Annotated in this window: 69 protein-coding genes and 2 other RNA genes (2 of these 71 running past the window's edge); 54 read left to right on the top strand and 17 right to left on the bottom strand. The window is 46.4% G+C overall.

Annotation, left to right across the window (positions count from 1 at the left end; genetic code table 11):
- The 8 genes from HPC38_RS01215 to HPC38_RS01180 form a co-directional block, all read right to left on the bottom strand.
- On the bottom strand, positions 1-378 hold the beginning of the coding sequence (locus tag HPC38_RS01215) for a Dam family site-specific DNA-(adenine-N6)-methyltransferase (RefSeq protein ID WP_235977550.1). Its footprint begins 468 nt before the window's first position; the window shows 378 of its 846 coding nt (coding positions 1-378); it begins with the start codon at positions 376-378; the stop codon falls past the left edge of the window.
- 2 nt (positions 379-380) lie between these two features.
- Positions 381-1,472 carry a 3-dehydroquinate synthase gene (aroB, locus tag HPC38_RS01210; protein ID WP_208119451.1) on the bottom strand — a complete coding sequence of 364 codons (1,092 nt, stop codon included), beginning with the start codon at positions 1,470-1,472 and terminating at the stop codon, positions 381-383.
- A gap of 8 nt (positions 1,473-1,480) precedes the next feature.
- Positions 1,481-2,014 carry a shikimate kinase AroK gene (gene aroK, locus HPC38_RS01205; protein WP_208119450.1) on the bottom strand — a complete coding sequence of 178 codons (534 nt, stop codon included), beginning with the start codon at positions 2,012-2,014 and terminating at the stop codon, positions 1,481-1,483.
- Positions 2,015-2,203: 189 nt separating this feature from the next.
- Positions 2,204-3,505: a type IV pilus secretin PilQ gene (locus HPC38_RS01200; protein ID WP_235977549.1), complete on the bottom strand. Its 1,302-nt coding sequence runs from the start codon at positions 3,503-3,505 to the stop codon at positions 2,204-2,206.
- A gap of 11 nt (positions 3,506-3,516) precedes the next feature.
- Positions 3,517-3,864, bottom strand: a complete 348-nt coding sequence (locus tag HPC38_RS01195; protein WP_208119449.1) for a hypothetical protein — start codon at positions 3,862-3,864, stop codon at positions 3,517-3,519.
- Complete coding sequence (locus HPC38_RS01190) at positions 3,861-4,394, bottom strand: hypothetical protein (protein ID WP_208119448.1); 534 nt, start codon at positions 4,392-4,394, stop codon at positions 3,861-3,863. Before HPC38_RS01190 ends, HPC38_RS01195 begins: the two co-directional genes overlap by 4 nt.
- Positions 4,387-4,920: a hypothetical protein gene (locus HPC38_RS01185; protein WP_208119447.1), complete on the bottom strand. Its 534-nt coding sequence runs from the start codon at positions 4,918-4,920 to the stop codon at positions 4,387-4,389. The genes HPC38_RS01190 and HPC38_RS01185 overlap by 8 nt, the downstream gene beginning before the upstream one ends.
- Positions 4,913-5,716, bottom strand: a complete 804-nt coding sequence (locus tag HPC38_RS01180; protein WP_208119446.1) for a type IV pilus biogenesis protein PilM — start codon at positions 5,714-5,716, stop codon at positions 4,913-4,915. The genes HPC38_RS01185 and HPC38_RS01180 overlap by 8 nt, the downstream gene beginning before the upstream one ends.
- Before the next feature lie 120 nt (positions 5,717-5,836).
- Here HPC38_RS01180 and HPC38_RS01175 point away from each other — a divergent pair, with 120 nt between their 5' ends.
- Positions 5,837-8,389: a penicillin-binding protein 1A gene (locus HPC38_RS01175; protein WP_208119445.1), complete on the top strand. Its 2,553-nt coding sequence runs from the start codon at positions 5,837-5,839 to the stop codon at positions 8,387-8,389.
- Positions 8,389-8,697, top strand: coding sequence for a DUF4298 domain-containing protein (locus tag HPC38_RS01170; RefSeq protein WP_208119444.1), 309 nt, complete (start codon positions 8,389-8,391; stop codon positions 8,695-8,697). The genes HPC38_RS01175 and HPC38_RS01170 overlap by 1 nt, the downstream gene beginning before the upstream one ends.
- 14 nt (positions 8,698-8,711) lie before the next feature.
- On the opposite strand, the gene HPC38_RS01165 is transcribed toward HPC38_RS01170, so the two are convergent.
- The 4 genes from HPC38_RS01165 to HPC38_RS01150 form a co-directional block, all read right to left on the bottom strand.
- Positions 8,712-9,341 (bottom strand): chalcone isomerase family protein, encoded by a 630-nt coding sequence (locus HPC38_RS01165; protein WP_235977548.1) that lies wholly within the window; start codon positions 9,339-9,341, stop codon positions 8,712-8,714.
- A 90-nt stretch (positions 9,342-9,431) separates the two neighbouring features.
- The gene (fumC, locus tag HPC38_RS01160) at positions 9,432-10,826 is read right to left on the bottom strand and encodes a class II fumarate hydratase (RefSeq protein WP_208119442.1); all 1,395 of its coding nucleotides are present in this window, start codon (positions 10,824-10,826) and stop codon (positions 9,432-9,434) included.
- A gap of 161 nt (positions 10,827-10,987) precedes the next feature.
- Complete coding sequence (locus tag HPC38_RS01155; RefSeq protein ID WP_208119441.1) at positions 10,988-11,428, bottom strand: carboxymuconolactone decarboxylase family protein; 441 nt, start codon at positions 11,426-11,428, stop codon at positions 10,988-10,990.
- Positions 11,429-11,647: 219 nt separating this feature from the next.
- Positions 11,648-12,337 carry a LexA family transcriptional regulator gene (locus HPC38_RS01150; protein WP_208119440.1) on the bottom strand — a complete coding sequence of 230 codons (690 nt, stop codon included), beginning with the start codon at positions 12,335-12,337 and terminating at the stop codon, positions 11,648-11,650.
- Positions 12,338-12,532: 195 nt separating this feature from the next.
- On the opposite strand from HPC38_RS01150, the gene HPC38_RS01145 reads away from it, so the two are divergent.
- The 47 genes from HPC38_RS01145 (at position 12,533) to HPC38_RS00915 (ending at position 45,623) form a co-directional block, all read left to right on the top strand.
- Positions 12,533-12,808, top strand: coding sequence for a helix-turn-helix domain-containing protein (locus HPC38_RS01145; RefSeq protein ID WP_208119439.1), 276 nt, complete (start codon positions 12,533-12,535; stop codon positions 12,806-12,808).
- Positions 12,809-12,846: 38 nt separating this feature from the next.
- Entirely contained in the window at positions 12,847-14,808 is a 1,962-nt protein-coding gene (locus HPC38_RS01140; protein ID WP_208119438.1) for a Mu transposase C-terminal domain-containing protein, read from the top strand.
- Positions 14,809-15,684, top strand: coding sequence for an AAA family ATPase (locus HPC38_RS01135; protein WP_208119437.1), 876 nt, complete (start codon positions 14,809-14,811; stop codon positions 15,682-15,684).
- Between the two features lie 132 nt (positions 15,685-15,816).
- Positions 15,817-16,071, top strand: coding sequence for a hypothetical protein (locus HPC38_RS01130; RefSeq protein WP_208119436.1), 255 nt, complete (start codon positions 15,817-15,819; stop codon positions 16,069-16,071).
- On the top strand, positions 16,068-16,262 hold the full coding sequence (locus HPC38_RS01125) for a hypothetical protein (protein ID WP_208119435.1): 195 nt from the start codon (positions 16,068-16,070) through the stop codon (positions 16,260-16,262). The genes HPC38_RS01130 and HPC38_RS01125 overlap by 4 nt, the downstream gene beginning before the upstream one ends.
- A complete protein-coding gene (locus HPC38_RS01120; protein WP_208119434.1) occupies positions 16,263-16,481 on the top strand; it encodes a hypothetical protein in 219 nt (72 codons plus the stop codon).
- A complete protein-coding gene (locus tag HPC38_RS01115) occupies positions 16,474-17,091 on the top strand; it encodes a DUF3164 family protein (RefSeq protein WP_208119433.1) in 618 nt (205 codons plus the stop codon). The genes HPC38_RS01120 and HPC38_RS01115 overlap by 8 nt, the downstream gene beginning before the upstream one ends.
- A 1-nt stretch (position 17,092) precedes the next feature.
- Complete coding sequence (locus tag HPC38_RS01110) at positions 17,093-17,275, top strand: hypothetical protein (RefSeq protein ID WP_208119432.1); 183 nt, start codon at positions 17,093-17,095, stop codon at positions 17,273-17,275.
- Between the two features lie 154 nt (positions 17,276-17,429).
- Positions 17,430-17,804, top strand: coding sequence for a hypothetical protein (locus tag HPC38_RS01105; protein ID WP_208119431.1), 375 nt, complete (start codon positions 17,430-17,432; stop codon positions 17,802-17,804).
- A gap of 71 nt (positions 17,805-17,875) precedes the next feature.
- Complete coding sequence (locus HPC38_RS01100; RefSeq protein ID WP_208119430.1) at positions 17,876-18,259, top strand: hypothetical protein; 384 nt, start codon at positions 17,876-17,878, stop codon at positions 18,257-18,259.
- 71 nt (positions 18,260-18,330) lie between these two features.
- Complete coding sequence (locus tag HPC38_RS01095; RefSeq protein ID WP_208119429.1) at positions 18,331-18,798, top strand: hypothetical protein; 468 nt, start codon at positions 18,331-18,333, stop codon at positions 18,796-18,798.
- A complete protein-coding gene (locus HPC38_RS01090) occupies positions 18,791-19,177 on the top strand; it encodes a hypothetical protein (protein ID WP_208119428.1) in 387 nt (128 codons plus the stop codon). Before HPC38_RS01095 ends, HPC38_RS01090 begins: the two co-directional genes overlap by 8 nt.
- Positions 19,146-19,550 (top strand): gp16 family protein, encoded by a 405-nt coding sequence (locus HPC38_RS01085; RefSeq protein WP_208119427.1) that lies wholly within the window; start codon positions 19,146-19,148, stop codon positions 19,548-19,550. Before HPC38_RS01090 ends, HPC38_RS01085 begins: the two co-directional genes overlap by 32 nt.
- A gap of 93 nt (positions 19,551-19,643) precedes the next feature.
- Positions 19,644-20,354, top strand: coding sequence for a hypothetical protein (locus HPC38_RS01080; RefSeq protein ID WP_208119426.1), 711 nt, complete (start codon positions 19,644-19,646; stop codon positions 20,352-20,354).
- Positions 20,355-20,466: 112 nt separating this feature from the next.
- Positions 20,467-20,886: a Mor transcription activator family protein gene (locus HPC38_RS01075; protein WP_208119425.1), complete on the top strand. Its 420-nt coding sequence runs from the start codon at positions 20,467-20,469 to the stop codon at positions 20,884-20,886.
- An 84-nt stretch (positions 20,887-20,970) separates the two neighbouring features.
- Complete coding sequence (locus HPC38_RS01070) at positions 20,971-21,456, top strand: N-acetylmuramoyl-L-alanine amidase (protein ID WP_208119424.1); 486 nt, start codon at positions 20,971-20,973, stop codon at positions 21,454-21,456.
- Entirely contained in the window at positions 21,453-21,617 is a 165-nt protein-coding gene (locus tag HPC38_RS01065; protein ID WP_208119477.1) for a hypothetical protein, read from the top strand. Before HPC38_RS01070 ends, HPC38_RS01065 begins: the two co-directional genes overlap by 4 nt.
- A complete protein-coding gene (locus HPC38_RS01060) occupies positions 21,617-21,856 on the top strand; it encodes a DUF2644 domain-containing protein (RefSeq protein ID WP_208119423.1) in 240 nt (79 codons plus the stop codon). The genes HPC38_RS01065 and HPC38_RS01060 overlap by 1 nt, the downstream gene beginning before the upstream one ends.
- Complete coding sequence (locus HPC38_RS01055) at positions 21,853-22,110, top strand: DUF2681 domain-containing protein (protein ID WP_208119422.1); 258 nt, start codon at positions 21,853-21,855, stop codon at positions 22,108-22,110. Before HPC38_RS01060 ends, HPC38_RS01055 begins: the two co-directional genes overlap by 4 nt.
- Positions 22,111-22,220: 110 nt before the next feature.
- Positions 22,221-22,475 carry a hypothetical protein gene (locus tag HPC38_RS01050; protein ID WP_208119421.1) on the top strand — a complete coding sequence of 85 codons (255 nt, stop codon included), beginning with the start codon at positions 22,221-22,223 and terminating at the stop codon, positions 22,473-22,475.
- Positions 22,472-22,732 (top strand): hypothetical protein, encoded by a 261-nt coding sequence (locus HPC38_RS01045; protein WP_208119420.1) that lies wholly within the window; start codon positions 22,472-22,474, stop codon positions 22,730-22,732. The genes HPC38_RS01050 and HPC38_RS01045 overlap by 4 nt, the downstream gene beginning before the upstream one ends.
- Positions 22,733-23,233, top strand: coding sequence for a DUF1804 family protein (locus HPC38_RS01040; protein WP_208119419.1), 501 nt, complete (start codon positions 22,733-22,735; stop codon positions 23,231-23,233).
- 105 nt (positions 23,234-23,338) lie between these two features.
- The gene (terL, locus tag HPC38_RS01035; protein ID WP_208119418.1) at positions 23,339-24,970 is read left to right on the top strand and encodes a phage terminase large subunit; all 1,632 of its coding nucleotides are present in this window, start codon (positions 23,339-23,341) and stop codon (positions 24,968-24,970) included.
- Entirely contained in the window at positions 24,970-26,607 is a 1,638-nt protein-coding gene (locus tag HPC38_RS01030) for a DUF935 domain-containing protein (RefSeq protein ID WP_208119417.1), read from the top strand. The genes terL and HPC38_RS01030 overlap by 1 nt, the downstream gene beginning before the upstream one ends.
- A complete protein-coding gene (locus tag HPC38_RS01025) occupies positions 26,594-27,892 on the top strand; it encodes a phage minor head protein (protein ID WP_208119416.1) in 1,299 nt (432 codons plus the stop codon). The genes HPC38_RS01030 and HPC38_RS01025 overlap by 14 nt, the downstream gene beginning before the upstream one ends.
- 258 nt (positions 27,893-28,150) lie before the next feature.
- Complete coding sequence (locus tag HPC38_RS01020) at positions 28,151-28,636, top strand: phage virion morphogenesis protein (protein ID WP_208119415.1); 486 nt, start codon at positions 28,151-28,153, stop codon at positions 28,634-28,636.
- Between the two features lie 239 nt (positions 28,637-28,875).
- Positions 28,876-29,892 (top strand): phage protease, encoded by a 1,017-nt coding sequence (locus HPC38_RS01015; RefSeq protein ID WP_208119414.1) that lies wholly within the window; start codon positions 28,876-28,878, stop codon positions 29,890-29,892.
- A gap of 3 nt (positions 29,893-29,895) precedes the next feature.
- Positions 29,896-30,819: a Mu-like prophage major head subunit gpT family protein gene (locus HPC38_RS01010; protein ID WP_208119413.1), complete on the top strand. Its 924-nt coding sequence runs from the start codon at positions 29,896-29,898 to the stop codon at positions 30,817-30,819.
- A gap of 43 nt (positions 30,820-30,862) precedes the next feature.
- Entirely contained in the window at positions 30,863-31,144 is a 282-nt protein-coding gene (locus HPC38_RS01005; protein WP_235977545.1) for a hypothetical protein, read from the top strand.
- A 3-nt stretch (positions 31,145-31,147) separates the two neighbouring features.
- Positions 31,148-31,576 (top strand): gp436 family protein, encoded by a 429-nt coding sequence (locus HPC38_RS01000; protein ID WP_208119412.1) that lies wholly within the window; start codon positions 31,148-31,150, stop codon positions 31,574-31,576.
- Positions 31,536-32,210, top strand: coding sequence for a phage protein Gp37 (locus tag HPC38_RS00995; protein ID WP_235977564.1), 675 nt, complete (start codon positions 31,536-31,538; stop codon positions 32,208-32,210). The genes HPC38_RS01000 and HPC38_RS00995 overlap by 41 nt, the downstream gene beginning before the upstream one ends.
- Positions 32,207-32,383 carry a DUF2635 domain-containing protein gene (locus HPC38_RS00990; protein ID WP_208119411.1) on the top strand — a complete coding sequence of 59 codons (177 nt, stop codon included), beginning with the start codon at positions 32,207-32,209 and terminating at the stop codon, positions 32,381-32,383. The genes HPC38_RS00995 and HPC38_RS00990 overlap by 4 nt, the downstream gene beginning before the upstream one ends.
- Positions 32,376-33,794 (top strand): phage tail sheath subtilisin-like domain-containing protein, encoded by a 1,419-nt coding sequence (locus HPC38_RS00985; protein ID WP_208119410.1) that lies wholly within the window; start codon positions 32,376-32,378, stop codon positions 33,792-33,794. Before HPC38_RS00990 ends, HPC38_RS00985 begins: the two co-directional genes overlap by 8 nt.
- Before the next feature lie 10 nt (positions 33,795-33,804).
- Positions 33,805-34,179: a phage tail protein gene (locus HPC38_RS00980; RefSeq protein WP_208119409.1), complete on the top strand. Its 375-nt coding sequence runs from the start codon at positions 33,805-33,807 to the stop codon at positions 34,177-34,179.
- Entirely contained in the window at positions 34,179-34,556 is a 378-nt protein-coding gene (locus tag HPC38_RS00975) for a hypothetical protein (RefSeq protein ID WP_235977544.1), read from the top strand. The genes HPC38_RS00980 and HPC38_RS00975 overlap by 1 nt, the downstream gene beginning before the upstream one ends.
- A gap of 243 nt (positions 34,557-34,799) precedes the next feature.
- Positions 34,800-36,956, top strand: coding sequence for a phage tail tape measure protein (locus HPC38_RS00970; protein WP_235977542.1), 2,157 nt, complete (start codon positions 34,800-34,802; stop codon positions 36,954-36,956).
- 2 nt (positions 36,957-36,958) lie between these two features.
- Positions 36,959-38,290 carry a DNA circularization protein gene (locus HPC38_RS00965; protein ID WP_208119408.1) on the top strand — a complete coding sequence of 444 codons (1,332 nt, stop codon included), beginning with the start codon at positions 36,959-36,961 and terminating at the stop codon, positions 38,288-38,290.
- Positions 38,280-39,407, top strand: a complete 1,128-nt coding sequence (locus HPC38_RS00960; RefSeq protein ID WP_208119470.1) for a phage baseplate assembly protein — start codon at positions 38,280-38,282, stop codon at positions 39,405-39,407. The genes HPC38_RS00965 and HPC38_RS00960 overlap by 11 nt, the downstream gene beginning before the upstream one ends.
- The gene (locus HPC38_RS00955) at positions 39,407-40,054 is read left to right on the top strand and encodes a phage baseplate assembly protein V (RefSeq protein WP_208119407.1); all 648 of its coding nucleotides are present in this window, start codon (positions 39,407-39,409) and stop codon (positions 40,052-40,054) included. Before HPC38_RS00960 ends, HPC38_RS00955 begins: the two co-directional genes overlap by 1 nt.
- A gap of 73 nt (positions 40,055-40,127) precedes the next feature.
- Positions 40,128-40,478: a phage GP46 family protein gene (locus tag HPC38_RS00950; RefSeq protein ID WP_208119406.1), complete on the top strand. Its 351-nt coding sequence runs from the start codon at positions 40,128-40,130 to the stop codon at positions 40,476-40,478.
- 25 nt (positions 40,479-40,503) lie between these two features.
- Entirely contained in the window at positions 40,504-41,565 is a 1,062-nt protein-coding gene (locus tag HPC38_RS00945; protein WP_208119405.1) for a baseplate J/gp47 family protein, read from the top strand.
- Positions 41,565-42,143 (top strand): YmfQ family protein, encoded by a 579-nt coding sequence (locus HPC38_RS00940; protein WP_208119404.1) that lies wholly within the window; start codon positions 41,565-41,567, stop codon positions 42,141-42,143. Before HPC38_RS00945 ends, HPC38_RS00940 begins: the two co-directional genes overlap by 1 nt.
- Positions 42,144-42,152: 9 nt before the next feature.
- Complete coding sequence (locus HPC38_RS00935) at positions 42,153-43,250, top strand: phage tail protein (protein WP_208119403.1); 1,098 nt, start codon at positions 42,153-42,155, stop codon at positions 43,248-43,250.
- A gap of 12 nt (positions 43,251-43,262) precedes the next feature.
- Complete coding sequence (locus HPC38_RS00930; RefSeq protein WP_208119402.1) at positions 43,263-43,970, top strand: hypothetical protein; 708 nt, start codon at positions 43,263-43,265, stop codon at positions 43,968-43,970.
- Positions 43,967-44,455, top strand: coding sequence for an enoyl-CoA hydratase (locus HPC38_RS00925; RefSeq protein WP_208119401.1), 489 nt, complete (start codon positions 43,967-43,969; stop codon positions 44,453-44,455). The genes HPC38_RS00930 and HPC38_RS00925 overlap by 4 nt, the downstream gene beginning before the upstream one ends.
- Before the next feature lie 141 nt (positions 44,456-44,596).
- The gene (locus HPC38_RS00920) at positions 44,597-44,731 is read left to right on the top strand and encodes a Com family DNA-binding transcriptional regulator (protein WP_208119400.1); all 135 of its coding nucleotides are present in this window, start codon (positions 44,597-44,599) and stop codon (positions 44,729-44,731) included.
- Positions 44,732-44,780: 49 nt separating this feature from the next.
- Positions 44,781-45,623 (top strand): DNA adenine methylase, encoded by an 843-nt coding sequence (locus tag HPC38_RS00915; protein ID WP_208119399.1) that lies wholly within the window; start codon positions 44,781-44,783, stop codon positions 45,621-45,623.
- Between the two features lie 29 nt (positions 45,624-45,652).
- Here the strand turns inward: HPC38_RS00915 and HPC38_RS00910 are convergent, their stop codons facing one another.
- The 4 genes from HPC38_RS00910 to HPC38_RS00900 form a co-directional block, all read right to left on the bottom strand.
- The gene (locus HPC38_RS00910; RefSeq protein ID WP_208119398.1) at positions 45,653-45,943 is read right to left on the bottom strand and encodes a hypothetical protein; all 291 of its coding nucleotides are present in this window, start codon (positions 45,941-45,943) and stop codon (positions 45,653-45,655) included.
- Positions 45,944-46,164: 221 nt separating this feature from the next.
- Positions 46,165-46,299: a hypothetical protein gene (locus tag HPC38_RS10505; protein ID WP_268932811.1), complete on the bottom strand. Its 135-nt coding sequence runs from the start codon at positions 46,297-46,299 to the stop codon at positions 46,165-46,167.
- Between the two features lie 137 nt (positions 46,300-46,436).
- The gene (locus HPC38_RS00905) at positions 46,437-46,979 is read right to left on the bottom strand and encodes a KdsC family phosphatase (protein ID WP_208119397.1); all 543 of its coding nucleotides are present in this window, start codon (positions 46,977-46,979) and stop codon (positions 46,437-46,439) included.
- A 9-nt stretch (positions 46,980-46,988) separates the two neighbouring features.
- Positions 46,989-47,921, bottom strand: coding sequence for a KpsF/GutQ family sugar-phosphate isomerase (locus HPC38_RS00900; protein WP_208119396.1), 933 nt, complete (start codon positions 47,919-47,921; stop codon positions 46,989-46,991).
- 142 nt (positions 47,922-48,063) lie between these two features.
- On the opposite strand from HPC38_RS00900, the gene rnpB reads away from it, so the two are divergent.
- Positions 48,064-48,441, top strand: an RNA gene (gene rnpB / locus HPC38_RS00895) — RNase P RNA component class A.
- Between the two features lie 43 nt (positions 48,442-48,484).
- Here rnpB and tesB read toward each other — a convergent pair.
- A complete protein-coding gene (gene tesB, locus HPC38_RS00890; protein WP_208119395.1) occupies positions 48,485-49,351 on the bottom strand; it encodes an acyl-CoA thioesterase II in 867 nt (288 codons plus the stop codon).
- Between the two features lie 160 nt (positions 49,352-49,511).
- Here tesB and ffs point away from each other — a divergent pair.
- The 4 genes from ffs to HPC38_RS00870 form a co-directional block, all read left to right on the top strand.
- Positions 49,512-49,604, top strand: an RNA gene (gene ffs / locus HPC38_RS00885) — signal recognition particle sRNA small type.
- A 160-nt stretch (positions 49,605-49,764) separates the two neighbouring features.
- Complete coding sequence (locus HPC38_RS00880) at positions 49,765-50,733, top strand: HlyD family secretion protein (RefSeq protein WP_208119394.1); 969 nt, start codon at positions 49,765-49,767, stop codon at positions 50,731-50,733.
- Between the two features lie 21 nt (positions 50,734-50,754).
- The gene (rbbA, locus tag HPC38_RS00875) at positions 50,755-53,490 is read left to right on the top strand and encodes a ribosome-associated ATPase/putative transporter RbbA (RefSeq protein ID WP_208119393.1); all 2,736 of its coding nucleotides are present in this window, start codon (positions 50,755-50,757) and stop codon (positions 53,488-53,490) included.
- A 1-nt stretch (position 53,491) separates the two neighbouring features.
- Positions 53,492-54,359 carry the 5' portion of an ABC-2 transporter permease gene (locus HPC38_RS00870; RefSeq protein ID WP_208119392.1) on the top strand. Its footprint extends 260 nt past the window's final position, so the window shows 868 of its 1,128 coding nt (coding positions 1-868); it begins with the start codon at positions 53,492-53,494; the stop codon falls past the right edge of the window.

Here is a 54,359-nt window from a genome sequence, read left to right as displayed (position 1 = left end):
AAAGCGATTGAGATAAAGAAATATTAAGGCGCGTTCAAAGGGATCGTGAGATTGATTAAAGGCGCTGCGTTGTTGGTAATACACATGGGCGCTGTTGGCATCGTCGCGATCGAATAAACTGCGACTTTCACGGATAAAATGATCCACATCGTGCTGGATAATTTGAAATAATGCGATTAAATCAGGGTTGAGATCGCAAAGAATATAACGTTCAAATTGCGTGTTGAGAAACACCGAGCCTGCGCCCACAAAAGGTTCAATCAGACAAGTTTTGCCTTTCGGCAATAGTTTGTTGATTTCTGGAATTAAACGAAACTTGCCGCCCGCCCATTTTAAAAATGGGCGGTGCTTGCTGGCAGGGCGGTTGGTGTGCGTCATCATCAGTCAAATTGACTACAATCATTGATAGCTGCTTTCACGCTGTCAATGTCGTTTAGCGCGCTGACGTAGGCCTGCCCAAGCTGTTTGAGCAGCACTAAGCGCAGTTGCCCTTTCAGGACTTTTTTATCACGCATCATTAATGGTAAGTAGTCGTCTGCCGTCATGCCATCGGGTGAGACAGTGGGTAAATTTGCACGGGCAAGTAGGCGCTCAAGGCGAGAGACATCATTTTGGCAGATGTTGCCTAAGCGGTGCGAAAGTGCGGTTGCCATCATCATGCCCGCCGCCACCGCTTCACCGTGTAGCCAATTGCCATAGCCAAGATGCGTTTCGATGGCGTGCCCAAAGGTGTGACCAAGATTGAGCAAGGCGCGTTGCCCGTGTTCTTTCTCATCGTTGGCCACCACCATCGCTTTTAGCTCACAACAGCGTTGAATACAATAGGCCAGCGTAGCAGGTTCAAGGGCGAGTAATTTGTCGATATTTTGTTCAAGCCAACAGAAGAAAGCATAATCTAAAATCGCACCGTATTTGATCACCTCGGCTAAGCCCGCGCACACTTCACGCATCGGCAATGTGCTCAACGTGGTGGTGTCGATCACCACTTTCGCCGGCTGATAAAACGCGCCGATCATATTTTTGCCAAGCGGATGGTTCACGGCAGTTTTGCCGCCCACGGACGAATCCACTTGTGAGAGCAGTGTGGTGGGCACTTGAATCAGGCGCACGCCACGTTGAAAGCTCGCCGCAGCAAAACCTGCCACATCCCCAATCACGCCACCACCGAGCGCTAACACGGTTGTATCACGCGCGTGTTTTTGTTCTAAAAGTGCGGTGAAGATCAGATTGAGGGAATCAAGGGTTTTGAATTTTTCGCCATCGGGCAGTTGAACGTTAGACACCTCGCAGCCAAGTGATGTGAGCGTGCGAGTGACGGTGTCAAGATAAAAGCCTGCTACCGTTGGGTTAGTGACAATCATCACTTTATCACCACGCGCTAAGGGGGCAAAGGCTGCTGGGGATCGCAATAAATGCTCGCCGATGGCAATCGCATAACTGCGATCATTGAGTTCAACGTTCACCGATGTCATAGTTTGTCCTAGTTGATTGAGGTAAAATCGTCAATTAAATCTATCAATTGGCTGACCATAGTGCGTGCATTTTGCTCGTCAGTACTGAGAGTAATGTCTGCAATTTCTGCATAGAGCGGGTTGCGCACTTTGGCTAAATCTTCCAGCACTTGGCGCGGATCATCGACGTCTTGCAGCAGAGGGCGTTTTTTGTCGCGCAGGGTGCGCTCGTATTGTTTGTCAACCGTGGTTTCAAGATAAACGACAATGCCGCGTGCAGAGAGGTGATTGCGAGTCTCTTTCTTGATAATTGCGCCACCACCCGTTGATAGCACAATGCCTTGGCGTTGGGTGAGTTCATCAATAATGCGACTTTCACGTTTGCGAAAGCCTTCTTCTCCTTCAACATCAAAAATCCAACCGATGTCAGCTCCTGCACGTTGTTCAATTTCATCATCAGAGTCAACAAAATCCATACCTAAGTTTTGTGCAAGTTGGCGACCGATTGTACTTTTTCCAGCGCCCATTGGGCCAATTAAGAAAATATTTCTTTTTTCTGCCATTGTTATTGTGTTCTTATTCGTTAGTGATTAGAAAGCCGCTGGACGCGACCACAGGCAAGTTAAAGGTAAGGGGAGAGCTACATAGAGAATAATAGGAAAGAAAATAACCCCTAACACTTTAACAAATAATTAAGGGGTTAATTATCGCAATAAATCACCCCTTTTTTCAACCACTGAAACGATTTTTTGTTAAAAACCGTAGTGAAAGGCCTTTTTCGCTTTGGGTGGTGTGGCTTTGGGAGCGTTTTTGACTAAGTGCGGTGTCACAAAAATCACCAGTTCGCGTTTGCTGTGGCGTTTGTTTTCTCGCGCGAATAAATGCTTGATGCCAGGCACATCACCCAGCAGTGGCACCTTGTCTTGATGATCGCTGATGGTGTCGTGAAATACGCCACCTAGCACAATGGTTTCGCCATTTTGTGTGGCCACTTGGGTTTGAATTTCTTGCTTATCAATAGTGGTGAGCTGATTTTCGCCGTAGGCGATATTTTTGCCAGGCGCATTTTGGCTGACCGTTAAATCCAGCAAAATTTGGTTATCGTGCGAAATTTGTGGTGTCACCTCAAGCCCAAGCACAGCTTCACGAAACTCCACATTTTGCGTGTCTTTGGCATTGATCACATAAGGGATCTCGGTGCCTTGTTTGATGCTGGCCGCCTGTTTATTGGTGGTGATAAGCCGTGGGCTGGCAATGATGTTGACATTGTTTTCACGCTCAAGTGCGGTCAGCTCTAAATCCAGCAAGCGAGAATCGATCTTTGCAACCTGTAATGTTACGCCTGCCGCGGTGGCAAAGCTGTTGCCAAAATTGACGTTAAGCTGGTTGTCGAGGTTGTTAAAGCCGTTGCCACCAAGTCGGCCTGTGACCGCACTTGCTGTTTCACTCGGTTGAAATAGCCCCCAACGCACGCCTAATTCACGCATGCTTTCGTCACTGATGGTGACAATGCGCGCCTCAATTAACACTTGTTGGCTGGGTTGATCTAGCTCTTGCACTAATTTCACCAAATGTTTGAGCTGCGCGGGCGTGTCTTGCAAAATCAGGCTGTTGCTGCGCTGATCGCCACTGATGCGCCCATCAGGGGAAAGCAGGCTGCCCGTTTTCGGGTTGAGCACCTCAATAAGCTCGCCCACTTTGGCATAGCGCAACTTCACCCGCTGTGTGCGCACGGTGGCAGGCTCAGCCAGTGGGATCAGGCTTTTCGGCTTCGTGGTGAGCGCGTTGGCGACAAAATAGGTGTCGCCTTCGTGGCTAATATCCAGTTTGTGTGTTTTGGCTAAGCTGTTGATAGCCTGTGTGAAATTAACATTATGTAAGCGCAGGCTCACGTTGCCTTCCACGTCGTCGTTGATAATCATATTTTTATCTTCTAACAATGCCAAAAACTGTAATGTATCGGCTAATGGCGCTTGTTTCAGCCATAATGAAATGGGCGCAGCCACCGCACTGAAGCTCATTAAAGTTAATATCACAATCCCATTACGTATCATCTTAATTGCCCTCACAGATGCCAAATTTTTTCACTTTTATCACCACAATGGCGCAGAGTAATGCGCTGTTGTTCCACCTTGTCAATTTGCCATGTGTTGCCGATGATCTGCCCAGGTTCGGCCAGTAACACCTCTTGCCCGAGTTTGAGTAAAATGTGTGGCTTATCGTTGTGGATAATCAGTCCAACGGGCTTGTATTGCTCGATGGGGCTGTCCATTATCAGCTCCGTTTGCCCACACGGAGCGCTTGCGCTCACGGGCGTTGTCGTGGTAGGCATTTGGTGATGAAAAGGATCGTTTGCCGCGAGACTTGCCAAAGGCAAAAGTGCGGTCAGGGCGAATACAGTGATGCGCGTCATTGGCTCTCCTTGTTTGTGATAAAAAATTCTACGCGGGCGTGTACCGCACTTTGCTGGGCTTGAGCTTGCAAACTTAAACGCAGCGGGGTGAGCTGTGTAAAGCGTTCAAACAGTGTGCTGAGCATGTCATCTAGGCTTAAATAAGGGCCTGAAAACTGCAAGGCAAGCGTGGTTTGTTGATCAAATTGCCACTGCGGCGTGTACATTTTAATTTGCGGAAACTGCGCAACGTAGGCTAACAGTTGGCGATTAATCTCAGGCACCACGCTAGCCATTTGTTGCTTGAGATGATCGGCATTCTTGCGCTGCTTTTGCTCAAGTGCGGTGAGTAATTGACGTTTTTTTGCCAATGTTTGCCGCTGTTCATCTAATTCGCGCTGTTGTGTTGCAAGGCGAACCGCACTTTGCTGATAACGCATTACGCTTTGCCCGAGCACCAGCGCACTGAGCAGCAACACAAGCAGCGTATGCCAGCGTGGGGGCAAGTGCGCCCATTGCCATAGTTTGCCGTAAGGCTGGGTGTTATTCATCCATCACCCCGCTGACAAGGCGAAAGTTGATCCCATCATGGTCGGCAACAAAATGGGTGAGCTTGCTGTGCTGAGCGCTATCGTTGTCCAGCCAGTGGCTGGCGAGAAACGTTTGCAATTGCTCAAATTCTTGCTCGCTAAGCTGCTCACCTTCTAAGAGCAGCTGTTGATCGAGACGGCTGGCGTCCAGCTCTGCCAAGGTGAGTTGTCCGTGTTGTAGCGTGAGTGCACTTAGCCATTGCATAAAGTCAACAAACCGCACTTTGTCTGCTATAAGTGGCATTTGTTGTGTATTTTGTTGGCTTTTTTGCAGCAAATTCAGTTGCTGTTGCGCGTTTTGATTTTGAACGCGCAGGCTTGTGATCGCCTGTTGCGTGTCGTTGAGTTTGTTGAGCGCGGCGGTCTGCTGCGTGTTAAGCCAGAGTGCCACAAGTGCGGCAAGCGCAAGACTTGTTAGATAAAGTGCGGTCAACATGAGTGTACGGCGTTTAAGCTGTTGCTCACGCCAAGGCATCAGGTTAAGCATGGGATTCTCCTTGCCATAATGCACAGCCGAGTGCCTCTAAGTGTGGGTAGCGTTTCGCGCAAAGTGTACTTTGAGGTACGTCCCACGGTAATTCCAGTGTCAGTTCATCGGGGTTGTAGATCACAATATGTGTAATGCTCAAGTCAGCAAAGCGGCTTTGCCAAGCATTGATAGCACCAGCTGGATTGCTGTGATAAAGATGCTTTAACGGCAGGGCATCGTGATAAATCAAACAGCAAAAATCCCGTGCAAGATACACAAACAGAGCATGATTCGGGGCGGTGGGGGCGCAAAAAGCAAAGGCACGATGCAGCGCATGGGCGTGAGAATCCACCACCGCGAGCTTGAGGGGCGCCAAGCTCTTTTTTAGGTGGTGCAAATGTTCGCGTTGGCAGGCGATGATTTCCACACAATCAAGCTGGCGTCGGGTGCCAACGTGTTGCAGTGCATGGGTATGGAAATCAAAATACAGCGACGTGGCAGGCATCGGCAGGCTTTCGTGCAACACCTGCAACACTTGTTGATAACAGGTGGCGTGTGAACTGTGTGGGGTAATGATGGCTTTATACCACACATTGCGCAAGGCCAGGCTGGCGACGAGCTGACAGTGTTTGAGCGCGCAGGGCATGGCGTCTAAACGCCAGTTTGTGAGAGTTGCTGACATGGGGATTTCGGCAAAATGCGCCTGCTTGCTTGCGTCGATCACACACAGCATAAGCTGCTCGCCTTGTATTGCCAAGCCTACTGTTGGCTTAGGGCGGCGGGCTTTTGCAAAAAATGCGATAAATTTTTCCATAGTTTGCCAATCCTGCGGTATCATAGTATGGTTACGAGTTAAATTTACATAATATGTGCGTACACCCAACGTTATAACGCACTTGAAACAAGATCACGATTGGCAAGAGAGATATTTTCGATGAAGATCGTAAAAATTATATTAAGTTCACTGCTGACGCTCATCATTGTGGGCTGTGTGGCGGTGGGGATTATGTATTATCACATCAAATCTGAGCTGCCTGATGTCAAAACGCTCAAATCCGTTGAATTACAGCAACCTATGCAGGTGTACACCGCCGATGATAAATTAATTGGCGAAATCGGTGAGCAGCGGCGGATTCCCGTTGCGCTAGATAATATCCCTCCTCAGCTGATCCATGCGGTGCTAGCGACAGAAGATAGCCGTTTTTATGAGCACTACGGGCTTGACCCTGTTGGGATCGCGCGAGCTGTGTGGGTGGCGCTGACGAATGGCGGCGCTTCACAAGGTGCGAGCACGATCACCCAGCAGTTAGCGCGCAATTTTTATCTCTCACCAGAAAAAACACTGTTACGTAAGATCAAAGAAGCGGTCTTGGCGATCGAAATTGAAAAAAATCTCAGTAAAAACGAGATATTAAACTTATATCTCAACAAAATTTATCTCGGTTACCGCTCTTATGGCGTGGCGGCGGCGGCGAAAACGTATTTTGGTAAAAGTTTGCAAGAGTTGAGCCTAGGTGAAATGGCGATGATTGCAGGTCTGCCAAAAGCGCCGTCAACGATGAATCCGCTTTATTCGTTAAAACGTGCTACCGAACGGCGCAATGTGGTGCTTGGGCGTATGCTGAATGAAGGCTATATCAACAAAGATGAATACACAGCCGCTAAAGAGGAGCCTCTTACCGCCAGTTATCACGGCAGCCAGCTGGACTTTCAAGCGGACTATGTGGTGGAAATGGTGCGCCAAGAAATGGTGAAACGCTACGGCGAAGAAAATGCCTATACCAAAGGGTATAAAGTTTACACCACAATCCATTCCGATGATCAGCGTGATGCTCAAACGGCACTGCGTAATAATCTTATTCAGTATGATATGCGTCATGGCTATCGTGGCGGTGCGCCACTATGGAAAAGCGATGAAACGCCGTGGGATGAGGCGCGTATCACAGGATTTTTACGCAAGTTGCCTGACAGCCAGCCGTTGATTCCAGCTGCGGTGCTGTCAACCAATGCAAATGGGGCGCATTTATTACTTGCCGACGGCAGTACGCTTGATTTGCCACTTTCGGGTATGAAGTGGGCTGGTGCTAGCAGTAAAAATAGTAAAGTGCGGTCAGGGGAGCAAATTTGGATTCGCCAAAATAATAAACAAGAGTGGATGCTGGCACAAATTCCAAATGCGAACTCCGCGCTGGTTTCTCTTAACAGTCATGATGGGGCCATTGTGGCCATTGTGGGGGGCTTTAGCTATGGGCAGAGTAAATTTAATCGTGCCACTCAATCTATGGTGCAAGTCGGCTCTTCCATTAAGCCTTTTATTTATGCCGCAGCGCTTGATAAGGGCTTAACACTGGCGACCATTTTAAACGATAGCCCAATTACGGTTTACACAAAAGGGCAAAAACCGTGGTCACCTAAAAACTCACCCAACCGTTATGACGGGCAGTTACGCCTACGTCAAGGGTTAGGGCAGTCGAAAAACGTGATGATGGTGCGCGCCACCCAAATGGTGGGCATTGATTATGTGGCAGATTTCCTCCCACGCTTTGGTTTCAAACGAGATCAATATCAAGCCACCTTGGCGCTTGCACTTGGGGCGGCGTCATTCACCCCGCTGGAAATGGCGCGTGCTTATGCAGTATTTGATAATGGCGGTTTTTTGATTGACCCATATTTGATCGCCAAAATTGAAGACAATGAAGGCAACGCCATTTATCGAGCCAATCCGAAAGAGGCTTGTTTTACCTGTAATGATATTCCCGTGATTTATGGCGAGCAGGAAAAACTGGCGTTTTTGGACTCTGCGGAAGAAAAAGATCAAAGTGCGGTCAGCACAGGTGCGCAAACGGATGGCGACCCTGATCAGCAGCCAGAAAGCGTGCCTGATATTCCTGAATTACAAATTGAAAATAAACAGTTAGATGACGCGCAAGCACCGACGTTGTTAGCGGACGCCGAAAAACGAGAAATGGCACCGCGTGTTATTTCAGGTGAGTTGGCATTTTTAATGCGTAGCGCATTGCATACGGCTGTTTATGGCGAAAAAGGAAGCAGTTGGAAAGGCACAGGCTGGCGCATGGGAGCCAGCTTTAAGCGCGATGACCTTGGCGGCAAGACAGGGACAACCAACAGCAACAAAGTGGCGTGGTATGCAGGCTTTGGTGCCGATTTGGCCACAGCGGTGTATGTCGGCTTTGACGATAATAAATTTGATTTAGGCCGTGGTGAAGCCGGTGCAGTGACAGCGATGCCTGCGTGGCAAAGTTATATGCAAGCTGTGCTTAAAGATGTCCCACAACGTCAAGACGAGATGCCAGAAAATATTATCGAAAAACGTATTGATAAAGCTAGTGGCTTGCTGGGTGGAGGATTTAAAGAATACTTTATCAAAGGCACTGAGCCTGTGCGCCGACATATTAAAGAGCGAGGTTACAAAATCATGATTGACCGTGGTGATGGTTCAGGACCAAAAGCTGAGGAATTATTCTGATGGCAAAACCCAAAAAATCACTTGAGGAGCTGTGTAGCGAATTTGCACATATGGATGAGCGCTTGGCGCAAGCTGAGCGTGATTTAAAGATGTTGCACGCTTTTGAAAAGCAGTGGAAGGCAGCTGAGCGCAACATTAAGGCGTTAGAAACATTTTATTTTGATGGCGATTGGCTTGAAGATACAGAGCGCCTTGAAAGTGAGCAGCGCTATTTTGCCTGTAGTGGGGAAGATAGCATTTGGAATGTGAGCACGCAATTCTATCAGCTGAAAATTGCATGGCTTAAGCGTTTGGCCAAGTCCTTATAAAACAAAAGTGCGGTTTAAACCGCACTTTTAGTTACTTCTTGCTGTGTATTGGAGGGCTGCTCGGTGTTATCTGGGTCTTTCACATCAGAGCGCACAGGTTCAGGCTCAGGTTGAGTGGACTGCGGCTCTTCCTTAACCTCATTTTGTGCTTTATCCTTTCCCAACAGCTTATCCTGCATTCGCTTAAAACTGCTGTTGTCAGATAGCCAAATATCCAGAAATGCTTGGTTAAATTCGGGGCTAAATTGTGGCTCAAGTACGGTGTCGTTAAGCACGAAATAGCCTGTATCTTCCAGCGCGATATAGCTTAGGCTGTCTTCGGGATGAAAATCGGGCAGAGCTTTTTCAAGCTGCGTAAACCACTGATCTCGTGTCTCTTTTGGCACATCAGGGGCGATGTCATCCAATTCTTTTTTCAGTGTGATGGCAAAATTTTTGCCCTCCACCTGTTTGGCATATTTCAAGGTCAGCATTAGCGGGCGTTGGCCTGTTTTATACTGCCCATCTTCACTAAACAAAGTGATGGTATAAATGTGAAATGGACCCCATTTATAATCAACGGTGCCAAGTGGAATCCACTGTGCGAGAGCCGATTGCGCAACGCCAAGCAACGCACAAAACAGTAGTAGTTTAAACCATTTCAATCTTATTTTGCCTCTAAAAGCGAACATTGGCGCAATTGAACCACAATCGCGCCATTTGAGCAAGATGCTTGTATTGGGTTTTACACTTGCTTATTTCAGGCTGCCAACCATATCTTGTGGGCGCACCCATTCATCAAATTGCTCTGGTGTGACCAAGCCAAGATTGATCGCCTCTTCGCGCAATGTTGTGCCATTTTTATGTGCAGTTTTAGCAATTTTTGCGGCATTTTCATAACCAATTTTGGTATTAAGTGCGGTCACCAGCATTAATGAATTTTCCAATTGCATTTTAATGCGCGGGTGGTTTGGCTCAATACCGCTGGCGCAGTGTTCATCGAAAGACACGCAAGCGTCAGCGAGCAGTTGTGCTGATTGTAAGAAATTCGCCGCCATAACAGGTTTAAACACATTTAATTGGAATTGACCTTGTGTGCCTGCAAAGGCAATAGTGGTGTCGTTACCAAGCACTTGTGCACATACCATCGTCAAGGCTTCACATTGCGTTGGGTTGACTTTGCCAGGCATAATGGACGAACCAGGCTCATTTTCAGGAATTAAAATTTCACCGATACCACTGCGTGGGCCAGAGGCGAGCAAACGGATGTCGTTGGCGATTTTAAACAGCGACACAGCCAGTTGTTTCAATGCGCCGTGGGTTTCTACAATCGCGTCATGGGTGGCCAGCGCTTCAAATTTATTTTGCGCAGTCACAAACGGCAAGCCTGTGAATTTGGCGATGTATTCGGCCACTTTCACGTCATAGCCTTTTGGCGTGTTTAAGCCTGTGCCCACTGCGGTGCCGCCAAGGGCAAGCTCAGCTAAGTGCGGGAGTGTGTTTTTCAGGGCTTTCAAGCCAAAGGCTAATTGGGCGGCGTAGGCGGAAAATTCTTGCCCAAGAGTGAGCGGGGTTGCATCCATCAAGTGGGTGCGACCAATTTTAACAACGTCTTTGAAATCTTGGGATTTTTTCGCCAACGTTTTTTGCAATTGCTCCACGCACGGAATGGTTACTTCCACCACTTTTTTATAGGCAGCAATGTGCATCGCGGTTGGGTAAGTGTCGTTAGATGATTGGGATTTATTCACATCATCATTTGGGTGAATGGTGCTTTTTTCACCCAATTTGCCGCCGTTGAGAACGTGCGCGCGGTGTGAAACCACTTCGTTTACGTTCATATTGGACTGCGTGCCTGAGCCAGTTTGCCAAATCACAAGCGGGAATTGCTCGTCGAGTTTGCCCGCTAAAATTTCATCACAAACTTGCCCGATTAAGTCACGTTTTGCCTCGGGTAACACGCCCAAATCACAGTTGGCATAAGCGGCAGCTTTTTTCAAATAACCAAATGCTTCAATGATTTCATGTGGCATGGAAGCGGCAGGACCGATTTTGAAATTATTACGAGAACGTTCAGTTTGTGCACCCCAGTATTTGTCAGCAGGCACTTTAACTTCGCCCATGGTGTCTTTTTCGATACGATAATCCATGATGTTATCCTTAGTGTGAATGAAAATAGTGGGTTAAGTGTATCACTCGAAAGGATTAATTGAAATTATAGCAAACAGAAAAAAATCAATTTTTGTGATGTAGATCATAAAACATAACTGACTGAATTATCAGCAAAAATTGATTTTAACGGGAAAGTAAACTAAGGTGCAAAGGCTTTAAGCTGATCGTTAATTTCCGTTTTCGCCACATTGTTCGCATAATTACACAGTGTTGCCAGCGCCACGCCCATCACCACATCAAGCACGTTTTGATCGTCATAACCTGCCTCTTTAAAATGGGCTAATTGTGCATCACTGATGCGTCCGCGCGTGTCAATGAGCTGTTGCGTAAACTGTGCCAGCGCTTGGTATTTGGGGGAGTCCTCGATCAAAGTGCGGTTACGCAGTGCTTGTAGCACCTTTTCAGGCAAACCAATTAACGTTGCAATTTTACTGTGCCCCGCCACACAAAAATCGCAGCCATTATTGACTGCAGCAGTAATTTGCACAATTTCTAATTCAAATTTATTCAGGCTATTTTGCCCATTGAGTTTGCCCACATCTTGATAAAAGGCTAGCGCTTGCGGTGAGTTGGCGAGCACGTGTGGGGTACTGATTAATTTTGCATAAGTGAAAGAAAAAAATTTGGCTCGAAAAATGTTGAGAGAAGCCCCATAAACAGGGGCTTTGTTGTGTTTGTGGGGTGGGTTGTTATGCAAAAAAGGGATTTTTGAAAATGGTCAAAAATGAGCGAAAAGTGCAATTTATTTTGCATACTTTGAACGGTGTTTGATCGGTTTTTAAAAGGGTTTTAAACGCTTTTAAAAATTCTTGTAGCCCCGCACTACTTGCCCTACGATTCTCAAGTGCTCTGCATCGGTTTCATCTAGCTCAATGGGCTCATAAAAAGAATTATCGCTCAGCAATTTCACACCATTTAGGGTTAACTGAACTTTTTTGACTAACATTTCACCTTGACGATTGATAACAAAGATTTTTCCGTCTTTAAGTTCTTGTTTTGAACGATCAACAATGATTTCCTCGCCATCTTTCAAGGTTGGGAACATGCTGTCACCAGACACTCTAAACAAAGCACAATCTTTAGCGTTCAACCATCTAGCATCTAGCCATGCCTTTTCTATTTTAGTGTGTTGTTGCTCTGAATAATCTCCATTTTCACGACCATAGCCAGCAGAAATAGCAATATCACGGCAATCATCAATTGTTGCAAATCCATCATCAGAGGTTAACTCAGTGTCTTGCATTTTTTCGGTGTTGTCGCTACTCCCAATCCCCATTGCTAGCCACTCAAGCGATACATTGGCCACCTCTGCGATACGAATTAAGTTTGAGCGGGAAGGATCAGCTTCACCAATAAGCCATCTATTCAAAGAGGTGACTGCCACGCCAACTGCTCTGGCGAATTCGCTGTTGTTATTGCTGAATACTTTTTCAGCGATAAACTTCATGCGTTCGGCAAACAGCGGATCGTAAATCTTAGCTTTGCTCATCTTTTTCTTTCCTTTAAATTTAACGTTTACGCGAAAAACTAAATTAAGTGATTGTTTTACCTATTAAAAATTCATTTAAAGAAAAAACTTGCTTTTGTTTTAAGTTTTACGCTCATTTTTATTAAGTTTTAACTTGCTTTTGTTTTAGTTTTACGCTTTAATATGCTCAAGTGATGTAGATAAAGGGTGTAACAAATGAGCGTATTAAACAACACTAAAAAAACCGCAGTTAGCGATTGGCATCGTGCGGATATTATTGCTGCCCTCAAAAAGCAAGGGTGGACATTGCGAGCCTTAGCCAAGGAAACTCAATTGAGTTACAGCACCATTCGGACTGCCTTGGATAGACCTTATCCCAAAGTTGAACGACTGATTGCTGACGCAATTGGTGTGCCAGCTGAACTTATATGGGCTGGACGCTTTGCAGAAAGGAATTATCGTTCAACTTTAACGCATAATTTTAAATCATAAACAACTTTTACGGTTAATGAAACAAAAAGGTATTGTTTATGAGTATAAATGAACTAAAAAAATACTACTCTTCGACAGAGATCGCAAACTTAAAACTAAATAGTGCGCCATCTACTGCCAAAAACATCATTGAAAAAGCAAAGCGTGAAGGATGGGTGTGTCGTAAACGTTCTGGTCGCGGTGGCGGTGTTGAGTATGCTTTGGCGTCTTTACCGCAGGAAATTCAAGATGAGATCCGTGAGCGTTTTGCCTTAACTGCTCAGCCAAAAGCTAAAGTGAATGTGCCTGCAGTAAAAAATCATTCTTTAGAAAGTTTGACCCAAAAGCAGCGTGATATTGCCGATGCACGCATGGCGTTGGTGGCTGTGGTATCAGACCTAGAGCAAAGCATGACGCGTAAAAATGCGGTCGATTACCTTTGTCAGCAAGCCAAGCATAATGCTGTGTCGACAGAGATGATGGAATTGATTAACACTGCCAATGCCAAAACATCACGTCACCGCACATTATCCTCTCGCACATTGATGGGTTGGGTGCTGGACTATCACAAATGCAAAACCCCTGCCGAGAGATTGGTGACGCTTGCCCCAGCAGTGCGCCAAGCCCGAGCAGCGGAAGAGTTAGGTTGGTTGTTGGACTTTATGGCGATTTATCGCAACACCAATGGTATTTGTGTGAAAGAGGCCTATGACCTTTATGCCGCGCATTTTTGTGAGGCGTTTGCCGACCAGCCTTTACGCCTAAAAACCTTGCCTTCCCTTTCCACCGTGCGCCGTGGGTTGGCGAAATTACCACTCAATGTGCGTGAAATTGGGCGCAAGACAGGTGCCTCACTGCGTGCGTTGAACACCTATGTGAAACGCGACTGGTCGAAACTCAAAGCCAACGATGTGTGGGTGGGTGATGGCCACGCTATGAAGATGAAAGTCGCTCACCCTGAGCATGGTCGCCCATTTATTCCTGAGTTGACGCTGGTGATGGATGCCCCGAGCCGTTTCATTGTCGGCTGGTCGGTGAGCTTATCCGAAAATGCTAAAGCGGTGGCCGATGCCATTCGCCACGGTGTTGAGCGGCATGGCATCCCTGCCATTTATTACTCTGATAATGGTGGCGGTGAGAAAAACTGGCAGTTGGATGGTGATATTACAGGTATTTTTCCACGCCTTGGCATTAACCACCAAACAGGTATTCCAGGTAATCCGCAAGGGCGTGGGATTATTGAGCGCATCAATAAAACATTGGGGCTGCGCATTGCCCGTCAGTTTGAAACCTATCACGGCACAGGCGCAGATTCAGACACTGTGCGCAAAGTCAGCACCGCGGTGGTGAGCCTTGAAAAAGCACAACGCCAAGGTAAGACACTTTTGACCGACAAGCAAAAATGGGCAAAAGGCAAATTGCCGAGCTGGCAGGCGTTTATTGACGCGGTGGAGGCTGGTGTGGAGTGGTACAACAATCATCATAAGCATAGTGAAATTGGCTGCACCCCAGCACAAAAACGCCGTGAATTGTTGGTTGAAGAGGAAATTTTACAAGTTAGTGCCATTGAGGCGCGGGACATGTTCCGACCGCAAGTGAAACGCAAGGCACAGCGTGGCTGGTTGCAGGTATTCAATAATGACTACTTCCACCCTGATTTAATTAATGTCGATGGTCAAGAGGTACTTGTGGGCATTGATATTCATGACGCCAATTTTGTGGTGGTGCGCAACAAAGACGGTAGCCTGATTTGTGTGGCTGAATGGAACGGCAATAAGCGTGCTGCATTCCCTGAAACTTTGGTTGAGAAATCACGCAAAGAGCGGGCTAACCGCCGCATGCAACTTAAACAAGAGCAGATTTCAGAAATTCAAGCTGAGCTGAACCCAACCATCACCATTGAGCATCACAACACCGATTTATTGAGCGGTTTTAACAATATCAAGCTGCAACAAGCTGAAAAAATCCCGATGTTGCCATCGGAACTGGAATATCAACGTAAAAAAGCTATGGGGGAATAAATGAGAGAAGAACTAAGAGCCTATATGGAGCGCATGGGGCTTAATCAAACACAAGTTGCTCGCGAGTTGGGTAAATCCACTGCGGTGATTAATCAATACTTAAAAGGCACTTATGCAGGGCGCACAGAAGAGGTTGATGAGGCCGTACGTCGCTTACTGCAACGCCAAAAAGACAAGGTGGTAGAGCGTCGGTTTAAGGCTGACTTTGTGCCGACATTGGCGGCGAAAAAATGCCTTGATGTTATTCGCTTTGCCCATGTAGAAAGTGACATCAATGTAATTATTGGTGCAGCTGGCTTGGGTAAGACAGTGGCCTTGAAAGAATATGTGAAACAAAACCCTGATGTGGTGTTGGTGGAAGTTGAGCCGAGTTGTAGCCCGAAAGTATTGCTCAAAACACTGTGCCAAAAGCTGGGTGTGGCGGACACAGGTGCTAATCACGAGTTGTTTGTGCGCATTACGCAAAAGCTCTGTGAGGGACGCTTGATTATTGTTGATGAGGCGGAATTGCTCTCGGTTAAGAGCTTGGAGTGCATTCGCCGCATCCACGACATCACGAAGTGCGGTGTGGTATTGGCAGGCATGCCGAGATTGTTGATCAACTTAAAAGGGAAATATGGCGAGTTGGCGCAGTTATATAGCCGAGTGGGTTTGTTGTGTGACCTTGGTAATGCGTTACCGAAAGACGACATTGAAATGTTAGCTGAAAGCGGACTGGGAACATCGGAATTTAACGAGAAATTATTTCAAGTGAGCAAAGGCAATGCGCGCAGGCTCACCAAGTTAATGCGCGGTGTTATTCGCACCGCTGAAATGAATAGCAGACCGATTAATAACGCGATTATCAACCAATATGCCGAGATGTTGATTAACTAGGAGGCTGGAATGAAAACGTTATTAGACATCACCGAAAAACTGCGTGCACAAGGCATTTGCATTGTTTCTTCTCAAGATGGGCGTTTCCCTTGCCTTGTTGTGTTAACCAAACGCGTAAAACGGGGGTGAGCCATGAAGATACGCCTGAAATATTTACTTTCTGCCACCGTGCTGGCCGCTGTGCTCGGTGTGGGCTGTCAAGACCGCGTGAGTGAAGCCAGTGAGCCTTGTGGTGAGAACGACATCGCCTGCTGGAAGACGTTAGCCAATGAGGAGTGGAAAGCCGACAACGGCGAATTTCAACCCGATTTAACCCCTGAACAAGAAGCTTGGCTATTTAAGCACTACCCAGATACTGATTTTCACGATGAAGGAGTAACCCAATGAAAAAGCACACTGACCCTTACGATCGCGTGCAAGAAATTGATGATGTGATTGTGATGCTGGAGCAAGCCAAAGAGATGGTGCGCGAGAAAAACCCAGCACTTTATCACCGCTTTATTGACAGCGCGTTGGCCAATATCCGCCGCATTCGCTGCATGGAAAACTACAACAGAGTGATGGGTGGGAGGTGCTAGATGGGGCGTGCTCGTGCAATTTATGCGGTTTACAAGGGCGAACAAAACTTGGCAGACGGCACGTTGGACGAGTTATCCGCCAAGATGAACATGACGGTAAACACATTACGTTATTTATCAGGTAAAGCCTACCGCAGACGGATTGGCGACAGACTCAATAATCGCCTGCTATTAATCAAAATTGGAACAGAACGTGACGAAGGAGAACAGCATGACTGACAACACTATCCCACAAGGCTACTGGCGCGATGCCAAAGGCGCATTAATCCCAGAAAGTAGCATTAAAGACATCGACAAAGAACGCGATGCCTTGGTGCGAGAATGGATTGAAAAAGGCAAAGCACTACATGAGGAGATGAAAGCTTACAAAACCGCACTTTTTGGCGACATTGGTGCTTTTGTTGACCTCTCTGCCGAAAAATACGGCGCAACTATCGGTGGCAAAAAAGGCAACCTGACACTGTTTAGCTTTGACGGCAAATACAAAATTCAGCGTGCCATTAATGATCATCTTGCCTTTGATGAACGCATTCAAGCGGCAAAAGCCTTGATTGATGCGTGCTTGATTGAGTGGACGGAAGGCTCACGCAGTGAAGTGAAAGCCTTGATTGAGCGTGCGTTTGACGTGGATAAAGAAGGCAACCTCAACACCAACCGCATTTTAGCCCTGCGCCGTGTGGCGATTGAAGACCCACGCTGGCTGAAGGCCATGGACGCCATCAGCGAAAGCGTGCAAGTGGTCGGCTCAAAATCCTATGTGCGGTTATATGAACGCATTGGGGAGACTGACCAATATCGTGCGATTGCATTAGATATGGCGGGGATTTGATATGAGCAGTAATGAAAAACGTATCATTGTGCGCGCTAACTGCCTAGTTGAATTCTTAGTGTTCGCAGAGGATTTTGAAGCGGTAGCCGAGCAAACCGACAACTTTGATTGCAATAAGTTAGATGCGCTACCAAAAGAAATTCATACCGTGTTTGAGGTTGTTGAGATGGAGGAATGGTCGTGAGCACAAATGAGGTGATTTTCTCTCTCGGCTATATGGTGTTCGTTGCTTTTCTTGTTTGGCTACGCAGACACAAATAAAGCCTATTTACAGCCTTTTAAACGCCGTTTAAAGGGCTGAATAATGGTTTTTTAACCAACAAAAATGAGGAATCAATATGGAAAGTTTTACTTTGGTCTTATCTGTCTTTATTGGCAATGAGCTGGATTGTAGATGGTTTGGTAAAAATAGCCAGAATTTGCTTAATGCACCGGCTAAATTAAAACAGAGAATTGTACAGTTAGCTGAAGATGTGAACCACGTCTCGCCATTTTTACGATCATCATTCGATGATTTCGTGGTTGAACAATCTTCAGGCCATGGTATGGCTTTAGTCAAATTTACTATCGATGATAATCACTGGTATGTGTCATGTAAAAAGGCAGACGAAAGAGAAGCAAGTCGCTATGTTCGTAACTTACTGCTTCGCTTGCTAGACGATCGTGATGCCTTTTTAGCAGAAGTTGAGGAAATTAAAAAACGGTGTGAATAAAGCCCATTTACCGCACTTTGGTGACAGAGTGCGGAGTAATGGGTTTTATTTACAACAAACGAGGAATCAATATGGAAAGTTTTACTTTGGTTTTGTCTGTCAATGTTGATCTTAGTAATCAACATGCTGAGATGACATGGTCTTCAGGTGAAGAAAGCGTTTTATCAGATATGCCATCTGAGCTTACGCAGACAGTATCTCAATTGATGAAAGATGTTGCAGATGTTTTACCTGTTGTATCTTCTGTTTTTGAAGATTATTCATCTGATAATGCTCCTGTTCTTGCAGAAGCTAAAGTTAAATTTATGGGTAAAAACGAAAACTGGAACCTTTCATTTGATGTTGTTAATGAGCATAAAGCGAGCTTACTTATACAAACCTTGTTATTTCGGTTATTAATGGAACGTGATGCCTTTTTAGCAGAGGTTGAGGAAGTTAAAAAACGGTGTAACTAAAGCCCATTTACCGCACTTTGGCAACAGAGTGCGGAGTAATGGGTTTTAACCAAGTTTAGGAGTGACAGACAATGAAATGTAAGTGCCCTGCGTGCGGGGCGGTGATGTCGTTAGATGTGCTGTTGCAACATGATGCTGCCAGTGAAGCGGTGATGACAGCATTGTCTATCGACCCGCACTTTGGAAAGGCAGCTGTGCGCTATTTGGGGCTATTTCGGCCACAAAAGTCGGCCTTGACGGCTGACCGCTTGGCAAAATTGCTCGGTGAATTGCTGCCAATGGTGCAAGCACAGCGCATTGAACGCAATGGACAAGTGTTTGACGCCCCACTGGCGTGCTGGGTTGATAGCCTCAATGTGGTGTTAGGAAATCGCCACAGCTTGAGTCTGCCACTGAAATCCCACGGCTATTTGCTGGAGGTGATGAGTAAATGGCAAGGCAAAAGTGAAGTGCTGGCTACACCTGTGCAAAATGCACCGCGCTTATCCAGTAAAACAGGGCAAGCCTTGCAACATTTAGCGGAGTTTGCCAATGAGTAATAAAAACTGGCTCAATGCAACCATTGCCCAAGGGCTCGGTGGACTGATATTAATGCGCTTGCCCAATCAACCACCCGAGGAGCTGATTAAGAAAACGGCAAAAGTGTGGGTGATAGCGCTGGAGAGTGTCAAACTCTATGGCGGGTGGAATGAGGAAGACGACAAATGGCGCATTGAAAAAGGCTTTCAGCGCCTTTATGCCGAGTGTGAACGTTTCCCAGCCCCTAAAATGCTGATTGATCGCATGCCAAAACGAAAAACCGTTGAGGCATTGCCTGCACCAGAGTTAAGCGATGAGCAAGTTGCACGTAATTTGGCACGATTGGATGAACTAAGAAGGAAATTATATGGCAACATCAAGACAAAAACTTATCGCTAAAATTCATATCGGCAAAACGGCCTTGCAACTTGATGATGATACCTACCGTGCGTTATTACAAAGTGCGGTTGGCAAAGTGAGCTGCCGTGAGATGACCGACGTGCAACTCGCGCAGGTGCTCGCAGTGATGAAAGAAAAGGGCTTTCACGCACAATCGAAAGGGCAAAAACGCCCAAGCCCTGCGGCCAAAAAAGCGCGTTATCTGGCCAAAATCACCGCACTTTTGGCTGAGAACAAGTTACCTCAATCCTATGCCGATGGCATTGCGCGCCAATCCTACGGCGTGCAATTTGTCCATTGGTTAGATGTACCGAGATTGCAAAAGGTGATCCAAATGCTCTCGGTGTACCATCAGCGACAGCAGAAAAAATGATGGTCTGATCAAACTTTCAATAAGCTCAGATAGACATATTTTTAGCATTTTGATACGTTAAGCCTCATTTGAGGCTTTTTTAGTATAATTGACATGAAAAAATTACTCTTAGTTACGATGCTATCATTTCCCCTTATTGGCCATGCAGAGTTTTGGAAAGCTCAATCCACTGAAAACCATAAAATATTCAAAGAGTATCCCTTTGATATGTATAAAAGTGATTTTATGCGGAAATTTCCAATGTTTGGTCGTTGTCAATTCGATTCGGATGTTAAAATATGCGCTCCTGAAGCTTACGAAAAGCTTTATGATATTCCTTTTAATATCGTGATCATGTTAGATAAAGATCGAACAAACTCAGTTAAATTAAGGCCTTCCGAATATTCAATTAGTCGCTCAGAGTTTTGGGGATTATTTAGAGGATTGGTGAAATCTGGTTTTGTTCTGTATCAAATTAAAGATGGCAAGGATTTAGCTAATATCTTCCAAGATATGTTTGATAGTGCTGAAAAAGGTAAAAAAATTAATAGAGTTAGTGATAAATTAGATATTCTTGAATCAAAGCAATCTACTGAGCAAACACTATTTTATTTGGAAAAATCTAAACTAGACTCTATTCTTTTAAAAGGAAAATCACGGTTCTCTTCTAAAGAGGAAATTATGGAAAAACTACCAGCAGACACTAGATTTATTGAGATGAATGTTAGAAGTTCTGAAGGTCAGATGTATTGGATTGAGCTTAACATTTCTATCCCTAAACTAAAGGTATCGACTATAGACGATCGACCAGCAGAAAAATTCTAAAATGCACTATGTTGTGAACCGCACTTTTTAGTGCGGTTTTTTTCGTTTAATTGTATGTCTTTTTGACTTTTTGCCCTGATAATCCCTTTTAATTGACGTTTCTGGAGGGGTTATGGAGCTTAAAGATGTGCAAGATTATCTGCCCGAGGTGGTGCTGGAGATGGTTGAGCTGATTGGCTTTGTGGATACGGAAAAGCTGATCAATGCCTTTGGCGGCACGACCTTTCGTTTTACCGACGGGCAATATTACTTCCCTAAATTAGTTGAGGCCGTTGGGCGTGAAAGTGCGGTGGCGTTGCGCAAATATTTCAATATTGAGCAAGTTTATATCCCACGGTGTGAGGTGGCGTTGCGTTTGCTGCGCAATTATCGCTTTAAAGCTGATTTTGATTGGCTTACTGAAAGTAATGGCAAGAGTGGTCGGCTTGCTATGCTGGAGCTTTGCCCCAAATACGGTGTGTCTGACCGCGCTGGCTGGGATATTTTGCGAAAAATGTCGTCGGCCACAACCAATCAATCGGCTCTCTTTTGATAGAGAGTGCTGAAGCCCTTCCTCTCTTTTCATTATTCTCTCAACGCCATAATGACCCTACTTATCAAGAAGTAGGGTTATGTTATGGCACAAATCAACAAGATTATCATTCACTGCGCTGCCACAGCCAATGGCGTGCGGCTTGCCCGTGGTGGCAAAACCGCGGCGCAAATCATCGACGGATGGCATGAAAAGCGGCTGTTTCATCGCAATACTAATGACGTAATTCGCTTTAATCGCGCGCTGAAATACATTGGCTATCACTTTGTGATTGATACCGACGGCACACTGGAAACAGGCCGTGCGGTGGGTGAACGTGGCGCACACTGCAAGGGACAAAACACAGGTTCGGTTGGCATCTGCCTCGTTGGCACAGACCGTTTTACTGCAAAACAATGGGCCGCATTGAAGCAATTGGTTGATAAGCTCAAACATACCTACCCGAACGCGACCTTGCACGGTCATCGTGAATTTTCACCCAAAATCTGCCCAGGCTTTGACGTCAAAAACTGGGTGGAGGATGGATTTATTCCTCATGTTAATCACACCATTATGGAGTACGCCGAATGAACATGTTAAACCGCTTTAAATCACTCTTTACTCGTTTATCTGCTACCAAAGGGAAATCACGCCCACGTCGATATAGCAAAAATGCGTGGAGCTACCGCGTCAAAGGTAAACCAACGGCAGCAACCGCACTTTATCTTTCTCTCGGTGCTCGGGGTGTGTGATGAAATTAACGCAACTCATTACCAACGCCGATGGGCGCACCAGCACCACGGGCTTTATCCAAGTGTTTAGCTGGATTGTGTTAACAGCAGCATTTCTCTATGGCGTGTGGGCGGATAAAAGCTATGTGTCTGACTGGTTTTGGTACTACGCCGCTGTGTGCGTGTTTGGCTCGCCTGCCTCCAAGGGGGTGGTGACGATGTTGAAAGAACGCACCACCAAACAAGGAGACGCTGAATGATGTGGTCATTATACGCATTGGGTGCATTTGGCGTGACGTTTGTTGTGGGGTATCTCCATGCCCGAGCACAGGCTAAAAAAATTGCTCAACAACGCCAAGAAATTGAAAAAGTGCGGTCGGAGAAGGCCGTTATTGCCAAGGAGTTAAACAATGCTGAACAACGTAAACAAATTGACGCCGCTAGCCGTCGCCTTAGCGGCAATGGGGTTGATGACAGCTTGCAGTCAAAAGGCTACTTTAGAGATGCGCCCTAGTGGTTGTGCTGCCTTTGGATTGATTTATCCGCATCGTACAGACACGTTGGAAACGAAGCGACAGGTGCTCAGCCATAACCAAACCTATGAACGCATTTGTCGAGGTGGAGATGGAATTTCAAATTAGTGGCGAGTGGGTTTTCAATGGCGTGGTCAGTATTGCAGTCACCTTTGTCGGCTTTTGGTTGAAGTCGGTGAAAGACGAGTTGCACGACTTTAAAATCGAGATAAAAGAGGTGCGTGATAAATACCAAACCAAAGAGCTGGCCCAAGTCAATCAAGGGCATTTTGACACCGTGTTGCTGGAAATCCGCAATGAGTTGAAAAGTATTAATCAAAAATTGGACAACAAGGCAGACAAATGACATCCGCACGATTACATAAGAAGCAAACACAAACTCAAAACACCGCCGATACATTGCTGGAAATTTTAATGCTCGCGAAATCAGCTGATCGCAAGTTAGATGATGTTTGCAAGCAAGTGGACAACATCGACAGTCGTTTATCGGCGCTGGAGCACCGCATGCACCGCTTGGGCTTGAAAGCCTTTGCTGTGGGGGGCTTAGGCGGCTTAGTTACCACAGTTGGTTTTGAAATTATCAAAGCCAAGTTTGGAGGTTAAATGGCACACGATGCGAAAACGAAGGCGCATGTTCGCCGCTACTATGTGTTTGAGATGCTCACGCTTGAACAATCGGCGGAAAAGGCAGGTGTGTCCTTTGGTACAGCGCGGCGTTGGAAAAAACAAGCGCAGAATGCAGGTGATGACTGGGATATGGTGCGCGAGGCGGCCACGATGGCAGGTGGGCAAGCCGAAGAGGTCTCGCGTGGGTTGCTGACTCGCTTTATTTTGCACTTCACCAAGGTGATGGATGAAGTTGAAAATGCCGAGATGTCACCGAGTGAAAAAGCTGAACTCTTAAGTGGGCTGGGTGACAGTTTTACCAAGATGACGGCTGCCAGTAAGCGCATTCTGCCCGAAGTGTCGGAGCTGGCGACAGCGATGAAAACCATTGAGTTATTTGGGCACTATATCCAATCCAAAAAACCACACTTACTCAGCGACTTTTTAGACTTGCTCGATGGCTTTGGGCAAACCTTGAATAAGGAATTTAAGCAATGAGCCTGTGTCAGTTTCTTGTGGTGATTGCCGCCTGCTTGTCGGCTCGCGATGGTGGTCAATGGGGCTGGTGGATTTTGTTATTGCTGCTGATGGATTGAGGATGTCATGAAGTATAAAGATTTTTTACAAGAGCTGCGTGCGTATCGAGAAAGCCTGCAACAAAAAATTGATGCCGCTTATGATGGTTGGGACGATAGCCCTAAGGCTGTGAGCGCACGCCGTGAGTGTGTGCTAGATGAAGCCGATGGCTTTGCGTATTTTGTTACGCACTACTTTCCGCACTACACCCGCTCAAGTGAAAAGTCCGAATTGCACCACTACCTTTTCGCTCGCTTGCCTGAAGTACTGCGTGCCACTAAAGGCTGCTTGGAAGCCATAGCGGCACCGCGGGGGGAGGCGAAATCCACGATTGTGTCACAGCTTTTTACGCTCTATTGCCTTGTCACGGGCAAGAAAAATTACTGCCTCATTGTGATGGACAGTATTGATCAGGCTTACCCGATGTTGGAGGCGATTAAAGCGGAGCTGGAATTTAATCAACGCTTGCGCATTGACTTCCCTGATTGTTCGGGACAAGGGCGCGTATGGCAGGCCTCAACCATCATTACCGCCCAAAATCAAAAAGTGCAGGTGGCAGGCTCGGGCAAAAAATTGCGGGGCTTGCGCCATGGTGCCTATCGCCCTGATTTGGTCGTGCTTGATGATATTGAAAATGACGAGCAAGTGCGCAGCCCAGAGCAACGCGACAAGTTGCACAGCTGGCTGAAAAAAACCGTATTACCACTGGGTAGTGCCGACGGTAAATTGGATATTGTCTATATCGGAACCATTTTGCACTACGACAGTGTGTTAAACCGCACTTTGCAGTCCAAGGCGTGGCATAGTGCAAAATTTAAAGCCCTCAAAAAACTACCTGACAATATGACGTTGTGGGATAAATGGGAGGGTTTTTATCTCAATGAGGGTGAGGCGGTGGCGGATGCGTTTTATGCCGCCAATCAAGCAGAGATGGACAAAGGCGCGGTGGTGTCATGGGCGGCTCGCCCACTGTTGACGTTGATGAAAATACGCGCCCGTGATGGTCATAGCACCTTTGACAGTGAATACCAAAATGACCCTATTTCAAGCGATGAGGCGGTGTTTGCCTCCGCAATTCAATATTGGACGCAGCTGCCCGACGAACTAGTGTATTTTGGCTCACTTGACCCATCAATGGGCAAAGCAGGTGCAAGCCGTGACCCGAGTGCGATTTTAGTTGGTGGCTATCATCGCGCGACGGGTAAGTTGTACGTGGTTGAAGCCCAGGTGAAAAAGCGACTGCCTGATTTGATGATTGAAGATGTCATTCGCTTGCAGCAGCAATATCACTGTACCCGTTGGTTTGTGGAAACGGTGCAATTTCAAGAGTTTTTTAAAGATGAGTTGGTCAAGCGTTCTGCCCAGCGTGGCGTGCCTGTGCCCGCAAGTGCCGTGAAACCCAACACAGACAAAATGCTGCGCATTGAAAGCCTGCAGCCACACATTGCCAACGGCCTCATTCTACTCCATGCCAGCCAAGCGACCTTAATTGAACAGTTGCGCCACTTCCCAAAAGCGGATCATGATGATGGGCCTGATGCGCTAGAGATGTTGTGGCGTAATGCCGTCAGCGGCGTGGGGCAAATTGAATGGATGAGTGTTGATGAGCTGGAAAAGCACGATGAAGACGATGATTTATACAGTATTTGGAGTCGATAATGGCGAAGAAACATAAACGCAATAACACAAAGAAAAGTGTGGTAGTCAATAAAAGTGCGGTCAATGAAACCTTGCAAACGCAAGAGGCGATGGTCACGCAAGCGGGGCGCATTTTGTCTGAGCACCCGAGTCAAAACATCACACCGTCTAAGCTAAAATCGCTGCTAGAAGAGGCTGAAAACGGTGATATCCGTGCGCAGCATGACTTATTTTTAGATATTGAAGAGCGTGATGCGGGTATTGCCGCCAATATCCAAACCCGTAAGCGCGCTATTTTAACGTTGGATTGGTTAATTTCCCCACCACTCAATGCCAGTGAAAAAGATGAAGCCCTGCGTGAAGAGATTGAACAGTATTTCTATCAGCTCACGGGGCTGGAAGATATGCTGGTGGATTGTATGGATGCGGTGGGTCATGGCTTTTCTGCACTGGAGATTGAGTGGCAATACAAGCAAAATAAATGGTTGCCTGCGCGCTTTATTCATCGGCCACAGTCGTGGTTTAGATGGGATAAAGACGACAACTTGCGATTGAAAACGCCAGATAATCAAGACGGCGAGCCACTACGCCCATTAAGCTGGGTGGTGCATTATCACAAGTCCCGCTCAACACAAGCTGCACGTGGTGGACTTTACCGTACGTTGGCTTGGCTCTATATGTTCAAGCACTATTCGGTGCATGACTTTGCCGAGTTTTTAGAGCTCTACGGCATGCCAATTCGCATTGGTAAATACGGTGCAGGTGCCACCCCTGATGAGAAACGCACGCTGTTGCGCGCTTTGGCGGAAATTGGCCACAATGCCGCTGGGATTATGCCTGAAAGCATGCAGGTGGAATTGCACAACATTGCAAGCAGCATGAGTAACGCCAGCAACCCGTTTTTGCAGATGGTGGATTGGTGTGAAAAAGCTATTGCACGCTTGATTTTGGGGCAAACCTTAACCTCGGGTGCGGACGGTAAAAGCTCCACCAATGCACTAGGAAGGGTGCATAATGAAGTGCGGCGTGATTTGCTAGTGAGCGACGCCAAGCAGCTTTCACAAACCATTACGCAACAAATTATTCTGCCCTATTTGCAGGTCAACGTTGATCCGAATATTGACCCCGCACATATCCCGTACTTTGAGTTTGACACCAAAGAGCGTGAGGACTTAAGCCAATTTGCCGAGAGCTTACCAAAGCTGGTGAATATTGGCGTGCAAATCCCTGAAAATTGGGCGCGTGAGAAGTTGGGCATCCCTGATGCGTCGGATGGTGAAGCGCTTTTAAAACCGCTTCAAATGGGCTTTAAAAGCGAGGGTGAACACGAGCAAACCGCACTTTCCGCGCAACACGGTTGCCAGTGTGCCGCGTGTCGTGGTGTGGCAGCTGGTGAAACTTTGCCCAAGGCAAACGGCACGCAAGGCGAACTCGACCGTGCGGTGGACACTGCGTTGGGTGATATTGATTTCAATGCCCAATTCAACCCAATGGTCAAAAGTGCGGTCGGGCTTTTGGCACGTTGTGGTAGTTATGAGGAGGCGTTTGCCGCGTTGAGTGAACGCTACCCGCAATTAGACACGCGCGAACATGAACGCTATTTAACGCAAGCGTTGTTTGTCTCTGAGTTGTTGGGGGCTGTCAATGAGCGGCGCTGATGTCAAATTCGCCTTTGGTCTGCGCCCCGAAAAGGCACTGGAGTTTTTGCGCAGTAAATATGCTGTGCTTAATGATGTGGATGACGTGGCGATGCTCAACTCGGTGCGCGGTAAGGCTGCCCGCATTGCCAACCTTTCCAGCCTTGAGATGACCAAAGACATTTATCAGTCTTTAATTGATGCGCATGAAAACGGCATCGCCTTTGGACAGTGGAAAAAAGAGATGTTGGCACATTTTAAGCGCAAAGGCTGGGTGGCCTATTACGACAAAGGCTATCAACTCGCCGACCCCAAAACGGGTGAGCATTTTGGCACGCCGTGGCGACTCAATACCATTTATCGCACCAATACACAGTCGGCGTATTCTGCGCAGCGTTATCAACAACAGCGTGATAATGCTGATAGTCGACCTTATTGGCAATATACCGCCGTCAATGATAACCGCACCCGTCCAAGCCATAGCGCCATGAATGGGCTGGTCTATCGCTATGATGACCCGTTTTGGGATACGTTTTATCCGCCCAATGGCTTTAACTGCCGTTGCTCGGTGATTGCGCTTGCACCTAGGGATATTGCGCGAGATAACTTAATTGTACGCAATGGCGAAGACGATTTGGTAGAGCACACACGTCAAGTCAATGCGACCACCCGCGAGCAAACCACCGCCTTTAAGGTGAGTGATGATCACTATGTGATGGCTGATCGTGGTTTTGATCGCAATATTGGTCGCACGGTTTATCGCCCGAATTTAGACCTCTACCCTGAAGCACTGGCACATCAATTTGCTAAAAGGGAGATGGGGGGCAAGGCTTTTCAATTAAATTATGCCCAGTTTGAGCAAGAATTAGTGGAACAAAAAGCAAAACTCGGCATCAAGGATAAAGCCAATGCCGAGCAAATGGTGGCCATTCGCAATCATCTACGGCAAGAATATATGTTTGCGGCAGGTATTATCAGCCAAGAAAAGCGCAATGTATTGGGAATTAAAAAGGGTACGGTGTGGTTGTCAGATGATACCTTGATTAAGCAGTTTAATAGTCGATTAGGTGACCCTAATTTTACATTAGAACAATATGCTGTTTTGCCTGACGTGATAAATCAACCCGATGATTTATTCAAAGATAAGAACAATAATTTGATTTTTATTAAGCGAATTGACAATAGAAAATATATCGTGGTTATTAAATATGTTTCAAAAAAGAAAGAATTATTTTTAACCTCAATGAGAGGAATAGGGCAAGCTGAAATAGATAAATTAGCTAAAAAATGGACGGTTATCAGGTAAGGCTCCCGGTCACTTACACACGCTCTCGGACATCTAAGCAGGACAAGCCATCTTAGATAGGCTGCGGCAGGGAGATTCACCGCTTTTCTGACAACCGTCTAGTTTGCCACTAGGGGGTACTGCGAAGCCCCACACGCTCTCAGACACTTGAGCCGACCTCAAGTAGGCTGCGATCAGCAGAATTCATCGCTTTTCTAGTGGCACTTTGATGGTAACACAATCGTTTAAAATTGCAACAGAAGCAGGAGTGCGTGTTTAATGATAGAAATTAAAGTCAACAACGAAGCCGAGCTTATCAAGGCATTAGAGGAATTGGCAAAGAAAACCCATTACAACGCTCCCTTAATGCGCAAGCTGGCGGGCACAATGCAAAAAGCGGTTGATAAGAACTTTATTGCTGGCGGTCGCCCAAAATGGTTAGGCGTAAAATCTCGCCCTAATGGTCAACCCTTGATTGATACAGGTAATTTGCGCAATTCGATTCAAGCCTCATGGGATAACAATGAGGCCATTGTTGGTACTAATGTGCCTTATGCAGCCATTCATCATTTTGGTGGCAAAACCGCACCACACCAAATTAAACCTGTATTTAAAAAGGCACTGGCTTTTGGCGGTGGCGTATATAGTGCGGTCAATCACCCTGGTAGCACCATTCCAGCCCGCCCCTTTATGACTTTGACACCAAGGGATGAGCAAGACTTGCTTGATGATGTGCAAGCCTATTTCCGCAAAATCCTCAAATAGCCAATATTACGCCCGTAGGGGCGTTTTTCTCTGAATTGGGGCAATGGGTCGGGTGAGTGGTTTTTAAAACGATTTAAAAGCGGTTTAAAACGTTTTAAAAAGGGTCTTGCTTGATGGGTTGCTCCTTATTCCTTTCCTTCAAAAATCTTTCCTAAATTGTCGTGCTGAAGTCCTTCACCCCTTGTGCGTGTGTTTTTTCACCTATTCTAGCCCTGACATTTCGTTTTAAGGAGTTTTTTATGTCATTAACCCCCGTCGCATTGAGTTTTGAAATTGTCCCCAATGGGCGCATTCAGTTGTTCCCGTATGGACGGTTTTATCCCGCTGATGGGCGCAGTAAGGAGGGCTGGTATGTAGATGACTCTAATGGCTATGCGTTAGCCGAGGAAATCAATGCACGCAAAGTCAAAATGATGGTGGACTATGAGCATCAAACATTATGGCTGGATAAAAACGGGCAAGGCAATATTGCTGCAGGTTGGATTGAGCATGCGGAATATATCAGTGGTAAAGGCTTGTTTGCTGATGTGAGTTGGACAACGAAAGCGTCCGCGCATATCAAGCAAAAAGAATATCGCTATATTTCACCCTATTTTTTAGCCGATAAAAGCGGCCAAGTGATTCGGGTGATTAATGCCGCACTGACCAACCGCCCTGCACTCCATGAACTGGAAGAAGCGATTGCAGCCTCTGATTTGGTAAACCAAGCAAAAGGAAATCCTATGTTAGAACTATTGAAAAAGCTCTTTAACCTGCCTGCGGCAAGTGAAGACGCATTGAAAGAAAAGTTGGTTGCATTGAGTAATCAGCAAGAAAAAAGCGGCGTGGCTATTACTGATGTTTATGGCCGTTTGGAAAAAGCCAATGCCGATGTGGTGGCATTAAGTGAAAAAGCACCTGATCCGAAAGAATATGTTGCACTTTCCGAGTTGCAAGCCGTGCAAGCACAGCTCAATAAGCTGCAAAGCGAAGTCAACGCTGACAAAGTAAAAAATATGATTGACGTGGCTTTGTCAGAGGGACGCTTGTTGCCAGCGCAGAAAGCGTGGGCTGAAAAGCTCGGTGCAAAAGATGCCACCGCACTTTCTGAATACTTGCAAGCCACCGCCCCTGCGGCATTCACTCAATCGCAATCCGAGGGCAAAAACCCGAATGAAGCTGACAAAGTCGCTTTGTCAGAAGAGCAGCGTGCGGCCGCCAAAATGCTAGGCATGACCGACGCAGAATTTCAAGCAATCTTACCTACTGGAGCATAATTTATGGCTGGATTTAAAAAATCAGAAGTGTTGAAAGCGTTAGACGCCGCTTTTCGTGCAGAGTTTAACGGCGGTTTAAAACACATTGATCCGCAATGGCGCGCGTTGGCGATGCCGATTTCGTCTAATACCAAGGTGAACACCTATGGCTTTATGAGTGCTTTCCCGAAACTGGTGGAATGGACATCAAAACGGACGATTAAAGAAATGCAAGCCCAAGGCATTAGCCTTGAAAACAAAAAGTACGAGGCAACCGTGTCCGTACCACGCACCGATGTGGAAGATGACCAAGTTGGCTTGTTCCGCCCGATGATGGCGCAAATGGGACAAGCCGCCGCTGAGTTGCCTGACGAATTGGTGTTTGGCTTACTCAAAGCGGGTGAATCCACCCTGTGCTATGACGGCCAAAACTTCTTTGACACAGACCATCCGTACTATCAAAACGTTGATGGCACAAGTTCTGGAACAAACCAAGTTAACTTGACTACAGGTTCAGATAGCGGTGAGAAGTCTTGGTATTTGATGGATACCACAAATGTGATTAAGCCACTGATTTTCCAAGAGCGCACCAAACCTGAATTTGAAGCGAAATTTGACCCGTCTAAGTCCGACACAGTATTTATGGAAGATAAATACCTTTGGGGCGCGCGTTACCGCTGTACAGCAGGTTTTGCATTTTGGCAATTAGCGCACAAAGTCAAAGAGACCAGACTCAATGCTGAAAATGTGATGAAGATTATTGAAATCATGACCACATTGAAAGCGGACGGTGGTGCATTCTTGAACATTCGCCCGAACGTATTGCTTGTTCCACCAAGCCTTGAGAAAGCGGCGTTAGACATCTGCAATGCCGATGTCATCAATGGCACAACCAACACCTTAAAAGGCCGTTTGAAAGTGATGGTGAGTCCTTACATCATCGAATAATCACCTCTCCCCCACCCGCGTGGGGGAGGTTAAAGGAGTTTTTATGGCAAAAGTGAAAAAGCAACAAAGTACCGTATTAGAGTCCTCAGCCGTTGAGGTTGAAAGTGCGGTTGCAGAAGACCAAAGTGCGGTTAGTGAGGTGGAAGCTGTTGGTGTGTCGGTATTGTTGAAAGCCATTCACCCACAAGAAAGCTATGGCCGCGCGGGGTATCGCTTTAATAAGCAAAGTACGGTTGAAATTGCGCTTGACCAACTCAGTGCGCGTGATATTGAGGCCTTGACCCAAGACCCATGGTTGACGGTTGAGTTTATCACCAAGGAGTAAGTGATGTACGCCAGTGTGAGTGATTTTGTGATTCGGGTTGGTGAGGTGCAAAGCATTGAGTTAACCGACCGCGAGGGCAACGGTGAGGTCAATGAGTCCGTACTGCAAATCGCACTTGATGACAGTAGTAGCCAAATTGATGGTGCGCTGGCGGGGCGTTATCGCCTGCCACTTAAAACCATTCCGCGCAATCTCACTCGCATTTGTTGTGACTTAGCGCGTTATCGCCTGTGCAGTATGTCAGGGGTGACCATCACGGATGAAATTATCGCACGTTATAAATTAAGCCTTAAAGAGCTTGACGATATTGCCAGTGGCAAAGTCTCTCTCGGGCTTGAGGATGATGTTGATAATGCCAGTGATGCGCTCGCTAATGGCGTGCAGTTTGTCAATGGTAACTCAAGGGTATTTAGCCGTGATAAGCCGTATTGAAAATGCGCTGGTTGAGCGCTTGCAGCTTGGGTTGGGTAAGTTGGCTCGCCGTGTAGAAAGTTATGGTGGTGAGCTAGATGACCCTAAATTGAATCTACTGAACTTGCCTGCAGTGTTAGTGACTTATGGTGGCTCGCGCTTTGAGCGCATGGGTGTGTCAGCGCGTAGTTATCGCATTAAAGCCAGCGATAAATTTATCGTGATTGTATTGGTGCGCTCATTACGAAGTGAAAAAGCAGGTCGTCACGGTGGCGTGACTGAACGCGAGATTGGCGCAAATCAGTTAATCAGTGCAGTAAAGCGTTTGCTCATCAACCAAACACTGGGGCAATTGGTTGAGCCGATTGAAATTGCCGAGGTGCGAGCGTTATTCAATCAAGCGCCTGTGCAAAATTCAGCATTAACGGCTTATGCCATTGAATTTGATATTCGTTACTCACAATCAGACTTTTTGGACGATGGCAAATTCCCAGAGCCAACAGCGGATATTAATAGCCCTGATTATCTGTTCAACCGCTATCAAGGCAAACTCTCAGCACCTGACGCCGAGTTGAGGACACTTGAAGGCAAACTGTTTGACCCAACCAATGCAGCCCAAGTGCCGTTTGAGATTGAAACCAAGGAGAAAACATGAAAGTGAAAGCCGCCAAAGGGGTGAAAGTGCCCTTTGAGCACCGCCCACACCACTTTATTGAACAAAGTGCGGTGGACGTGGACGAAACGCCATATTACCTGCGTCGTATTGCAGATGGCGATTTAATTGAAGTGAAGTCTAATCGTAGAAACAGTGAGGTAGAAAATGGCTGACACCCATATCGAATTTGACCAAATCCCAGGGAGTATTCGCCGACCAGGTGTATTTACAGAATACAATGCCAAAGGTGCAGTAACCACATTGCCGACCAATGAACAAGAGGTGTTAATTGTTGCACCAATGTCGGTGGAAAGTACGGCGGACTTTACCGAACCTGAGCGTGTGTTTTCAGATGTTGATGCCAAAAATCGCTTTGGTGCAGGTTCATGGGCGCATTTGATGACGCGCATGGCGATTGCAAACAACCCGTTTATTCGCCTCTCGGTGATGGGGTTGAAAGATAACTCATCAGGTGTGGCAGCCACTGCCACCTTAACCCTTGCTGGCACGGCATCAAGTGCAGGTGTGATGAAAGTGGTGATTGCGGGCGTCGAGTATGCCATTGCGGTTGCGGCTAAAGAAGCAGACACTGCGGTAGCAGAACGATTAAAAGCGGTGATCAATGCCAGCGATATTTGCCCTGTGAGTGCGCAAGTTTCCAGTAAAACTGTGAACTTGACTGCAAAATGCAAAGGGGAAATTGGCAATGAAATCAGCTTGAGTGTCAGCAACAGCACGCCTGACATTACTCTTGAGGCCAGTGCCTTTAGCTCTGGCGCACAGAATGCGGATTTGGCGAAAGCGTTAGCGTCTGTGGCGGGTAAGCAATATCACATTATCATCTCCCCTTTTGCTGATGATAAAAATGCCAAAGCCTTGCGTGAGCACCTTGATACTGTCTCCAGCCCACTGGAGAAAAAGCCAGGTATTGGTGTGTTGGGATGGCGCGGAACAATGTCAACAGGCACAACTTACGCCGAAAAAATCAATGGTAACCGCGTGACTGTCGGCTGGTATAAAGGCTGCGTTGAGCCTAATGCTTTGATTGCAGCGGGATACGGCGCGGTGATTGCCAGTGAAGAAGACCCAGCGCGCCCACTCAATACGCTGGAAGTTAAAGGCTTGAGCGAAGTGGATGCCAGCCAAAATCCACTGCTCAGTGAAGTCAATCAAGCGTTATATCACGGACTGACCCCGCTTACTGTAGTCAATCACCGAGTGCAGATTGTGCGTGCGATTACGACTTACACCAAATCCGCAACGAATACCGATGACCCAAGCTATTTGGATTTGACCACCATTCGCACCCTTGATTATGTACGCAAAGCAGTTGAACAACGCTTAGAGTTGCGATTCCCACGTGCCAAACTCAGCTCACGCACGCCACCCAAAGTGCGGTCGGAGATTTTGGACGTGTTGTACAAGCTCTCTGCGTTGGAAATTGTCGAAAACGTCGATGATCATAAAGCAAAATTGCTGGTGGTGCGCAATTTGCAAGACCCGAACCGTCTTGATTGCGAGATTCCAACCGATGTTGTGAATGGCTTGCATGTGGTGGCAAACCGTATTAACTTGATTTTATAAGGAGTGACCTATGGCAGAGAAATATGCAGGCTCTGCCGTTCTTGAAGTGGACGGCAACGAGATTGAAATTACGGATTTAACTGTCACCAAAGCCACGGGGCGTAAATTGGTGAAAACCATGAACTCAGAGGGGCAAGCGCGTGGTTTTGCCAAAGGCATTGCCACGTGGGAAATTCAATTGACAGCGGCTATGCCAATTGATGGCACTGAAGTTGATTGGGGCGCGATTGAGGATGCCAAAATCACCATTTACCCATTGGGCCAGGACGACAAACGTACCAGCTATTTGGGCTGTTTCACCACACAGGTGGGCGAGAAATACACTGTGGACAATGAAGCGGTGATTGATATTTCCATGAACGCACTGAAAGAGGTGACTGAATAATGGACTTAGTAGAAAAAGGCACCCTGACCCATGGCGTGATGTATCAAGGCAAACCGCACTTTGCTTTTAGCTTGAGTCTGTTGACGTTACGTGGGCGCTGCAAGGCATTCGACGTGATGGAATCCATTGGCTTGTTGGGCATTGAAGATCGCCCATTAACGAGCGAAGAGAAAATGCTGGAAGATCTAAGTTATTTGGGTCAGCAACTGGAGATTGAAGGTATTCCGCAATCTGTGCTGACACCTGAGTTTTTGCTCGATAATTTGCTGGCTTATGACTACACCGTGGTGATTGACGCATTGACTGTCTTGCGAAAAAAGCGTTCGCACGATTCGGCAAGCCCAGCCCTGCCGAATCCAGTCGACGCCCCAGCCTAGGTGCAGTTTATGCCGATTACCGACGTGCGGTGATTTTGCTGAATAAAATGGGCTTTGGCGAGCAAGATGTGCAGAGAATGTCCACGTTGGAAATCTACGCATGGACACAAAGCTGGCTTGAAAGCCAAGGCATTAAAACACAGCGGCAACGGGGGAGTAGCACACACTACAGGTTACAGCGCAGAAAAAGGGGCTAAATGCCCTTTTTTCGTATTTTTAAAGGCGACTTAAACGAGGTTTAACATGGCAAGCAGATTTAAAATTGCATTAGAGGTGAGGGCAAAAGATTTTGTCAGCAAGGCAATGTCGTCTATTAAAGACAAAGTCAAAAAGTCCACCCAAGAAATTGAACAGCAATCGCAAAAAAGCGAGTTGAAAGCGCAACAAGGCGTGCAAAAAACCGCGCGAGTGACAGAACAAAGTTATCGTACAATCAGAGAAGCTATACGGACTCGTGAAATTCTAGGTGTTCGTAGTGAAAACAGCATTCAGCGTGAAATTGAACAAACTCGTAATGCCTACGAACGACTAAAAAATAGTGGCATGCTATCTAGTCAGGCACTGGCAAAAGAAGCTAGAGCCGCACAAAAACAAATATCCTCTCTGAATAGAGAACTTGATGGTTTTAAAACAACACGTTTTGCCAATATCGGTCGTGGCGTCATGAGTGTCGGTGCGGGGCTGGCAGTGGGTACTATGGCATTGCGTGATAAAAGCCAAAAAGCCATGAGTTATGAAAATCAATTGGCCATGGCCTCTAATACTGCTTTTTCCGAGCGTGATGCCAATGGGCGAGTTGCTGGCATGAATGAACTTGATCAGGCCATTCGAAATGCCGTTAGTATTGGTGGAGGCACTAAAGAAAATGCTTTGAGTGCATTAGATACTATGCTCGCATCTGGTGCTGTAGAAACCAAGACAGCCATGAATCTACTTCCAACACTACAAAAAGCTTCCGTTGCAACAGGTGCAAGCACTGATGATATTGCAAGAATTGCCATTTCAGCAATGCAGCAAATGGGCATTGATGAAAATCAGATTGGTGCTGTTCTTGATAAAGCTGTTGCTGCAGGTCAGGCAGGTAATTTTGAGCTATCTGATATGGCTCGTTGGCTTCCGCAACAAATGGCGGCAGCACAACAAGCAGGACTTAGTGGTATGAGCGGGTTTGAAGCCTTGCTAGTTGCTAATCAGCAAGCAAGGGTTACAGCGGGGACATCTGATGAGGCTGGTAATAATCTTGTTAATTTACTGGCTAAAATCACGTCTAAAGAAACTAATCAGCGTTTTTCAAAGTTGGATTATATTGACCCCAAAACGGGTAAAACAGTTGGCATCGATCTGATTGGTTCAATGCAGAACTACAAAAATAAAGGCATGAACTCACTCGATGCATTTTCTCAAATCATTGATGATGTGGTGAGTAATGACAAGCGGTATCAGCAACTAAAATCAAAGTTAGGTAAAGCCAAAAAAGAAGACCAGAAAAAACTATTAGAAGAGATGGCCACGCTTGTAGAGGGTACTGCTGTAGGGCAAGTCATTTCCGATAGGCAAGCTCTAATGGCCTTGCTTGGAATGAGAAATAATAAAAAACTGGGCAATGAAGTAAAAGATAGTGTGCATAATGCTGACGGTGCAGTTGAAACATCGCATCAAGTCATCAGCTCGACAGCTGAGTATAAGACTCAAGATCTCAAAAATACGGTTGAATTCTCTGAATTCGATAATATGAAGGCTTTTAACAAACAATTAGGAGACGTGACATCTACACTCTCAACCTACGGTAAACAATATCCTGAGTTAACGCAATTCCTTGTGGGGGCAAAAGATGCTGTTTACACCTTTGGGGCTGCATTAGCCACGATGTCAGTTATGAATTCTTTTGGTAAAGGCGCAGGCGGTATAGCTGGCACCGTGGGTGCAGGTGCGGCTGGTGCAGGTGCAGCAGCAAATGCGAGTAGTGTAGGATTTTTGCCGTTAGCAACATTTGCGGCAACTGCAGCAGCTCAGAGCTATGTTCAATCGGATTTGAATCAAGCTAAACGCACTATGCGTGATAATGCCATCCGTAATGCGAATCCTCAACGTGCAGCACTTATGGATTATGCTCAACAGCATAATGTTGATATTCCTCTCTCAATGCGCTTTTCAACCGCATTTGGGGATAAGAATGAGAATGCGCAGCTACTACGTGAGTTTATTGAAAAGCAAACGGGACAACCTGTCAATTTAAGTGCTGATATTCAGCAAGTCGGTCAAGTCGTAAGCCAATCACTTGAAAAAGCGCTACAGACACAAAAACAAGTTATTCATCTCACTAATAAAATCGAATTAGATGGGCGCGTGCTGTATGAGCATGTGGAGCAAAAAGCGGTGACAGAATTTAATCGGGGGTAATAATGGGTTGGACAATGCCAATACAGCAAGCGTCATACCGTGGCGTGCGCTTTGATGTACTGAGTGTCGATGATAGTTTTGATCGTGCTATCGTAGAGCACGGCTATCCTTTTGTGAATGGCGCAGATTTAGAGGATATGGGTATCAATTCACCCGTGGTCAAACTGCAAGCTATTTTTTATGGTGCAGGCTACTACACGCGCTTTAAAAAATTCCTTGAGGTGTTACAAAAATCAGGCGGTGATGTGCTCATGCACCCTGTGCGTGGCCGCATGCAGGATATGATTTGTTATTCTGCCAGCTTTCGCCATGAGGCCGATAATGTGGACTACGTTGCGCTAGATTTGAGTTTTAAGCAAGCTACGCCGATGAAACCGATTTTTTCATTTGCTGCTCATTATCTGTCCATATTGGACAATCTACTCAACCAGTTAGAAGATGCCATTGATACGACCATGCTCTTTTTTGGTGATATGATGTCAGTCGTGAGTGCCGTTTATGACGCCAAATCACGGCTTTTGGGCGCATGGGGCGCGTTAACGGGCTGTGCGCAACATATTATGTCATTGGTAGAGGGTGGCAATTCGCTGTTCCGTTTACCATCATCTGTCACCGCCAGTACGTTTGGCGCGCATTCCCAACATGTGATGACGCAAATCACGCAAGCCGTTGTGTCACATCTACAGGCGCAGGCTGCACTAGATGATATTGCTATTCTCTCTCGTTTTGATGAGGTTGAACGTATTGGCAAGCAAGTTTATGCCATACCGAATGCGGTAGCGCAAGGCAAAACGCCGCAAGGTTATCACTCGTTAGCGCGTCAAAAAGCCCTAACGTCTTTGCTCAGCGAACGAGATGTCCAACCTATTCGCGTAGTATTTCATGCGATTGGTGCGTTAGCCATCAACCAAGTGGCGGTTATGCTGCTAGAAAAACACAGTGAGGAGCTCACCCCAAGAGAAATTGAGCAAATGAATGCAAAAGTGAGAGCGCATTTAGCTATTGCACTTTCACGGGTGCGTGAATACGTGCATCAAGTTGAGCAAGTCGCGCTCGTCGATGCACCTAATACCGCACTTTATAGCCGTAGTCATCAATTACAAGAAAGCTTGCGCAATGCAGCGCATCGTACTCAACAATTAGCCATTGCGATGATCAACCAAAAACCGCCACTGACTGTACGCGAAAGCCCATTGAGCGGCACCCTTCATCAAGTGGCTCACTATTTTTATCATGATTATCGCCGTGCCGATGAGCTATTGCGGTTAAATCCCCATATTGATCACCCGAATTTTATTGCCCGAGGAGTGTTGATTAATGGCTATGCAAAATAATCCGCCGTTCTTTAATGAAATTGCGGTCGAAGTTGATGGTAAACGCCATACGCATTGGAAACGCTATGACATTGATAGTGATTTTTTAATCCCTGCCGACGCGTTTAGCTTTGAGATTGGCACGCCTTCACAGGATACGATTATTCCTGATTTTTCGGGTAAAACGGCGAAGGTACTCATTAATGGGCAAGTGGTGCTATCAGGCATTGTGGACACCACACGCCATACTATCAGCAAAGGTAACCGCACTTTTAACCTTAACGGGCGAGATAAAGCGTCCATTTTATTAGACTGTTCAGCACCAATCACCAATGTGAAAGGGATGACGGTGCTCGGGGCAGTTAAGCGCATTGTGCAGCCTCTTGGCATTGATAAAGTGCGGTTGCAAGCAGAGAACGACCCTGTGCTTGATAAAGTCGATATTGATGTGGGCGAAAATGCGTGGACGGCGATTATGCGCTGTGCCAACAGTGCAGGTCTACACTGTTGGTTTTCACCTGATGGCACGTTAATTGTTGGCGGTGCGGACTACGCGACGCCACCCGTGGCAACACTGTGCTGCACCAAGGATGGCAAGCGTAATAACTTTTCGGATGCGCAGCTGACGTTTGATATTTCACAACGTTACAGTGAGGTCACGTTTTTAGCGCAACGACATGGACGCACAGGAGATAAAAATAAAAATGATTTAAAGTGGGTTTATCGTGATCCTGATGTGCCGATGTATAAGCCGAAGACTGTGGTCATCGCCGATGCAGAAAACCTTGAAGCGCTAAAAAAGCACGCGAAAAAATATATTAGTGACAGCATATTATCTAGCTTTACGCTAACCATAACCGTGCCTGATCATAAAACAGAAGATGGGACATTATGGGAACCAGGTCAGCGCGTACATATTATCTGCGAGGAATATGATATTGATGCAATTTTCTTTTTAATGGGGCGTCGTTTTACCCTTTCACGCACCACGGGCACGCAAACTGAACTGCGTTTTAAACAAGATGGTGTTTGGACACCTGATGCGTACACAGCAAAAGCAGAAAAAGCACGTAAACGCAAAGGTAAAAAAGGTCGCAAAGGTAAAAAACATCGTGAGCTGATCGCACTGGGGGCATAATGCAAAAATTACTTCAACAAATGAAAAACCAATCACAACACTTGGGTGACACCATTCGTGCGGCCTTTCGTGGTACATTAAATCGCATAAAGCCCAATGATGATATTCAAAAAGCGCAAGTTTCTGCCCTTGCGGGTGAAACGTTGCAAGATGTGGAGTTTATGCAGCATTTTGGCTTTACCTCTCGCCCACCCGCAGGTTCACAAGCGGTGATTATTCCTATTGGTGGCAAAACCAGCCACAGCGTGGTCGTGGCCAGCGAAAATGGCACCTATCGTATCAAAACACTAGCCTCAGGCGAGGTAGCGATTTACGACGAAAGTGGCAGCTATATTATGCTCAAAAAAGGACGCATTATCGAAGTTGATTGCAATGAATTCAAAGTGACATGCCAAAAATATCGTGTGAGTGCGAGTCAATCGACGGATTTTACCACGCCAACATTGACAACCTCTGCGCAATTAACCGCACAAGGACAAATTAGTGGCAACGGTGGCTTGGCTATTCAAGGTGGTAGTGGTGCGACCTTTAGTGGCAATGTTACTCAAACGGGTGGCTCTATTTCCACTGATGGCGATGTTAAGGCGGGCACAGTCTCATTGGCTAACCATACCCACAAAAATAGTGGCAGCGGAAAACCGCAATAATCTTTCACAATAATGGCTTCGTGCTGAAGTCATTCATCTCTTAGCCTTGGGCTGATTTCTCTACACTGATGATATGGACAGAGAGATCAGCCCGCTTACTGGCGACTACACAAGTAGGCAAATAGATTCACTGCAAAATGCCGTGTATATCAGACTAACCACACCGCTCGGGAGCTGGTGGGCAGATGGGCGTGTAGGCTCTCTGCTCCATACTTTACAACGTGAAAAAGACCTTGCACGGATATGCCTTCTCGCAGAGCAATATGCGATGGAGGCTTTGCAGCCCTTACTCGATGATGGGCGTGCTAGCGAAATAACCATTTCGCATCAACAACCCCATAATGGGCAATTAATGCTGTTGATTAAGGTGACAGATAGTCGAGGCAAATCATTTGAATTTGAACACCCTGTTAAGGTGATTTAAACCCGATTTAAAGAGGATATAAAACGTGTATTTAGTCCCAACGTTAGACGATATTCGCACTCAAATATTAAGGGATTACCAATCTCTTGTGCCGACGATTGATGTTAATGTCGATTCTGATACTTATGCACGCGCGAGCGCATTAGCGAGTGTTGCAGAAGGGCTTTATTCACACCAAAAATGGTTAATTCGTCAATTTTTCCCAGACACAGCAGATAGTCAATTTTTGGAAAAACACGCAGGTTTGCGAGGCATTAAACGCCGCGCAGCGACTTATGCTGAAGGGCGTGGGGTTGTGATTACGGGCAATGAAAATGCGCAAATTCCTGTCGGGCTACAAATTAAAACCGATGATAACCGCTTTTATAGCACGACAGAGAGTGCGGTCATTTCATCTAGTTGCACAGTCACAGTGGCGGTGAAGTCCCTTGCGACAGGGTTGGCACAAAACATCACTCAAGCAACCACAGGTCATTTAATGGCGGCACCTGCTGGGGTGAGTTCTGACGTGAGCCTGAATAATATTATCGGCGCAACAGACAGCGAAAGTGATGCGTCGCTACTCAATCGTTTATTGGAACGTATTCGTCGCCCACCTGCAGGTGGTAATCAATACGATTATAAAAATTGGGCGCTTGAGGTTGATGGTGTGGAGGCAGCGTATATTTATCCACTCCGTCGTGGACTAGGCACAGTTGATATTGCCATTACAAGCAATAATGATTTGCCTAGTGATGATACTGTTCGTCGTTGTCAGGCCTATATTGATGAGGTCCGCCCTGTCACAGCCAAAGAGTCCAAAGTGGTAAAACCTGACGCCACTAAAGTGAACTTTACTATCCAAGTAAAACTGCAAAACATCACATTAAGTGAAATTAAGCGCGCTATTCAAGCGGCACTAACAGACTATTTTAATACCTTGACACCAGGCGATGATTTAATTGTTTCTCAATGTGAGGCCATTATTAGTGATTTGGTGGGTGTGGTTGATCGTAAGTTGATTACACCTTCAGAAAATAAAACAGCTGATGTCCGCTCTAAAATTGAGTGGTTTAGGTTAGGTACAGTGGATGTCACGGAGATGTAATGGACTATCAAACTACATTAAGCCAACTTTATCCACCCGTTGCCTATAGCATTCAGGGAGAATGCTTGCAATTGCAGTGCGCGGTTGATGGACGTGCTTTTGAGCGATTGCAGCAAGGGGCAACGATGTTGCTTAACACGACTGAACCTGCTAGTGCGGGCAAGATGCTGGCTGATTGGGAGCGGATGTGCGGTATCCAAACGGATATGAGTAAACCTTATGGAGAGCGCGTTAAACGTGTGGTCATCCAATTAAATGCACTGGGTGGCCTTTCTATTCCTTATTTCACGCGGTTAGCTGAAAGTATTGGTTATCACATTCAGATTAAAGAGTTCTCACCTTTGCAGCATGATTTACCCGCACCAGGTGACTTAGTTCAGTTTCGAGAGGAAGCCACTGAAAATTTAATTTTTATGTGGCGGGTGACAGTACTCAATGGTGACGACAATATTCGCTATTTTCGTGCTGGCGAATCGTTGGCAGGTGAACGTTTGGTTGAATTTGGTGACCCTATTGTTGAAGCTTTTTTTAAAGCATTAAAACCTGCGCACACATATTGTTATTTTGCTTATCAATAGTGAGGAATAATGAAAACACTTCTACCCAAAATTGATTCAGAGGATGGGCAATTTCATGATGGCGACCCATCACAAGGGACGTTAGGAACGCGTGTAACAGCCAAGTGGCTCAATGATAATCAAGAGCGATTATTAGATTTGTACCACGAATTGCATTATCTGCTTAGCCAAGCGGGTTTATCACCGATACCAAGTAACACGACACAAGTGTATCAGGCTATTGTCAATGTCATTAATGCCAATCGGCGCAATGGCAGTACCAGCCAAAAAGGTGAAATCCAATTAACCGATAGTATCAACATGGTGTCATCGGTATTTGGTGCAAGTGCATTGGCTGTGAAGACAGTAAATGATAACGCTAATAGAAAATTACCTCTTAATGGTGGTGGAACAGTTATAGGAGAGGTAAAAATCGAAAATAATGGTTGGGGGCGTTTATACGCACCTATCAAAGGTGGTGGTGAATGGCGGTGGGAAGTTAATCCTAATTCAGAGAATGATACTCGATTCAACTACGTTTATAAAACGAAAAGAGGTGAAAGTCGTCATATAGCTTTCCCAGCTATTACAGGTAATGAAAAGATTGCTTATCAGTCTTATGTTGACTCATCAATCAATAGAATGTTTCCAGTTGGACATTTGTTGTTAACTATTAACCCATCTAATCCATCAACTTATGGATATCCTGGACGATGGGAACTCATTGAAGATGACGTTACCTTATACAGTGCATCTTCTGGTCGAGCTAATAAAACGCCAACAGGCACCAACTCACCAAGTGTTCCATTACCACAACATAGTCACTCTGCAAGCATTGGTAGTACAAATCTTGGTACTAAATATACAAATACCACAGGCGCACACACTCATTCAGGTTGGCATTGGGCCGGTAATTCTGGACAAGGTGGACAACAAGGAACCTACGGAACATATAAAAATATGTGGAAGTTTCCTATTTATACAAATTCAAGTGGAAACCATAGTCATAGCGTAGATATCGGCTCTCATGGACACTCTGTTTCGATATCTAATGCTGGTTCGAACAATGCGGCACTAAATGTCAGAGGTCGCTACATTAAAGTGTATATGTGGCTAAGAATTTCTTAGAAGGAGAATGCTATGAAAGAAGATGTATTTGGTAAGAAATATTACGATAACTTGGGTCGAGAATATATTGTTTCTGATTTTGAATTTACATTACCCCCAAATTATACCTTTGAAACACCACCTATAGAGAAACGGGGATTTGTTATAAGACTGATTAATAATAACTGGCAATATGTTCCTGATTATACCGGCAAAATCGTTTACAACAAAAAAACAAAAGAACCATTCGAGGTTAAAGAGATTGGAGAACTTGATGAGCAATATACAGAAAAAGAACCTCCAACACAGTTTCATGAATGGGTTGATAATGAATGGGTTCTTAGTGTAGAGAAAGAAAAAGAACTAAATCAGCAGGTGCAACATGATTTAATCAATAGTATTGATGAAACAGCAGCTCAAATAACCATGCGCTGGACTCGGTTTACAGTGGAATATGAAGCCCGTGAACAAGCGGCAAAATCCTTTATTGGTAGTGGATATAAAGATGAACCTAACATCTACATCACCAGCTTTTCTGATGCAGCGAAGATGGACGTGAAAAAAGCAGCGCAGCTAATTATGAAGCAGGCAGAGGGATTGCGCCAGTTACAAGAGCAGTTAGCTGTTCAGCGTATGCGTAAATACGAACTTAAAGCCGATGGCTTAAGCGTTGAGCAAATGCAATCTATCCACGACGACATTATCAACAAGATGCAGAAACTGGCGGAGGCACAGCAATGACAAATCAAGTCTTTCTTGCCCTCTACAAAGGACACAAAACAGGTCACAGCCCAAAAGCTTTGGTAATGCGTTTTTCCGATTGGCTCACGCGCAAGTTGACTAAAGGCAAGTATTCGCATTGTGAAATCGCAGTCAAACACACCCAATGGCTGACAGGTCACCACTACGACTACGAGGACTATTTTATGTGTTATTCCTCCAGCATTCGTGATGGTGGTGTACGCAAAAAAGTGATTGATGTTGAAAATGAGAAATGGGATTTAGTGCCACTTACAGGAATCAGTGAAGCGAAAATTGAACTTTATTACCAACTCACCAAAGGCAAACACTACGACTGGTGGGGTGCAATTGGCGTAGTATTCGGTATGCGAGAAAACAGCAACAAATTCTTTTGCTCTGAATGGTGCGCCAATGCCATCAACGGCGGCAAAGACGGCTGGCGATTTAGCCCCAACCATTTGGCCGCGATTTTTAAACCGCGTTAAACGTCATTTTAAGGCTCATCTTTCCATGCAAAGCCTTGGTCGGGCGGAAAGATGAGCCACCCACTGCGAAATCACTGGGTGTTTAAATTGTATATTTATACAGTATAAAAATGCAATCAAAATTAACATCAAGGTGATTAAATGCAGAAGAAATCAACAGACCAAACCAAAGCACTTCGGTGTCCACGCTGTGGCAAATTACTGGCTAAAGCCCGCAACGTGGATAAACTCGAAATCAAATGCCATCGCTGCAAAGCGATTAATCAATTCAATTGAGAGTGTCAGAGCGCCCCGAGTGCCAGAACGCCATAATAGGAGCACTATTATGGATAACATCAAACACTATACCCAAGCCCCTCTGCCTTTTATTGGGCAAAAACGACAATTTTTAACCCCTTTTAAACAGCTTTTAAATCAGCACATTCCTGATGAGGGTGAAGGCTGGACGATTATTGATGCCTTTGGTGGCTCTGGGTTATTGAGCCACGTGGCGAAACGCATCAAGCCAAAAGCCCGCGTGATTTACAACGACTTCGATGGTTATGCCGAACGGTTGCAACATATCCCCGACATTAACCGATTGCGTCAACAGCTGACCGCACTTTTGCATGATGTACCTCGCCAAAAACGATTGTCTCACGAGATGCGCCACCGCGTGATTGAGACCATTGAGGCCTTTGACGGGTACAAAGACCCACATATTCTCTGCGCATGGCTGTTATTCAGTGGCCAACAAGTGCCCGACGTGCAGTCACTTTATCGCCATGGCTTTTACAACTGTGTGCGCTTGAGTGATTACCCCAATGCTGATGATTATCTCAATGGCATTGAGGTGCGACACGAGTCTTTCCATCAATTGCTACCGCAATTTCAAGCCGATAAAAAGGCCTTGTTTGTGCTTGACCCACCGTATCTCTGCACCCATCAGGCGGCCTATAAGCAGGCGAACTACTTTGACTTGATTGACTTTCTGCGCCTTATCCATCTCACTCGACCGCCCTATCTGTTTTTCTCATCAACCAAAAGTGAGTTTATCCGCTTTATTGGGTGGTTAGTTGAAAGCAAAAGCCATAACTGGCAAGCATTTGAGCAAGCGCAGCGTATTATCGTAAAAACGTCGACCAGTTATAGTGGGAAATATGAAGACAACCTAGTGTATCGGTTCTAAAAGAAAAGCCCCAATTGGGGCTTTAATCGTTAATAATCTTGCTGATTGGGTGATAATGGCTTAACGCCTGCGGCATATAACTCAGAAAAAAAGCAGTAATACCAAGGTGCATTGATATCTTCAGCGTTTTGTAGTGCAATAATACGGTGGTGGTAATGGGTGTGGATAAATAGTACATCAAGGTATTCGCTACGGTATAATTGCCCGTTAACATGATAAAGAAAATGACCTGGTTTAAAGCTGCGTCCCTCTCTATCTGCAACTAGCGCAACCTCTAACATCATCTCCCGCTCGGTTCGTAATTTAACTGGAAACATCATTCACCTCATTTCGTCGCTTCGTTGTTTTGTTGGACACAGCATTACTCTGTTGGAGGGTGAAGTGAAGTCTAAAGTGGGGTTAGAACAACTGACTGGCGAGTAGATCGGCTGGAGAGGTATGGAGGTCTAAAATATAGATTTAATTAACTTTTAAATACAGTTAAAATCACTTTTATTTGCATAAAAAATAGCGCCGAACCTATGCAAAAAATAGTGAAGTTTTATGCAAAGAATTTCGGCGTTTTACACACGCCGATTAAATTAGGAATAAAGCCGTTATTTTTCTCGACTAATTCTACGCGTGTGCGTGCGGCTTCAGGGGCGCTTTGCGCGGTGTGAACAGTTAATCTTGCCATAAAGTATCCTCTTTATTTGTTGTGTTTTCACTAGATTAACGATGAGGTGGCTCAGTGTAAAAGAATGAAGGGTTATAGCTTATGCGTTTTGGGCATAACCGCACTTTTGTGGGGAAAAGTGCGGTCAATCGTAGGGGTTATTGCGCCATTTTCTTGGCTGTTTTCAAAAAGCCTTGAGCGCTGGTGTAAATCTCGGCTTTGCCTTGCGCGTGTAAAATGGCATCGCTGAGTTCGCGCAGCGCGCCTTTGCCGCCAGCAGTTTTAAGCGTGATGTCAGCGGCATTTTGGATATAATCAGGCGCGTCAGCCACCGCCACCGCGACCCCACAGCAAGCAAAGGCGGGCAGGTCAACACTGTCATCGCCAATATACGCCGTTTCGGCTTTATTCACGCCCGCTTGTGTCATTAATTGCTGGCAGGCGGTACGCTTTTCGAGTTTGCCGAGTTGGAACAGCGTGATGCCAAGGTCGGCGATCCGTTTGCGCAAAATGGCGGAATCTCGCCCAGAAAGCACGGCCACTTGCACGCCGTTTTCGATCAGCATTCGAATGCCCAGCCCGTCGCGCACGTTAAAGCATTTCAGCGCCTCGCCGTTGGCGTCGTAATAGAGCGCGCCGTCGGTCAAAACGCCATCGACATCGGTGATTAATAATTTGATCGGTTTGAGTGTTGCGTTCATAATTTGCCCTTAGCTTGAAAATTCGACGAGGCCTACAACCTTGCCATGCTCGGTTACGATCAGGGAGTGAATTTTATGCTCACGCATAAAGTCTTCGGCTTGGCTTAAAAAGGCATCGGCGTCCACTGTTTTCGGGTTGCGCGACATAATATCCTGTGCGTTTAAGCGAATGCACTTCACCCCCTTAGCGGAAAAAGCACGGCGAATATCGCCATCGGTGATGATGCCTGCTAGCGTGTCATCTTCCATCACCACCGCAATCCCCATGCGCCCTTCATTCATAATAGTGACACATTCGCTAAATGGTGTCGTTGGTGTAACCACAGGCAATTTGGTTTGCATCGCGTTGCGCACGCGAGTGAGCAATCGCCTGCCTAAGCTGCCGCCAGGGTGAAAGCGGGCGAAATCTTGCGGCTGAAAGTTGCGCGCTTTAATCAGCGCTACGGCTAACGCATCGGCAAGGGCGAGGGTGACAATGGCAGAGGTGGTCGGCGCCAAATTATTCGGGCAAGCCTCACGTTCCACCGCAATGTTCAACACAAAATCGGCGTTTTTTGCCAGTGTGGAATGTGGGTTGCCTGTCATGGCAATGATTTTATTGCCGAAATTTTGTAAACTGGGAATGAGCTTGTTGACATCGTCGGTTTCGCCACTGTAAGAAATTAAAATCACAATATCAATCGGTTTAAGCATGCCCAAATCGCCATGAAAGGCTTCAGTTGGGTGCAAAAAAAAGCTCGGTGTGCCTGTTGAGGCAAAGGTCGCCACCATTTTTTGCCCAATCAGCCCTGATTTACCAATGCCTGAAACCACCAGCCGCCCTTGCCCTTTTAAGATCAACTCAACCACGTCATTAAAAGTGCGGTCAAGGCGCTCACGCAAGGTCGCCAAGCCGTGTTCTTCAATGCTGATCGTTTGGCGTGCGATATGTAAATAATCCATAGTTTTCTCCCACAACAATTATGGGATTATTCTAACGTAAGTTATCATCGGGATAAATCACTACATCACCATTTTGTGCGAAACCGCACTTTTTAGTGAATTTTATTAGCACAAGGCCGTGATTTGGCGTAGAATAGCGCGCTGAGTTAGTCAGACAATCGCTGGTTTATTGAAGCCCTTGCCCGTTGTGGAGGGGACAAATAGATGAGAGGAAAGTCCGGGCTACACAGGGCAGAGTGCCAGATAACGTCTGGGGGGCGTGAGCCTACGACAAGTGCAGCAGAGAGCAGACCGCCGATGGGCTTTTCGCCACAGGTAAGGGTGAAAGGGTGCGGTAAGAGCGCACCGTGCCGCTGGTAACAGTGTGCAGCAGGGTAAACTCCACTCGTAGCAAGACCAAATAGGAACGCAATGCGTGGCCCGCGCAGCGTTCGGGTAGGTTGCTTGAGCGTGTGTGCGAATGCACGCCTAGAGGAATGATTGTCCGCGACAGAACCCGGCTTATCGACTAACTCATGCTTTTTTAAAGTGCGGTTGAGCATGGCTTGACCGCACTTTTGCGTTTAGGCAGCACTAAAGCGCATTAAGCCTTCTTGTGCAGTGCTGGCAATCAGCCGACCTTGTTGGTCGAAAATCTGCCCACGCGCCAAGCCACGCGCGCCATAAGCGTTATTGCTTTCCACTGCATGCAGCAACCAGTTATTGAGATTAAACGGGCGATGAAACCAAATGGCATGGTCAATGGTTGCCACTTTCATGCCTGGTTCTAAGAAGCCTTTTTTATGCGGGTGAAGTGCGGTCAGCAAACAATGGAAGTCACTGAAATAGGCCAGCAAACATTGATTGATCGCCAAATCATCGGGCACGCGCCCATTAGCTTTAAACCACGCGTATTGCTCAGGCGGGAATTCAATGCCTTTGAACGGATTATTCAAATACTTGGTGCGCACATCAAATGGGCGCTCAGCGGTGAGCTTGTCACGAATGGCCTCAGGTAGATAAGGCGATATGGCGCGAACTGCGGCAAGCTCATCAGTCAGTTTTTCAGGTGGCTCAACGTGTGGCATTACTGATTGATGCTCAAAACCTTGCTCAGGAGCTTGGAAGGAGGCCGTGATGTGGCAAATCGGCTCATTGTGTTGTAATGCTTTTACGCGCAGTGCACTAAAGTTATGCCCATGGCGCAGCACTTCAACATCGTACAAAATCGGGTGTGCAGCGTCGCCTGTGCGTAAAAAATAGGCGTGAGTGGAGTGCAACACGCGATCTTTAGGTGCCACTTGCATGGCGGCGTAAAGGGCTTGGGCAATCACTTGCCCGCCAAACACTTGACGAAGCCCCATATCAACATTGTGACCACGGAAATAGTGATCATCGATCATTTCAAGCTGAAGTAAGGCGATCAGTTTGTCTAAAATTGTACTGTTCATAGGTGTCCTTCATTGGCCTTTTTGTAGGTTATAACAAAGTTGAGATCACAATACAATGAAAATGGCGGATAAATCAGCAAATGCCGCGCAAATACTTGCAATGACCGCACTTTTATAGCACAATGCTCGCACTTGATTTTTCAAGTCCTCTATGGGTTCTCCCTTGGTTCCTCGCAACAGGGTTTGGCTCACTGGGTCAGGTTCGGAAGAAAGCAGCCCAAGTTAAATTACTGTGTGCCGAGATCAAGCTGGGGGAGAATCCACCCCTTCTTGTGATAGTTTCACGTTGTTATGATCTCATTCCTCTTTTTTGCTTTATTTTTAATAAAATAGTGCTGTGAGCTTGATCTTTTCGACCGCACTTTATAGTATTTGTCACTATAGTTACTATCTTTTTGGCCTGGCAGGTAATCATGAAAAAAATATTGATCGTTGTGTTGTTACTGATAATTGCTGGCGGTGCATATTGGTATTTCACTCAAGATAAAAGCGCACAATATGAAGGTGTGAGCTATAGCAATGGGCGACTAGAATTTGCCCGCATGGACGTGGCAAGCCTTTATCCTGGCCGCGTTGAACGCTTGGCGGTGAGTGAAGGACAGCAAGTACAAAAAGGCGACGTGTTGGCAGAACTTTCCTCCAGCACCAGTTCCAGCCAATTGCAAGCGGCCAAAGCGCAACAAGCGCGCGCTGAGCAAGCCGTCAGCCGCGCGCAAGCGGAAGTGCAAGCTCACCGCCAGCAACTCAATGTGGCGCAAATGGAATTAGACAACGCGCAAAAAATGCGCCGTGATCGCTTAATCTCTCAATCAGAACTTGAAAAACGTATCGCGGCGCGTGATGCAGCGCAAGCGGCAGTGGAAGCAACGAAAGCCGCACAATCAGAGGCGAGTGCTGCGGTGGAAGCGGCCAAAGCGCAAGTTGATCAAGCCTCCAGCGTGAATGAAGACATGCAAGTGCGCGCCCCGCAAGCTGGCCGAGTTGAGTATACTATCGCTGAGGTGGGTAATGTTATCCCTGCTGGTGGTAAAGTGGTCAGCCTGCTTAATCTTGATGATGTCAGCATGAACCTTTTTTTTCAAGCCCCTGTGGTCAACAACATTGCGCTTAACAGTGAAGCACGCATCGTGCTTGATGGTCTTGACAGCGTGTTTCCTGCGAAAGTGGTGTATGTTGCTGCACAATCGCAATTTACCCCTAAATTTGTTGAAACCGCTGAAGAGCGTGAAAAACTGGTGTTTAAAGTCAAGCTAAAAATTGATAAAGAAACTGTGGATAAAATTGCGCCATATCTCAAAGGCGGTATGACGGGTAATGGCTATGTGCTGACTGCGCCAAATGCCAGCTTTCCGCCAGAATTAGCGGTGAAATTGCCGCACTAACCGCACTTTGAGAGGGCTTTCATGAGTGAGCAAAAATTCGCCGTCAAGGTTGAGCACGTTTCCCACAATTATGGTAAAACGCGCGCCCTTGATGATGTGTCACTAACCTTGCCGATGGGCAAAACCATCGGCTTGATAGGCCCTGATGGCGTGGGCAAATCCACGTTGCTTTCACTCATTGCTGGGGTGAAAATCATCCAAAAAGGTAATGTAGAAGTACTCGGGCGTGATGTCAAAAACAAAGCTCACCGCCAAGTGCTCTCATCAAAAGTGGCGTTTATGCCCCAAGGGTTGGGTAAAAACCTCTACCCAACGCTCTCTGTTTATGAAAATATTGACTTCCACGCGCGCTTATATGGGCTAGATAGTAAACTACGTAAGCAGCGTATTGAACGCTTGATGCAAGCCACTGGCTTGGCGCCCTTTCCTGACCGCGCCGCCGGTAAACTCTCCGGTGGCATGAAGCAAAAATTAAGCCTGTGCTGCGCCCTAGTACACAACCCCGATTTATTGATTTTAGACGAGCCGACAACGGGAGTTGATCCCCTTTCCCGTCGTCAGTTTTGGACATTGGTTAATGATCTGCGCCAAGAAATTCAAGATATGACGGTGCTCGTTGCCACAGCCTATATCGATGAGGCGGAGCAATTTGAGTATCTGCTGGCGATGGACGATGGCAAATTGCTCGTTAATGACAAAACCGCCAATGTGCTTGCGAGCACCCAAAGTGAGAATCTCGAGCAGGCTTATATCAAACTGCTGCCAGAGGATAAACAAACCCACTGGGACGACAGCCAGATCCCACCATTTGAGCCAGTCCCTGATGCGCCACCAGCGATTGAAGCGGAGCATTTGGTGAAAAAATTTGGCGATTTTACCGCCGTGAACGATGTCAGTTTCAGTATTCCTCAAGGAGAGATTTTCGGTTTTTTGGGCTCAAATGGTTGCGGGAAATCGACCACCATGAAAATGCTCACAGGGCTTTTGGACGCCACCTCAGGCAGTGCCAAATTGCTTGGTAAAAGTGTGGAAGCAGGCGATATGCAAACGCGCAAGCGCGTGGGCTATATGTCACAGGCGTTTTCCCTTTATGAAGAACTCAGTGTGCGGCAAAATCTGGATTTGCACGCTAAACTTTATCAGCTTGAAGGCGAAGAACGGCAAAGTGCGGTCGAGGGGGCGCTGAAACAATTTGAATTAAGCGAGATTGCCGATGAAATTCCTGCCTCACTCTCCCTTGGGGTACGCCAACGTTTACAACTGGCGGCAGCGTGTTTACATCATCCTGAAGTGCTGATTTTAGATGAACCGACCTCGGGCGTTGATCCTGCCGCACGGGATATGTTTTGGGAATATCTGTTCAAACTCTCGCGTGAGGATCGCATTACCATTTTTGTTTCCACCCACTTTATGAACGAGGCACAGCGTTGCGATCGCATCTCGTTTATGCACCGCGGGCGAGTGCTCGGTGTTGGCACGCCAGAGGCACTGCGCCAAGAACAACACGCCGACACGTTGGAAGAGGCATTTATCCTCTTTTTAGAGCAAGAAGAGCAACAAAGTGCGGTTACGCAAGCCGATAACGCACGTGAAAACGACGGCTTAAGTGAGGCAAAAGGCAAGCCAACAGGTATAGCCTATTGGTTTATGATTGTCTTTACCTTTGCTATTCGTGAAGGCAAGGAGCTGCTGCGCGATAAAATCCGTTTGCTGTTCGCTATTTTTGGCCCCGTTATTTTGCTGCTGGCGGGCAGCTATGGTATCTCTTTTGATGTCAGTAATTTGCGTTTCGCTGTGTGGGATCAAGATCAAACCCAAGAAAGCCGCCGCTTGGTGGAGCAGTTTGAAGGATCGAGTTATTTCCACGAAGTGGGGCAAATCCGTACGCGCGGTGAATTGATCGACAGCCTGCGCAGCGGCAAAGCGCGTTTAGCGCTGGATATTCCGCCAGATTTTGGGCGTAAATTGTTGCAAGGGCAAAAGCCCGAAGTGGCGTTTTATGTGGATGGCTCGATGCCGTTTACGGGCGAAAATATTGTTGGCAATATTCAAGGGATCATGACGCAATATGTCAAAGATTTCTATGCCCAGCAAGGCTACAGCCTACCGCAAGCGTTTGACCTTGAAGTGCGGTTTATTTATAACCAATCGTTTCGCAGTGTCAATGCCATTTCGCCGGGGTTGATTATGCTCACGCTGATGATGATTCCGTGCATGATGACCGCACTTGGGGTGGTGCGTGAAAAAGAAATTGGCTCGATTACCAATCTTTATTCTTCCCCCGCTGCCACCTGGCAATATTTACTAGGCAAGCAGCTGCCTTATGCGGCATTGGCGATGGCGAGCTATTTTGTGCTGATTGGGCTGACCATTGTGCTCATTGGCGTGCCGATGAAAGGCTCTTTTTGGGCGATGAGCTTGGGCGCATTGTGTTTGATTTTGTCCTCTACCGCCTTTGGCTTGCTGATTTCGGCTTTTGTGAAATCGCAAGTGGCCGCCATTTTCGCCGCCGCCATCATATCTATGGTGCCAGCGCTCAACTTCTCAGGGCTTTTATACCCTATGTCAACGCTAACTGGCGTGGGCTATTGGATTGGCTGGAGTTTCCCGACCAGTTGGTATAATTTGATCAGTCTTGGCACCTTCACTAAAGGGCTAGGGTTTGCCAGTTTTGTTTCAATTTATGGCGTGTTATTAGGCTTTTTCATCACCTACCTGATGCTTGCCAGCCTACTTTTGAAAAAGCAGGAGGTGTGATGTGTTGCGTTGGCTAAAAAATGTTTATTTTCTCTCAGTGAAAGAATTGCGCAGTCTGTTTAGTGATTACACCTTGATTGGGCTGGTGGTGATTATGTTCACGTTCACCATCTATTCCATTGCGAAAGGCATTACCACAGAGGTTAAAAATGCCTCCGTTGCGGTGTGGGATCAAGATCACTCGACGCTGTCTTATCAAATTCGCGACGCGATTTTGCCGCCGTATTTTAAGCAGGTGCAAACCATTTCGCCTGAGCAGATTGACAAAGCGATGGATGAAGGCGAATTTATTTTTGTGCTCACCATTCCTCCGAATTTTGAACAACAAATCATGGCAGGCGAGCAACCACAAATTCAATTATTGGTGGATGCCACTGCGATGACGCAGGCAGGCGTGGGGGCGAGTTATCTCAGCCAAATTATCAATCGCCAAATCAGTGAATTTTTACAGCAGCCGTCAATGAGTGAAATTTTGCCGCTCAAGCCAGTGGTGAATGTGCTGTTTAATAGTAATTTACGCAGCGAATGGTTTATGCCGATGACACAAATTACGGGGAATTCCAGCTTGTTGGCGCTGATTTTAGTGGGTGCCGCGGTCATTCGTGAGCGAGAACACGGCACGATTGAGCATTTGCTAGTGATGCCCGTGAGTGCCAGTGAAATTGCATTTTCTAAAATTCTGGCAAACGGCTTAGTGATTTTGGTCTCTGCCATGCTGTCGCTCTATTTTGTGGTGCACCAATTTTTAGGCGCACCCATTAATGGCTCCATTGCATTATTTGCCGCCAGTGAGGTGGTTTACCTATTCTCCATTGCAGGGCTGGGTTTATTTTTAGCCACCCAAGCGCCAACCATGCCGCAATTTAGTT

The organism is Spirabiliibacterium pneumoniae (assembly GCF_014884995.1).
Taxonomy (GTDB): Bacteria; Pseudomonadota; Gammaproteobacteria; order Enterobacterales; family Pasteurellaceae; genus Spirabiliibacterium; species Spirabiliibacterium pneumoniae.
The sequence above is the reverse complement of the archived record's forward strand: the minus strand, read 5'-3'. Positions and strand labels throughout refer to the sequence as shown.

Coding starts and splice junctions, on each gene's coding strand:
- HPC38_RS01000 (WP_208119412.1), top strand. CDS start 31,148: ATGTACGCCAGTGTGAGTGATTTTGTGATTCGGGTTGGTGAGGTGCAA.
- HPC38_RS00905 (WP_208119397.1), bottom strand. CDS start 46,979: ATGAACGCAACACTCAAACCGATCAAATTATTAATCACCGATGTCGAT.
- HPC38_RS00950 (WP_208119406.1), top strand. CDS start 40,128: ATGGACAGAGAGATCAGCCCGCTTACTGGCGACTACACAAGTAGGCAA.
- HPC38_RS01140 (WP_208119438.1), top strand. CDS start 12,847: ATGAGTATAAATGAACTAAAAAAATACTACTCTTCGACAGAGATCGCA.
- aroB (WP_208119451.1), bottom strand. CDS start 1,472: ATGACATCGGTGAACGTTGAACTCAATGATCGCAGTTATGCGATTGCC.
- HPC38_RS01135 (WP_208119437.1), top strand. CDS start 14,809: ATGAGAGAAGAACTAAGAGCCTATATGGAGCGCATGGGGCTTAATCAA.
- HPC38_RS00920 (WP_208119400.1), top strand. CDS start 44,597: ATGCAGAAGAAATCAACAGACCAAACCAAAGCACTTCGGTGTCCACGC.
- HPC38_RS00975 (WP_235977544.1), top strand. CDS start 34,179: ATGGACTTAGTAGAAAAAGGCACCCTGACCCATGGCGTGATGTATCAA.
- HPC38_RS01115 (WP_208119433.1), top strand. CDS start 16,474: ATGACTGACAACACTATCCCACAAGGCTACTGGCGCGATGCCAAAGGC.
- HPC38_RS01085 (WP_208119427.1), top strand. CDS start 19,146: ATGGCAACATCAAGACAAAAACTTATCGCTAAAATTCATATCGGCAAA.
- rbbA (WP_208119393.1), top strand. CDS start 50,755: ATGAGTGAGCAAAAATTCGCCGTCAAGGTTGAGCACGTTTCCCACAAT.
- HPC38_RS00930 (WP_208119402.1), top strand. CDS start 43,263: ATGAAAGAAGATGTATTTGGTAAGAAATATTACGATAACTTGGGTCGA.
- HPC38_RS01025 (WP_208119416.1), top strand. CDS start 26,594: ATGAGCGGCGCTGATGTCAAATTCGCCTTTGGTCTGCGCCCCGAAAAG.
- HPC38_RS01005 (WP_235977545.1), top strand. CDS start 30,863: ATGGCAAAAGTGAAAAAGCAACAAAGTACCGTATTAGAGTCCTCAGCC.
- HPC38_RS01050 (WP_208119421.1), top strand. CDS start 22,221: ATGGAATTTCAAATTAGTGGCGAGTGGGTTTTCAATGGCGTGGTCAGT.
- HPC38_RS00880 (WP_208119394.1), top strand. CDS start 49,765: ATGAAAAAAATATTGATCGTTGTGTTGTTACTGATAATTGCTGGCGGT.
- HPC38_RS01090 (WP_208119428.1), top strand. CDS start 18,791: ATGAGTAATAAAAACTGGCTCAATGCAACCATTGCCCAAGGGCTCGGT.
- HPC38_RS01080 (WP_208119426.1), top strand. CDS start 19,644: ATGAAAAAATTACTCTTAGTTACGATGCTATCATTTCCCCTTATTGGC.
- HPC38_RS00960 (WP_208119470.1), top strand. CDS start 38,280: ATGCAAAATAATCCGCCGTTCTTTAATGAAATTGCGGTCGAAGTTGAT.
- HPC38_RS00965 (WP_208119408.1), top strand. CDS start 36,959: ATGGGTTGGACAATGCCAATACAGCAAGCGTCATACCGTGGCGTGCGC.
- HPC38_RS01100 (WP_208119430.1), top strand. CDS start 17,876: ATGGAAAGTTTTACTTTGGTTTTGTCTGTCAATGTTGATCTTAGTAAT.
- HPC38_RS00915 (WP_208119399.1), top strand. CDS start 44,781: ATGGATAACATCAAACACTATACCCAAGCCCCTCTGCCTTTTATTGGG.
- HPC38_RS01095 (WP_208119429.1), top strand. CDS start 18,331: ATGAAATGTAAGTGCCCTGCGTGCGGGGCGGTGATGTCGTTAGATGTG.
- HPC38_RS01175 (WP_208119445.1), top strand. CDS start 5,837: ATGAAGATCGTAAAAATTATATTAAGTTCACTGCTGACGCTCATCATT.
- HPC38_RS00980 (WP_208119409.1), top strand. CDS start 33,805: ATGGCAGAGAAATATGCAGGCTCTGCCGTTCTTGAAGTGGACGGCAAC.
- HPC38_RS01180 (WP_208119446.1), bottom strand. CDS start 5,716: ATGGAAAAATTTATCGCATTTTTTGCAAAAGCCCGCCGCCCTAAGCCA.
- HPC38_RS01120 (WP_208119434.1), top strand. CDS start 16,263: ATGGGGCGTGCTCGTGCAATTTATGCGGTTTACAAGGGCGAACAAAAC.
- HPC38_RS01125 (WP_208119435.1), top strand. CDS start 16,068: ATGAAAAAGCACACTGACCCTTACGATCGCGTGCAAGAAATTGATGAT.
- HPC38_RS01070 (WP_208119424.1), top strand. CDS start 20,971: ATGGCACAAATCAACAAGATTATCATTCACTGCGCTGCCACAGCCAAT.
- aroK (WP_208119450.1), bottom strand. CDS start 2,014: ATGGCAGAAAAAAGAAATATTTTCTTAATTGGCCCAATGGGCGCTGGA.
- HPC38_RS10505 (WP_268932811.1), bottom strand. CDS start 46,299: ATGGCAAGATTAACTGTTCACACCGCGCAAAGCGCCCCTGAAGCCGCA.
- HPC38_RS01015 (WP_208119414.1), top strand. CDS start 28,876: ATGTCATTAACCCCCGTCGCATTGAGTTTTGAAATTGTCCCCAATGGG.
- HPC38_RS01075 (WP_208119425.1), top strand. CDS start 20,467: ATGGAGCTTAAAGATGTGCAAGATTATCTGCCCGAGGTGGTGCTGGAG.
- HPC38_RS01185 (WP_208119447.1), bottom strand. CDS start 4,920: ATGCTTAACCTGATGCCTTGGCGTGAGCAACAGCTTAAACGCCGTACA.
- terL (WP_208119418.1), top strand. CDS start 23,339: ATGAAGTATAAAGATTTTTTACAAGAGCTGCGTGCGTATCGAGAAAGC.
- HPC38_RS00940 (WP_208119404.1), top strand. CDS start 41,565: ATGGACTATCAAACTACATTAAGCCAACTTTATCCACCCGTTGCCTAT.
- HPC38_RS00925 (WP_208119401.1), top strand. CDS start 43,967: ATGACAAATCAAGTCTTTCTTGCCCTCTACAAAGGACACAAAACAGGT.
- HPC38_RS00935 (WP_208119403.1), top strand. CDS start 42,153: ATGAAAACACTTCTACCCAAAATTGATTCAGAGGATGGGCAATTTCAT.
- HPC38_RS00900 (WP_208119396.1), bottom strand. CDS start 47,921: ATGGATTATTTACATATCGCACGCCAAACGATCAGCATTGAAGAACAC.
- HPC38_RS01105 (WP_208119431.1), top strand. CDS start 17,430: ATGGAAAGTTTTACTTTGGTCTTATCTGTCTTTATTGGCAATGAGCTG.
- HPC38_RS00985 (WP_208119410.1), top strand. CDS start 32,376: ATGGCTGACACCCATATCGAATTTGACCAAATCCCAGGGAGTATTCGC.
- HPC38_RS01110 (WP_208119432.1), top strand. CDS start 17,093: ATGAGCAGTAATGAAAAACGTATCATTGTGCGCGCTAACTGCCTAGTT.
- HPC38_RS00910 (WP_208119398.1), bottom strand. CDS start 45,943: ATGATGTTTCCAGTTAAATTACGAACCGAGCGGGAGATGATGTTAGAG.
- HPC38_RS01150 (WP_208119440.1), bottom strand. CDS start 12,337: ATGAGCAAAGCTAAGATTTACGATCCGCTGTTTGCCGAACGCATGAAG.
- HPC38_RS00990 (WP_208119411.1), top strand. CDS start 32,207: ATGAAAGTGAAAGCCGCCAAAGGGGTGAAAGTGCCCTTTGAGCACCGC.
- HPC38_RS01065 (WP_208119477.1), top strand. CDS start 21,453: ATGAACATGTTAAACCGCTTTAAATCACTCTTTACTCGTTTATCTGCT.
- HPC38_RS01200 (WP_235977549.1), bottom strand. CDS start 3,505: ATGATACGTAATGGGATTGTGATATTAACTTTAATGAGCTTCAGTGCG.
- HPC38_RS01145 (WP_208119439.1), top strand. CDS start 12,533: ATGAGCGTATTAAACAACACTAAAAAAACCGCAGTTAGCGATTGGCAT.
- HPC38_RS01195 (WP_208119449.1), bottom strand. CDS start 3,864: ATGACGCGCATCACTGTATTCGCCCTGACCGCACTTTTGCCTTTGGCA.
- HPC38_RS01040 (WP_208119419.1), top strand. CDS start 22,733: ATGGCACACGATGCGAAAACGAAGGCGCATGTTCGCCGCTACTATGTG.
- HPC38_RS01060 (WP_208119423.1), top strand. CDS start 21,617: ATGAAATTAACGCAACTCATTACCAACGCCGATGGGCGCACCAGCACC.
- HPC38_RS00995 (WP_235977564.1), top strand. CDS start 31,536: ATGGTAACTCAAGGGTATTTAGCCGTGATAAGCCGTATTGAAAATGCG.
- HPC38_RS00955 (WP_208119407.1), top strand. CDS start 39,407: ATGCAAAAATTACTTCAACAAATGAAAAACCAATCACAACACTTGGGT.
- tesB (WP_208119395.1), bottom strand. CDS start 49,351: ATGAACAGTACAATTTTAGACAAACTGATCGCCTTACTTCAGCTTGAA.
- HPC38_RS01030 (WP_208119417.1), top strand. CDS start 24,970: ATGGCGAAGAAACATAAACGCAATAACACAAAGAAAAGTGTGGTAGTC.
- HPC38_RS01130 (WP_208119436.1), top strand. CDS start 15,817: ATGAAGATACGCCTGAAATATTTACTTTCTGCCACCGTGCTGGCCGCT.
- fumC (WP_208119442.1), bottom strand. CDS start 10,826: ATGGATTATCGTATCGAAAAAGACACCATGGGCGAAGTTAAAGTGCCT.
- HPC38_RS01010 (WP_208119413.1), top strand. CDS start 29,896: ATGGCTGGATTTAAAAAATCAGAAGTGTTGAAAGCGTTAGACGCCGCT.
- HPC38_RS01020 (WP_208119415.1), top strand. CDS start 28,151: ATGATAGAAATTAAAGTCAACAACGAAGCCGAGCTTATCAAGGCATTA.
- HPC38_RS01055 (WP_208119422.1), top strand. CDS start 21,853: ATGATGTGGTCATTATACGCATTGGGTGCATTTGGCGTGACGTTTGTT.
- HPC38_RS01190 (WP_208119448.1), bottom strand. CDS start 4,394: ATGAATAACACCCAGCCTTACGGCAAACTATGGCAATGGGCGCACTTG.
- HPC38_RS01170 (WP_208119444.1), top strand. CDS start 8,389: ATGGCAAAACCCAAAAAATCACTTGAGGAGCTGTGTAGCGAATTTGCA.
- HPC38_RS01045 (WP_208119420.1), top strand. CDS start 22,472: ATGACATCCGCACGATTACATAAGAAGCAAACACAAACTCAAAACACC.
- HPC38_RS00970 (WP_235977542.1), top strand. CDS start 34,800: ATGGCAAGCAGATTTAAAATTGCATTAGAGGTGAGGGCAAAAGATTTT.